We start from the raw sequence: 57,671 nt of genomic DNA on the forward strand, positions 1-57,671 counted from the left end.
TCAGTAACTCGTCAACCACAAAGCCCTCACTAAGATTATACACCTAGTGAGGGCTTTATGTTCGTTTTCATTATTCTGTGGGTGAGGGCGGAGCCATCATGGATGTCTTTCCCACTCCCGATTATTTTAATGTTCTTTTTTCTTAGTCCATGCGCCGACAAAACCAATCAAAGTGAGACCGAGCAGACTAAGCATAGAAGTAGCTTCTCCTGTTGCAGGGAGTGTCTTGGTGCTCGCTTGTGAATGTGGACTAGCCAATTTATGTTGTGGAGCAGGAGCCGGTGGATTTACCGCTGGAAGAGTAATTCGTTGACCAGATTCGAGTACAATATCTTGACCTGTGTTACCTTGATCTGACTGCTGTTCATCTGGAGTCGCTACTTTAGGTTCAGTGTAGACAAATTTGAATTCGCCAAATCCTTCGTTTTTAGCTGAGGCTTGGAGGTAAACCAGCCCTTCTTGATTAGCTACCAATTCTTTCGCACGATCTGCTGTCAAGAAGCGGAGGTCGAGTCCCTTGATGCTATCTGTAAAGGTCCAGTTATTGTCTGCTGTAGGGTTGATAACTTTCTCAGCGATAATATAATTAATGATGGCTTGGCGGTTTTCCAGATTGAGCAAGTAATTGACAGAAGCTTCGCGGACCCCAGGGAAAGTACCGTTTGCACGGTAGTTGTTGGTCACCACGATGAATTCTTGATCAGCTGTCACATCTTGCCCATTGTATTGCAGATTCCGAACTCTGCTGGCAGTTTCGTTGACTACCTTACCGTTACGATCGTATTTATTTGGTTGCGTAATATCGTACTGATAAGTTACTCCGTCAATAACGTCAAAATTGTAAGTGCGGAAATCTGTGTTGACTAGGTTTTGTGGCTCTGTTGAGCTTGGGTCAACTTGGTTGAATTGCCCTGCGGACATTTCCAACCATTCTTTGAGTTGGGCACCGTTGACTTTTAAGATGGCTACAACGTTGTCGTAGAGGTAAAGGTCTGCTACGTTCTTGATGGCGATTGGACCAGCAGGAATGTCTGTATAGGCTGAAGCATCGCCTCGAGTACCAGCCTTAAATGGTGCAGCCGCAGATAGGATTGGTAGATTAGCTTCTGAAGTACCCGCCAACTGTTGTTTTGCATACCAAATCTGTGCATTGTTAACAATCTGTACAGAAGGATCATCTTGAACAAGGGCAAAGAAGCTGTTGATTGGAGCAGTTGTTTCACCGACTTGTTGGCGCACATAGTTGATGGTTTCGTTATGGGCTTCTTTAGCAAGGTCGATGATGCGACCATCTGCTACAGATGATTTTGTATCGATTTTACGAATAGCCGCTTTGCTAGAAGTAGTTGTCCATTTGCCATCTTTAAAGACCAGATTGAGGTCGATGACGCCGAGGTGATCACCGTATTTACCCGCCATGGTGACAGGAGTGCCGTTGATTTTACCATTTGTATCATCCACGCCAGAGTATTTAGCAAAGAAGCTTGGTTTTTCGGCAGTTCCTGGAAATTCTGCGTGGGAGTGACCTGTGATAACCGCATCAACTCCTTTTAGGCTGGCGATTTGGTAACCGACATTTTCCTCGCCGACTTCATATTGGTCATCGCCGATACCTGAGTGGGAAAGGACCAAAACGATGTCTGCGCCATTTTCTCGCATGGTTGGGATAATATCGCGAACGGCTTCAACTGCATCACGAACAATCACTTTTCCTTCTAGATAAGCTTTGTCCCAGTTGAGAATTTGAGGGGGAACAATCCCTGTAACACCGACATTTAGTGTAACCTTTTTACCCTCGGTGTCTGTGAATGTCTTTTTCACAATGGTATAAGGGGTGTAGAGAAAGTCTTTCGTAGTCGGATCGAGGACATTGGCATTGACTAGAGGCATGTTGGCTGTACGAATTACTTTTTCGAGGTAGGCAAGGCCGTAGTTAAATTCGTGGTTGCCAAGTGTGCCGACGTCAAATCCCAGAGTCTCTAAGGCGGCGTACATAGGATGTTGTTCACCTTCTTCAATAGGATCAACGATAGACTTGTAATTTCCAAGAGGAGTACCTTGAATGGTGTCTCCATTATCTACCAATACGACATTTGGATTTTCTTTTTTTGCTTCTTCGATAAGAACAGCTGTTTTTGCTAGACCCAGTGTCTCTACAGGTTTATCCTGGTAATAGTCATAGTTGACCAAGTTCGTATGGAGGTCAGTTGTTGCGAGAATGCGAACATCAACAGTTTGTCCTTCAACAGGCTGACTAGTTTCAGTTGCAGCAGGAGTGACCGTGCGTGCTTCTGAAGTAGTTGTGTCAGTTGTCTCGCTTGTAGGATCACTAGTTTCAGCTGTCTCGGAAGAGCTTGGATTTTCAGCTTCGGTAGTGGCTGGAACAGGAGATTCTGTATTATCAGCTTCCTCTGTGGTGTCAGTTTCAACTGGTACAGCCTGACTTGCTTCTGTTGAAGAAGCTGGAGTTGTGTTGAGAATCTCTTCGGCTTGAGCTAATTTTGGATTGCTTGCAGCTAAGAGAGCTAGTGTGAGCGCTACGGCACACTTACTGAAACGAAAATTCATAAGAATCCTCCATTTTCTTTTTGTAATAATCTTCTACAATCATTATACAGCTAAGAAATGCAAAAATCAAGACTAATTCTGAACGTTCGTTTGAAAAATGAGTGAAAACAACAAGAAAACGAAAGAAAACAAGAACGTTCGCTGAATCTAAACTTGGTTTGAATTGCTTGTAATTAGTAGTCTTATGTTAGATTCCTTTTTCTTTTTTCGTGAAAATGGTAGAATAGTAGGAAATATAAGAGGAAGAGTAGAGATATGAAAGAAATTAACTACACTGGGGAGGAAGTGGTTGCCTTGACAGCCACCTATTTACCGGAAGAAGATGTTATATTTGTCAAGAAAGCTTTGGATTTTGCGACAGAGGCACACAAGTCTCAATTTCGTAAATCGGGCGAGCCCTATATTGTACACCCGATCCAGGTAGCAGGTATTTTAGCAGGACTCAAGCTGGATGCTGTGACGGTTGCCTGTGGTTTCTTACATGATGTGGTTGAAGATACGGATGTAACCTTGGATGATATGGAGGCTGAATTTGGACCAGAGGTTCGCCATATTGTCGGCGGTGTGACCAAACTGGGTAAGGTTGAGTATAAGTCACATGAGGAGCAGTTGGCTGAAAACCACCGCAACATGCTGATAGCCATGTCCCAAGATATGCGGGTCATTCTGGTTAAACTGGCAGACCGCCTTCACAACATGCGGACTCTTAAGCACTTGCGCAAGGACAAGCAGGAACGTATTTCACGTGAAACAATGGAAATCTATGCACCGCTTGCCCACCGTCTAGGTATTTCTTCTATCAAGTGGGAATTGGAAGACATGTCTTTCCGCTATCTCAATGAGATTGAATTCTACAAGATTACTCGAATGATGAGCGAGAAGCGTCGTGAACGGGAAGAGTTGGTCAATGAAGTTGTTGATAAGCTAAGAGACTATACAGAAGAGCGTCATCTACATGGTCAGATTTACGGTAGACCCAAGCATATTTACTCTATCTATCGCAAAATGCACGATAAGAAAAAGCGGTTTGATCAACTCTATGACTTGATTGCCATTCGTTGTATCATGGATACTCCGAGCGATGTCTATGCTATGTTAGGGTATATTCATGAATTGTGGAAACCTATGCCAGGTCGCTTCAAGGACTACATTGCCAACCAAAAAGCTAACGGCTACCAGTCTATTCATACTACGGTTTACGGACCGAGAGGTCCAATCGAGTTCCAAATTCGGACCATGGAAATGCATCAGGTGGCGGAATACGGGGTGGCAGCTCACTGGGCTTACAAGCGTGGTGGCAAGGCAACTGCTAGTGAAAAAGAGTTGCGCTGGATTAACAACCTGATTGAACTCCAAGAAGGGGCTGGGGATGCGCAAACCTTTGTAAATTCTGTCAAGGACGATATTTTTACAGAACGTATTTACGTTTTCACGCCAGATGGTGCGGTGCGTGAATTGCCCAAGGACTCCGTACCGATTGACTTCGCCTATGAAATTCATACCAAGGTCGGCGAGCGGGCGACAGGTGCCAAGGTCAACGGCCGTATGGTGCCTCTGACGACCAAGCTTAAGACAGGCGATCAGGTGGAAATCATCACCTCAGCCAACTCTTTCGGTCCAAGTCGTGACTGGGTCAACTTGGTTAAAACTCACAAGGCTCGCAATAAAATCAAGCAGTTCTTCAAGAATCAGGACAAGGAATTGTCTGTTTCAAAAGGGCGTGAGATGCTTCAGAACCTACTCCAAGAAAATGGCTACGTTCCCAACCAATACCTGGACCGTCGTCACATGGATGAGGTCCTGCAAAAGACCAGCTATAAGACCGACGAATCCCTTTTTGCGGCAGTTGGTTTTGGAGAAGTTTCTGCCATATCAATCTTTAACCGTCTGACAGAAAAAGAGCGTCGCGAAGCTGAGCGGGCTAAGGCCAAAGCTGTCGCGGATGAATTGGTCAACGGTGGCGAAGTCAAACACGACAACAAAGATAGTCTGAAAATCCGTCACGAAGGTGGCGTGGTCATTGAGGGGGCATCAGGCTTGCTGATACGGATTGCCAAATGTTGTAATCCAGTACCTGGCGATGAAATTGTCGGCTATATCACCAAGGGGCGTGGGGTAGCTGTTCACCGTGTAGACTGTATGAACCTCAAGAGTCAGGAAAACTATGATGTTCGCTTGATTGATGTGGACTGGGAGGATGAGAATTCGACCAAGGAATACATGGCAAACATTGACATTTACGGTCTCAACCGCTCAGGACTGCTCAATGATGTTCTCAAGGTTTTGACCAATGCCAGCAAGAACATTTCCTCGGTCAATGCCCAGCCAACCAAGGATATGAAGTTTGCGACCATCCACGTTTCCTTTGGTATTTCCAACCTGGCAACCTTGACCAGTCTGGTGGACAAGATTAAGTCGGTGCCAGAAGTTTACTCAGTGAAAAGGACCAACGGATAAGATGAAAATTGTACTACAACGTGTATCACAGGCCAGTGTGACCATCGAAGGAAGTATCCATGGGCAAATTGAACAAGGGCTTTTGCTCCTAGTCGGTGTGGGACCAGATGACAGCCAGGAAGACCTGGACTATGCTGTTCGAAAAATTGTCAATATGCGGATTTTTTCAGATGAGGCAGGCAAGATGAACAAGTCTGTTCAAGATGTGGCGGGCAAGATTTTATCCATTTCCCAATTTACCCTTTTTGCGGATACAAAAAAAGGCAATCGCCCTGCCTTTACAGGAGCGGCAGCTCCTGCCCTAGCCAGCCAACTCTATGATGCTTTTAACCAGGCCTTGTCGGCCTTTGTGCCTGTTGAAGTGGGCGTTTTTGGGGCGGATATGGCGGTTAGCCTGGTCAATGATGGGCCGGTGACTATTGTTTTGGATACGAAAAATAAGTAAAACTTTTGGCAATGGTATGTACTCTATTTGTGTATTTTGATATACTAATATTGAAAAATAAGTATGGAGGCTGCTATGAAAAAATTGCTCACAAATCATTTCTTTTATTTGACGATTGCCTTTCTTTTGATTTTGGTGATTTACTTTAGTGGAATAGATAAACGTTGGATTATTTTGGCAAGTTTTCTTTATTTCATTCCATCGCAGATTTTATACCGTCGTCGCCTAAAAGAGCGACTCCAAGAAAACCAGCCCAAGTAGGCTGGTTTTTTCGACAATATTGGTTATTTGAAAACAATGTGCTATAATAATGTTGTTTCAAAGTGGTAGTTTATGCTTTGAAGTTAGGATGAGGTGAGCGAGAATATGAGAAAAATTTTTCAAGACCTTAATCAAGAGTATCTGGAAACCAGAAGTTCAGTTGGAGAAGATTGGCTGGAGTGGGTTATCCAGAGAAAGATGACCTGGGGCATGCGGTGGGGGTTGGTAGGGATTCTCATGTTTGTCTTGCAGCCTTTAACCTATAACCCTCACTTTCTATTGGGCTGTTTTTATATAGGGTTCCTACTATGGTTAGTGTATGTATGTGGGCAACTATTTTTTGCAGCCAGATCTATTTTCCGTAATTTGAAAAAGAGGTAACTATTTATTTTAGAAGAAAAAATCGCTCAGCTTGTTTAGGCTGGGCGATTGCTTTTTTCGATGAATAATTGTTGAGCGATGGCTGTTGGGACGGCGAGCTCTTTGTCCTTGTACTGGATGGTGATGGTTTGGGCAAAGTGGTCGAAGTCTGTGACGGTTAGTAAATCGCCGACAGCTAATTCATGTTGTTCCAAGTACTGAAGGAGTTGATAGAAGTCATGGATACGGACAAGCTGGTAGTTCCCTGTCTCAGTTAGCTGTGACAGCCGTGTCTGGTAGCGTTCGATGAGCGGTTGTCCTGCTTGAGGAATGCTTCCCCCGTGAGGACAAGTTTGAGGCTGTTCCAGTAGCAGGTCTAGGCGATTGATAAAGTGATCTGAAACGGTGTGTTCTAAAATCTCAGCCTCTTCATGTACTTCTTCTGGAGAGTAGCCAAGTTGCTCAACTAAGAATACTTCAATCAAGCGGTGTTTGCGATAGAGGTTGGCTACCATTTCAAGGGCGGTTTGGCTGAGGAGATAACCTGCCTTGGCATCCTTAGAAATGAGCTCTTCGGCTACCATTTTTTTGAGCATTTCGGAAACGGCTGGTGCGGAGAAGGCCATCTTCTCTGCGATGAGTTTATTGGTAATTTTTTGGTCTAATTGACCCAGTTCATAAATACATTTTAGGTAATCTTCTTTGTTTGGTGTCATGAGAACTCGCTTTCTACTGAAACTATTATATCAAAAAATTTAAAAATCAGTTGACAAAACGATTTTTTTAGCTTAATCTAATTATATAGTTAGGTATGCTTAATAAAAATAAAAGGAGAACCTATATGAAGAAAATATTGTTCAGTTTTGCTCTGCTATTGTCCCTAATAGGGCTAGGAGCTTGTCGTCCATCGCAAACCACAGAAGGCTCTAGCAAGCCAAGAGTGGCTGTGACTACTTCCTTCCTCAATGACATGGTCTATCAGTTGGCGGGTGATGAGGTGGAACGTGATTTGCTGATTCCAGCAGGAGAAGACCCTCATTTGTACGTAGCCAAATCTAGTGATTTATCAAAATTACAAAAGGCTGACCTCGTTCTCTACCACGGTTTGCACTTTGAAGGTAAAATGGTTGAAGCCTTGGAAAAGACTGGAGTAGCAGTATCTAAGAACTTTAAGGCAAAAGACTTGAATACGATGGATGAGGATGGAGAAGAGATTGTCGATCCGCACTTCTGGTTTTCAATTCCCTTGTACAAGTCAGCTGTAGCGGTAGCTTCAGAGGAACTACAAAAACTCTTACCTGCTAAAGCTGAGATGATTCAGAAAAATGCAGAAAAATACCAAGCGCAGCTAGATGATTTGCATGCCTGGGTAGAAAAAGAATTAAGTGTGATTCCAAAAGAAAGTCGCTATTTGGTAACACCACATGATGCCTTTAATTACTTTGCTGCTAGTTATGACTTCACTCTCTATGCTCCTCAAGGCGTGAGCACCGACTCAGAAGTAGCTAACAGTGACATGATTGAGACAGTTAACCTAATCATTGACCATAATATCAAGGCTATCTTTACAGAGTCTACAACTAATCCAGAACGCATGGAGAAATTGCAAGAGGCAGTAAAAGCCAAAGGCGGTCAGGTTGAAGTTGTTACTGGCGAAGGTAAGGAGTTATTCTCAGATTCTTTGGCACCAGAAGGTGAGGAAGGGGATACCTTTATCGACATGTACAAACATAATGTTAAACTGATGGTTAAATATCTGAAATAGTACAGGTCGAACGGACTTACTATTCAATGAAGACTAGAGATATTACCGAAGATAGAGTTGATAGGTACCAATATGAGGGATAATCAATTGTTTCGAGCACAAGCAGTATAGGACTCTTTCTATTGGAGGTGGCAACGCTTGGGGGAGGATAGGCGTTAGTAGCAAATCACACCAGTTATTGAGGTCCTTGACTAGAAATACTGTTTGTAGACCTCGGTGCTGTTGGTTCACAGCGAGACATTATATATCAGTAGTCTGTGCGTGAATAGGGATTTCAAATGAGTAGTAAAAAGGACTCGGTCTAGGTCGAGTTCTTTCCGTTTTTGGACCATTTTTAACAGATTGATAAACATACGATCGAAGGAAGCATTGGTGCTCTACGAAAATCAAATTTATGTACTGATGTGTTGAAATAAGCGATGTATAGGGTTTGCCAGCAATTTGTTGGTACGGTATCTTAATCTTATCGACTTTCTCAGCTTGGTAGGTTGGTCTGATTTTGATTTTCATTGAGTATGAATGAGGTATATCATTTTTAAAAATAGGAGGAAATATGTCAGCAATCATTGAATTAAAAGATGTCAATTTAGCATATTCAGCCAGCCAGACCATGGCTTTAGAAGATGTCAATTTGGTGATTCCCAGAGGGAGTCGGACGGCTATTGTTGGACCAAATGGTGCTGGGAAGTCCAGTCTATTCAAGGTCATTTTGGGGTTGGAAAAACCTGACACAGGACAGGTTCGCTTGCTTGGTCAGGAGGCAGGTCTAGAGAGGTTGATTGCTCAAAAAGTAGCCTATATTCCCCAGTCCAGTCAAGTAAACTGGCAATTTCCTGCAACAGTTTTTGAAATTGTTCTGATGGGACGCTTCGCTCATAGTAAGGGGATGTTTAGAAGACCGACTAAGGCTGATAGACAGATTGTTGAGCAGGCTCTAGAACGGTTAAAAATTGCAGATTTACGCCATCGTCAGATTGATCAGCTTTCAGGTGGGCAGCGTCAGCGGGTATTTTTAGCGAGAGCCCTGGCACAGGAAGCAGAATTGTATCTTATGGATGAGCCTCTAGCAGGGATTGATCAGGCAACAGAAATCATGATCATGGATATGCTCAAGGAGTTCCAATGTGAAGGGAAAACTTCCATTGTCATTCATCATGACCTAACGACGCTGGATGCCTACTTTGATCACCTTGTTTGGCTTCATAAGCATGTGATTGACTCTGGTCCGATGGATGAGACTTTGACAAGCGAGAATTATCAGGCGACCTACGGCATAGGAAATGGGCTGTTTCTAGGAAATGCCAAAGGAGGCAGTCATGTTTGAGGTTTTCAAAGAGTATTCTTTCTGGACAGTTGCTTTAGGGACCGTCAGCCTAGCTGTGGCAACCAGTACTATCGGAAGTATATCTGTTCTTACTAAACAGAGTTTGCTTGGGGATGCTCTTGGGCATGCTTCTTATCCTGGAGTGATTGTCTCTTTCATGATTTTTCAGTCGCGACAACCTCTCTACTTGCTGTTAGGAGCAGTGTTGTCAGGCTACCTTTCTTATGCACTTGTCCATTGGCTGCGTCGAAAAGGTGGTCACAGTCTAGTCAATGCCCTTTCATTGGTGTCTGCTTCTTTCTTTGGTTTGGGAATGGTCTTGAAAAATGCTATTCAGGGAAATGAAGCCTTTGCAGGGGCTTCCCAGGCTGGATTGCAAACCTATCTATTTGGACAGGCAGCCTTTATTCAGCTGGATGATGTGATACTCATCGGAATTATTTCTCTATTGGCTTTGGTATTGTTTGCTTTCTTTTATCAAGACTATAAGCTATATCTGTTTGATCAAACTTTTGCAAGGGTTATTGGTGTTCGTGTAAAGTACTTGCAGCAGTTGACGATGTTTTTGATGATTTGCCTAATTGCAGTAGGATTAAAGTTGGTCGGAGCTATTTTGATGAGTAGTTTTTTGATTGCACCAGCTGTCTTTGGCTTGATGCTGGGAAAATCGTATCACAAGAGTCTGTTACTGGCAGGAATCGTTGCAATTGGGTCGGCTTTCGTAGGGACCTGGATTAGCTCCAGTGTATCTGGTTTGTCGACCGGACCGACTATTATCGTCTGTCTGACAGGTCTGACCCTGTCTGCATTTGTGTATGTTACCTATGTCATAAAGGAGAATGGTCGTGTTTGAAGTATTACTCATTTTGATGGTTATTGCTAGTTCTTGTGGCTTGCTTGGCTCGATACTGGTTGTAAAAAATCAATCGATGCTGGCAGATGCACTATCGCATTCTGTCTTGCTTGGGATTGTTCTGGGATTTTTTATTAGTCATAGTTTGGATTCGCCGTTACTAATAGTTGGTGCTAGTCTGTTTGGGTTATTATCGGTTCTTGCCATTGACCGTCTGCATAGTCGAAAGATAGCGCATGATGCCGCAACAGGTCTAGTTTTTTCTTTCTTTTTTGCGGTGGCGGTTTTGCTTATTTCTCTTTTTGCTCGCAATGTTCACTTGGATGTGGATCTGGTTTTGCAGGGGGAAGTACTTTTTGCTCCGCTTCATCGTATGGATGTTCTAGCCTGGTCATTCCCTGTTAGTCTGGTCAAGTCGAGTTTGGCTTGGTTGGTTATCGTTCTATTTTTTGCTTGGGCTTACCATCGTTTACAAGTATACCTATTTGACAGCAACCATGCTCGTTTGTCTGGCTTACGAACAAGGATGTTAGAAATGGTTATTTTGATTCTAGTTTCCTTAACTACTGTTCTGGCCTTTGAAGCGATTGGCTCGATGACTGTTATTGTTTTCTTGGTGGCACCAAGTATGGCTGCCCTACGTTGGGTCAAATCCTTTTGGCAATTGCTTCTTTTAGGGCAAGGTATCGCTATTTTAACGGTTGTGCTAGGTTTTTTAGTGGCCAATCAACTGGATTTAACCATGTCAGGGACCTGTGCCGTTGTCAGCCTTCTTGTGGTTTGTTCGAGTATTATTCTAAAAAATACTTGGTCACGGTCATCTGATAAGTGAAATTGTCAGAATTTTTTGTTATTATAGTCATTAAGAAAGACAAAGGAGAAAATCAATGACACGTTTACAAGATGATTTTTACGAATACGTCAATGGTGAATGGGCAAAAACAGCCGTGATTCCAGACGATAAGCCAAGAACAGGTGGTTTCACGGACTTGGCGGATGAGATTGAAAAGCTCATGATTGACACGACAAACGCATGGTTGGCTGGTGAAAATGTCCCAGAGGATAGCGTTTTGCAAAACTTTGTGGCTTTTCACAAACAAGTAGCCGACTATGAAACCCGTGACCGTTTGGGGGCAGAACCTGCCCAGGCCTTGATTGCAGAGTACAAGGCTCTCAACTCTTTCGAAGAATTCACCAGCAAGTTGGCAGAATATGAGTTGGCAGGCAAGCCAAACCTCATGCCTTTCGGTGTGGCACCTGACTTTATGGACGCGACCACCAACGTCCTCTGGGCGGACTCTCTAGGCATTATCCTGCCAGATACAACCTACTATGAGGAAGGGCATGAAAAAGGAGCAGAGTTGCTCAAAACGTGGAGAGAGAGCCAAGAAGCCCTCCTGCCTAAGTTCGGCTTCAGTGATGAGGAAATCAAGGATCTCCTAGATAAACGTTTGGAACTAGATGCCACAATTGCCAAGTATGTTCTATCAAATGAAGAAGGTTCTGAGTACGCCAAACTTTACCACCCCTACGAGTGGGCAGATTTTACTGCCTTGGCACCAGAGTTGCCTTTGGATGATTTCTTCACAGCGATTTTAGGTCAAACGCCAGACAAGATTATCGTGCCTGAGGAACGTTTCTGGCAGGCTGCCAAGGACATTTACAGTGCGGATAATTGGGAGCTTTTGAAGGCGACCTTGATTTTGAAAGCGGCTGGCGCCTATACTGCCTTCCTGTCGGATGAAATTCGCATTCTAGCAGGAGCCTACAGCCGTGCTCTTTCTGGTACACCGCAGGCGCAAAACCAAGAAAAAGCAGCCTATAACTTGGCACAAGGCTACTTTAACCAAGCCCTCGGTCTTTGGTATGCAGGAGAAAAATTCTCACCAGAAGCCAAGGCCGATGTGGAAGCCAAAGTTGCCAAGATGATTGAGGTTTACAAATCTCGTTTGGAAACGGCAGATTGGTTGGCTCAGGAAACGCGTGACAAGGCCATTGTCAAACTCAATGTTATCAAGCCTTACATCGGCTACCCAGAAGCCTTGCCAGAGCGTTATTATAAAAAGATTGTTGACCCAAGCAAGTCCTTGGTGGAAAATGCTATCGAACTAAACAAGATTGACATTGCTCATGGTTGGAGCAAGTGGAACAAGCCTGTGGACATTAAAGAATGGGGCATGCCAGCTCACATGGTCAACGCCTACTATAACCCGCAGAAAAACTTGATTGTCTTCCCAGCGGCCATTTTGCAGGCGCCTTTCTACTCGCTGGAGCAGTCTTCATCAGCTAACTACGGCGGTATCGGTGCGGTTATTGCCCACGAGATTTCCCATGCCTTTGACTCAAACGGTGCTTCCTTTGATGAGCATGGTAGCCTTAATAACTGGTGGACAGAGGAAGACTATGCTGCTTTTGAAGCCCGTACCCAGCAGGTCATCGACCAGTTTGAGGGTCAGGATTCTTACGGTGCCAAAATCAATGGTAAGTTGACCGTGTCAGAAAACATTGCTGACCTTGGTGGGATTGCAGCAGCCTTAGAAGCAGCCAAGTCAGAGGAAGACTTCTCCGCAGAGGAATTCTTCACTAACTTTGCTCGCATCTGGCGAATGAAGGCTCGTCCTGAGTTTATGCAGATGTTGGCCAGTGTCGATGTCCATGCACCAGGTCATCTGCGTACTAACATTCAGTTGCCAAACTTCGATGAATTCCATGAAACCTTTGGCGTTCAAGAAGGCGACGGCATGTGGCGTGCAAAAGAAGACCGCGTGATTATTTGGTAAAAATGGGAAAACAGCTAGTGAAAACTGGCTGTTTTTGTCTTTCCCAATTCCCCAAAAACGTGATATAATAGTAAAGATAATTTATTGACATGGAGAAATGATATGAGCTTCTACAATCACAAGGAAATCGAGCCCAAATGGCAGGAATTTTGGGCAAAAAATCATACTTTTAAGACGGGAACAGATGCGGACAAGCCAAACTTTTATGCCCTAGATATGTTCCCTTATCCGTCTGGTGCGGGCTTGCACGTTGGTCACCCAGAGGGTTATACTGCGACAGATATTCTCAGCCGTTACAAGCGTGCCCAAGGCTACAACGTTCTTCACCCAATGGGTTGGGATGCCTTCGGTCTGCCAGCGGAGCAATACGCTATGGACACGGGAAATGACCCAGCTGACTTTACAGCGGAAAATATCGCCAACTTCAAACGTCAGATTAACGCCCTTGGCTTTTCTTATGACTGGGACCGTGAGGTCAATACGACTGACCCTAACTACTACAAGTGGACCCAGTGGATTTTCACTAAGTTGTATGAAAAAGGCCTGGCCTACGAGGCAGAAGTGCCTGTCAACTGGGTAGAAGAATTGGGAACAGCTATCGCCAACGAAGAGGTCCTTCCTGACGGAACATCTGAACGTGGTGGCTACCCAGTTGTCCGCAAACCAATGCGTCAATGGATGCTGAAAATTACAGCCTATGCAGAACGTCTGCTCAACGACCTAGAAGAAGTTGATTGGCCAGAGTCTATCAAGGACATGCAACGCAACTGGATCGGCAAGTCAACTGGTGCCAATGTGACCTTCAAAATCAAGGATACAGACAAGGACTTTACTGTTTTCACAACTCGTCCAGATACCCTCTTTGGTGCGACCTACGCTGTCCTTGCTCCTGAGCATGACTTGGTTGATAGCATTACATCGCCTGAGCAGGCAGAAGCTGTGGCAGAGTACAAACGCCAAGCTTCTCTTAAATCAGACCTTGCTCGTACAGACCTTGCCAAAGACAAGACAGGTGTTTGGACAGGTGCTTACGCGATTAACCCTGTTAACAACAAGGAAATTCCAATCTGGATTGCTGATTATGTCCTTGCAAGCTACGGAACAGGTGCCATCATGGCTGTTCCTGCCCACGATGAGCGTGACTGGGACTTTGCCAAACAGTTTGGTTTGGACATCATTCCAGTTTTGGAAGGTGGCAATGTAGAAGAAGCACCTTACACAGAAGATGGTCTTCACATTAATTCAGACTTCCTAGATGGTCTCAACAAGGCTGACGCCATTGCTAAAATGGTGGCTTGGTTGGAAGAAAATGGTCTCGGTCAGGAGAAAATTTCCTATCGTCTCCGTGACTGGCTCTTCAGCCGTCAACGTTATTGGGGTGAGCCGATTCCAATCATCCACTGGGAAGATGGCACTTCCACAGCAGTACCTGAAAATGAGTTACCTCTGGTATTGCCAAAAACCTCAGACATCAAGCCTTCAGGTACAGGGGAGTCACCACTTGCTAACTTGACAGACTGGTTGGAAGTGGTGCGTGAAGACGGCGTCAAAGGTCGCCGTGAGACCAACACCATGCCACAATGGGCGGGTTCGAGCTGGTACTACCTCCGCTATATCGATCCGCACAACGATGAGAAATTGGCAGACGAAGAGCTTCTCAAAGCTTGGTTGCCAGTGGACATCTACATCGGTGGTGCTGAGCACGCGGTCCTTCACTTACTTTATGCTCGCTTCTGGCACAAGTTCCTCTATGACCTTGGCGTTGTACCGACCAAAGAGCCATTCCAAAAACTCTTTAACCAAGGGATGATTTTGGGAACTAGCTACCGCGACAGCCGTGGTGCCCTTGTAGCGACAGATAAGGTTGAAAAACGCGACGGTTCTTTCTTCAACATCGAAACTGGTGAGGAGTTGGAGCAGGCACCTGCTAAGATGTCTAAGTCTCTTAAAAACGTGGTTAACCCAGATGATGTGGTCGAGCAATTCGGTGCGGACACTCTCCGTGTCTACGAGATGTTCATGGGCCCACTTGACGCTTCGATTGCCTGGTCAGAAGAAGGTCTCGAGGGCAGCCGTAAGTTCCTTGACCGTGTTTATCGCCTCTTGACGACCAAGGAGCTTGTGGCGGAAAATAGCGGAGCGCTTGATAAAGTTTACAATGAAACTGTGAAGACGGTGACAGAGCATATTGAAGACTTGAAATTCAACACGGCTATCGCCCAGCTCATGATTTTTGTCAACGCAGCCAACAAGGAAGACAAGCTCTATGTTGAATACGCTAAAGGCTTTGTCCAACTGATTGCCCCATTTGCACCACACTTGGCAGAAGAACTCTGGCAGGGTCTGACAAACACTGGCCAGTCAATCAGCTACGTCGCATGGCCAACATATGACGAAAGTAAGCTGGTAGAAAGCGAAGTGGAAATCGTTGTCCAAATCAAGGGTAAAGTAAAAGCTCGCTTGACCGTAGCCAAAGACTTAGCACCAGCTGAACTTGAAAAAGTTGCCCTTGCAGACGAAAAAGTCCAAGCTGAAATCGCTGGTCAAACAGTGGTGAAGGTGATTAGTGTACCAAATAAATTGGTTAATATTGTAGTGAAGTAACCAATTTATTTGCTCATTTCCTACCTTCAACAATCTATTCTCAGACTGTTGAAGCCAACCAAACTTGTCAATATCGTTACCAAGTAACGATTGCCTCGTTTGTTTATCTCCAACCTCCAACAGTCTATCCGCAGACTGTTGGAGCCAACTAAACTAGTTAATATTGTTGTGAAATAAATGTAAATAATAAGAAAACGACTTCCGTATTGGAGGTCGTTTTTTTGACAAAAAGTCCGAACACTGTGATTGTTAAGAGATTGCAAGTTATCTGTAATATTTGTTACATTTCTTTAAGCTCTCTGCAAGGATTATCCCTTAGGATAGATAGGGCAGAAAAACACGAAGGAATCAAATATTATGAGTTATCAAATGATAAAAAAACAATTCAAATTGGGACTGTTTACAGCCCTCATAGGAAATCTTTTATGGTCGGGAATGGTGAATGTCAGTGCAGATGACACAGTTATAAGCGATAGTCCGACAGTATCAGCGTTAACAAAAAAGGTTGAAGCTGCAAAAATAGCAGCCAAAGCTGCTGCAGAAAAAATTGTGGCTGAGAAAGCTGCTGCCGCTGCAAAGGCTGCTTTGGCTACCAATATGGTGTCAGAGGTTGCTGTGGAATATACGGCTAATACCTATCCAGCTGGTCAGTGTACTTGGGGTGCCAAAGAAATGGCTCCTTGGGTTGGAAACTATTGGGGTAATGGTGGAGATTGGGCAGCTAGTGCGGCAGCGCTTGGATATGAAGTGGGAACTACTCCAAAAGTTGGCGCTATTGCTGTATGGACAGATGGAGGCTACGGTCATGTTGCCTATGTAACAGATGTGGCAGCTAACGGTCACATTCAAGTTAAGGAATCAAACTATGGTGGAGTATACTACCCAAGTAATGTCCGAGGTTTCTTTGATCCAACAACAACTAGCGAAGGAACAGTCAGCTATATTTACCCACCAGCTGGAGTATAATTAATATGAGATATAAAGACCGAGTAGGTCTTTTTTTATGCTCCGATACTTGATTAAAATTTTTAATGTCTCTGATAGAAAAAATATATTGGCTGGAAATTGTTATTCATGATACTATTGTAAAATCTGAAAAAGAAAGTGTGTTTTAATTATGAAGAAAATAGCTATGTTTACAAGTTTATTGTTTGCGGGTATCGTGTTAGCAGCCTGCAATTCATCTGCAGGTACATCGAATAGTACAGACCAAACCCTCTTGTCACAAATTAAGGAAGAAGGCGTCATTCAAATCGGTACTGAAGGTGCCTATGCTCCGTACTCTTATCACGATGAGAGCGGAAAATTGGTCGGTTATGATGTAGAAGTAGCCGAAGCTGTTGCTGAGAAATTGGGTGTCAAGGTGGAATTTGTTGAAACAGAATGGGATTCCATGATTGCAGGTTTGGATGCGGCCCGTTTTGATACTATCGCTAACCAAGTCGGTATTACAGATGAGCGTAAGGCAAAATACGATTTTTCAACACCATATACATACATCTATGGAGCCTTGGTGACGCAAAAAGATAATACTGACATTACAAGCTTTACAGATTTATCTGGTAAAAAATCAGCCAACAGCTTGACAAGTAACTGGGCAGATTTGGCGCGTGAAAATGGTGCAGAAGTTGTCGGTGTGGATGGATTCTCTCAGGCAGTTGAATTGTTAAATACAGGGCGTGTGGATGCTACCATCAATGACAACTTGGTGTACTTGGATTATGTGAAACAACATGCTGATGCACCGATTAAGGTTGTGACCTTGACGGATGACGTATCGACAACAGCCTTCCCAGTTGCAAAAGGAAATGAAGATCTTGTGAAAGAGATTGATGCAGCCTTGGCAGAATTGGCTAGTGAAGGAAAATTAGCTGAAATTTCAAACAAATACTTTGGTGAAGACGTATCAAAAGCTAAGTAATCAGGAGAAACAATGACAGAGAGAGTATGGCAACTATTGCTTGATTCATTTTCACAAATACTTGTTCCAGGATTGTTGGTGACTATCCCACTGACAATCCTGTCTTTTACCTTTGGCTTGTTAATTGCTATTGGGACGGCCTTGGTGCAAATTGCTCAGATTCCCATTCTCAAACAAGTGGCTCGTTTCTATATTTGGGTTGTTCGAGGAACACCACTCTTGGTTCAACTCTATGTGATATTCTTTGGGCTACCAAGTCTAGGAATTGTCTTGGATGCCTTTCCGTCGGCGGTTTTGGTTTTTTCTGTCAATACAGGTGCCTACGCTGCGGAAACCATACGGGCTTCTATCGAGTCCGTGCCTAAGGGGCAGTTGGAGGCTGGCTATTCTGTCGGGATGAGTTTTGCCCAGACCATGCGTCGGATTATTCTCCCGCAGGCCTTTCGAGTGGCCTTCCCGCCCTTGTCCAATACCTTGATTGGATTGGTCAAGGATACATCGCTGGCTGCCAATATTACCGTCTTGGAGATGTTTATGGCAACTCAGCAGATTGCAGCAAGGACCTACGAACCTTTTGCCCTCTATTGTGAGGTGGCCCTTGTTTATCTATTCTTTTCAACTATTTTGACCAAGCTTCAAGCCTATGGTGAGAAGAAGTTGGCAGTCTATTAGGAGGTTCAGATGATTCAAGCAAATGGAGTAAAGCTGACCTTCGGTGGTCAGCAGGTGTTAAAAGGAATTGATGTAGAGGTCAATCCAGGTGAGGTGGTCGTCATTTTAGGTCCGTCTGGATCAGGAAAAACGACTCTTCTTCGTTCTTTAAACTTTTTGGAAAAAGCTGACGCGGGTCACTTAGTCTTCGGTGAGGACAGCTATGACTTGGCTCAGATGACCAAGAAGGAAATTGCAGGCATTCGCAAGCGCACAGCCTTCGTTTTTCAAAACTATAATCTCTTTGCCAACAAGACTGCCTTACAAAATGTGACGGAAGGTCTGATTGTGGCTCGGAAAGTACCCAAACAAGAGGCTGAAAGAATCGGTAAAGCAGCCCTGGACAAGGTGGGACTATCTGATAAATATGGTTTCTATCCAAGTCAGCTGTCCGGTGGTCAGCAGCAACGGGTCGGCATTGCCAGAGCCATTGCGACCAATCCAGAGGTCATCTATTTTGATGAACCAACCTCGGCCTTGGATCCTGAGTTAATTGGTGAAGTCCTGGCTGTCATGATGCAGTTGGCAAAAGAAGGTATGACCATGGTGGTTGTGACGCACGAGATGGGCTTTGCGCGTGCGGTAGCTGATCGAGTCATATTTATGGATGGTGGTCGGATTATCGAAGAAGGTCGACCAGAAGACATTTTTGACCAGCCAAAAGAAGAACGTACTAAGCAATTCTTAGCTCGCATTCAAAAGGTAGATGTTGAGTAAGCTAAGCAAATTAATTTATCTCATTCATTTCCATAATCGTACAGAAAATGGACAGAATTTGACAATGATACTTCAATTGTTAGACATTGATTGGTCTAGCGGTTGGAGTATTTTTTGTTTAGAGGGAATGGGTATTCTTATATAGTACTTTTAGCACGATGCGATGAGCCGCAGGCATAGATGAAGTTAGGCAAGGGAGCTAAGGAAGTAATAGAAGGAAAACTAAATGATGATAAATGTATTCGAAAGGTCTTTACTTTTTAGTAATAAATAGTATATAATAACCTAAAGAAAACGTTTGCATAATTTTGACTGTTTGCTTGCTAAAAGATAAGCAACAGAAATAGAATTAGGGAGGAGTTCTATGACGACATTAGCCGATGTGGCTAGGTTAGCCAATGTATCAAAGATGACTGTTTCGCGTGTCATCAACCATCCAGAACAAGTTACACAAGAGCTGCGGACGCTCGTAACAGCTGCGATGGAAGAATTAAACTATAAGCCAAATGTGGCGGCCAAGGCCTTGGCCCAGCAACGGACACTGATTGTTCAGGCTGTCATTCTCGAAAAGATGGATGTGGTAGAGCCGTACTATATCGACCTTCTTGCGGGAATCGCTGATGAGCTCAATCATCGAAATTATACCTTGCAGTTGGTGACCAATCCAAGTCAGATTACTGATCAATGTGATGGTTACATTGTGACTGGTGCTCGAAAGGATGACTACCCCTGGCTGAAAGGGTTGCGGAAGCCGTTGATTTTATTTGGGGAGAATCAAGAAGGCCTTCCTTTTGTAGATTCAGACAATCGTTTGGCGACTAGGTCCGCAACCCAGTTTGCTTTATCAAAAGGTTATGAGAGGATTGTTTTTGTAGGGATTGACTTGCCAGAAGCTTTTGAAAAAGGGAGAGAAGAAGGCTACAAAGATGCGATGCAGGGCCGAGAAACTCATCTCTATCGATTGGAAAATCGTTCTCGTGTTGCGGAAGAATTTGTGAAAAATCTTGATTATTTACCAGAAAACACCTGCTTTATCTGCGCATCGGATCGTCTCGCTCTTGGGGTTACAAGAGGTTTACAAGCTCTAGGAAAGTCTATTCCGAATGACGTTGGGGTGATTGGTTTTGACGGCTTCTTTTTAGATCGGATGTCCAGACCAGCCTTGACGACGATGAAGCAGCCGATTCGTCAAATGGGGGCTCTTAGCGTCAAACATTTAATGACGATATTGGATGGCAAGCCTCTGGCTAGACAGGGGCATTACTGCCAGGCGACGTTAATTGAAAGAGAGACTACACCTCAGTAGTCTCTTTTTTGGTCAGTGGGCGGTCTAGGAGCAAAAGAAGGGGGAGCTATTTATTCTATTTTTGTTAGATAGTAGCCCAAAACTTGTTACCGCTAACATTTAAGAAAACGTTTGCAAAGACTCCTTGGAATTGTATATACTGGTAGTGTACAATTCAAACTTATTTATATGGAGGAGTCTATGAAAAAGAAATCCGTTCAGAATATGAAACGAACAGGGATGCTAGAGAAGAAACAGATTTTTGGCATTCGTAAACTAAATGTAGGTGTAGCCTCTGTTGGGATTGCGGCTGCTCTGTTTTTAAGTGGAGCAGGTCAACTAGTGCAGGCAGAGGAAGTTGTCCTCCCTGCGTCAACTAGTTCAACGACTCTTTCGGAACAGGATGGCGGCGCGGTAGAAGCGACCACAACTGCGATAGAAGCTACAGATTCTATGGTAGCTGAAGCGACAGCGGTAACAGAAACAGCCGATGCAACTGCTTCAGAGGAAGCTCCTATCGAAGAAGGCAGCATTCGTCTGCACTTTGAAAATGTAGATGAAACAGCACCAGAAAGTCAAGGGCTTTGGACTTGGGGAGGAGTGGCAGAGCCGTCCGATGGTAATCAATGGCCAACGGATACAGCGAATTTTTCAAGCAGTCAGGTAGATGACTACGGCCATTATGTTGATATTAAAAAATCTGAGACACCAGGAACGATTGGCTATCTGGTCCTCAAGAATGGGGAAAAAATAACAGAATCGGACCAAAAAGTGGAGCTACTGGTCCCTGAGCAGAATGAAGCCTGGATCGCTAGTGACTATAGCGTGTCTAGCTATGAGCCGCTCAAAGATGAAAATGTTCTCCGCATCAACTACACCCGTGAAGACAACAATTATGAAGGTTGGGGCGTTTGGACTTGGGGCGATACGACTGAAGCGAGTGATGGCTGGCCAACAGGTGCCGTTGATTTTAAACTTGGCAAATACGGAGCTTATGTTGACATTCCTCTATCGAACGGTTTAGATTCTAAGCTTGGATTTCTACTAATCAATCAGAATAATCCAGATCTTGCGGGCAATAAATCGATTGATTTAGCCTTTGCAGATCGTAAACGGCATAGCCAAATTTTCCTTCGAAATGGTGACGACAAAGTCTATACAAATCCATATTTTATCGAAGAGAAAGTAGAACTCGATACCAGCAAGGCGACTCCGGGTACAAAAAATGTGACTGTTGAGGCTAGTAGCAAAGCACCATTCAACTACAATGAAAGTGGCTTGGTATCTGTAACTGTCACTAACCCTGAAAATGCTGAGATTGTCAAAATGGAAGTCGATACAAGTGCCATCGGCGGAGGTCTTGTGCCAATTTCTACTGAGCTCAATCGTGTGACCATTAAAGCGACGTCTAGCACAGCGCCAGGTACCTATAGTCTTCCTGTAAAGGTCTATGACAAGGACAACGGTTACTACGAAACCAGCCTAGATGTGACCATTACAGAGCGTATCAAGGCAGATGGTGAAAAAGACTGGGACGAGCAAGTTATCTACTTCATGATGACAGACCGTTTCTATAATGGAGACACTAGCAATGACAAGCTAGTGGAAGGAACAGCCTCCAACCCACGCGGTCTTTACCAGGGCGGTGACTTCAAAGGAGTGACAGCCAAGCTGGACTACTTGAAAGAATTGGGTGTGGACTCTATCTGGTTGACTCCGATTGTGGAAAATATTCCACAGAATGTTGGTAGCGCAACAGATGGAGAGTACTATGCTTACCATGGTTATTGGGCATCCAATTTTGAGAAACTAAATCCGCATTTGGGAAGTTTAGCCGATTTCCACGAATTGATTGATGCCGCGGCAGAAAAAGGAATAAACATTGTTGTTGACGTGGTGCTTAACCATGCTGGCTATGGTACAGAAGAAACCTTTGCAGGTATGGTACGGACTAAGGAAGAAGACAAGCAGGGAGATGACCAATTAGGCTCATTATCTGGATTACCAGACTTCAAGACAGAAGAAGCAGCTGTTCGCAATCAGTTGGTTGCTTGGCAGGCATCTTGGTTGGAACGCTCAACAACTGCCAAGGGCAACTCTATCTATGGCTTCCGTGTTGATACCGTCAAACACGTTGATGATACCACATGGCAACATTTCAAAAATGAATTGGTAGATAGAGATCCTGACTTCCACTTAATTGGAGAAACATGGGGGGCTAACTATAAAGATACCAAGGGTGACTTGGGTATCGGTACTATGGACAGCTTGTTGGACTTTGGCTTCAAGGATATTGCCAAATATCTGGTCAATGGTCAACTAAAAGCAGCTGGGAAAGAGCTGGAAGAACGTAGCAAGGTTCTGACCAGTGCAGCTTCTCTGGGTCAATTCTTGGGCAGTCATGACGAAGATGGTTTCCTCTACAGTCTCGGTGGCGCAGAAAAAGAAGGAAATCTGGACAAACTGAAATTGGCTGCTAGTCTTTTGATTACTGCTAAAGGTCAGCCAGTCATTTACTACGGTGAAGAAGTGGGGCAATCTGGACAAAACAACTGGCCAGTTTATGACAACCGGTACGATTTCGATTGGAGCAAGGTAGAGACTAGCGACATCACAGACCACTATCAGAAATTGTTGGCCTTCCGTAATGCCAATTCAACATTGCTCTCACGTGGTGATACAAGCACACTTGCTGGAAATGATAGCCAAGGTTGGCTTATCAGCAAACGCAGTTACCAAGATCAAGCTGCCTATCTTGTCTTCTCAACCAATACCGAGAACAAGGAAATGGCGCTTGAAGTATCTGGTAAAGATGTAGTTGTCACAGATGCCTACACAGGAAAATCTTATCAAGCTATCGAGAAAGACGGTAAATGGGTTGTTCAAGTCGAACTGCCAACAATCGGTCAAGGTGGCACCATGCTCCTTCAGACAGAAGCAGGTGACATCGTCAATGCAAGTGTGCAAGGAGCGACTGAAGAACCAATTGAAGCAGGTTACTTCCGTGTTCACTTTAAAACTCTACCATCTGATAATTTATCTAGCCTAGGTTTATGGACATGGGATGATGTCGAAAAACCATCGTCAGATCTTGGTGCTTGGCCAACAGGTGCAACCAATTTCAGTACTGCTAAGCAGGATGATTATGGCTATTATCTTGATATCAAGATGAAAGATGAAACAGCCAGCAGGATTAGTCTGTTGATTAATAACACTTCTGGTGATAACATCACAGGTGACAAGACCATTGAACGGATTAGCACCAAGATGAATGAAGCTTGGTTTGATGAAAACTACCAACTCAGCCTCTATCAACCGCTTAAAGAAGGCTACATCCGTATCAATTACTTCCGTACCGATGGCAATTATGACCAAAAAGGTCTCTGGATCTGGGGTGATGTGACTGGCCTTACCTTGGGTGACTGGCCAAATGGTATTGATTTTGAAAACCAAGGCAAGTACGGTGCCTATATTGATGTCAAATTAACAGAATTACCAAGTTCCATTGGCTTCTTGCTATTGGATGAAAGCAAGTCAGGAGATGATGTGAAGATTCAACAGAAAGATTATAGCTTTAAAGATTTGAAAAATCAGACACAAATCTTCCTCAAAGATGATGATGCGACTATTTACACCAACCCTTATTTTGTCAATAATGTCCGTGTGACAGGCGTTTCTCATGTTAGCCTAACAGCTTTAGAAACAGCCTTTACAACATTGGAAGGTGCGGATAAGGATAGCATCTTGGAGAAATTGTCTGTAACAGATAAGAATGGTCAGACAGTTGCTGTGACGGACCTTGTCTTGGACCTTACCAGCAACAAGGTGCGAGTCCTCGGGGATTTTAACCAAGAAAATGCGGGCTATACCCTCAAATATGGCAATGATAGCTTCACAACAACTATGAGCTGGCAGTTGAAGGATGAGCTCTATGCTTATGATGGAGAGCTTGGTGCGCGTGTGCGTCAGGCTGGTAGTGTCGTTGATATGACCCTATGGTCTCCAAGTGCAGACAGTGTGGCAGTCGTTCTTTACGATAAGGATGATCAATCTAAGGTGGTCGGTAAATTGGCCATGACCAAGGGGGATAAGGGACAATGGGACCTCGAATTGAACAGTCACTCAGGTCTTGGTATTTCGGACTATCGTGGTTATTACTACCATTATGAAATCACTCGCGGGAATCAATCTGTTCTTGTTTTAGATCCATATGCTAAGTCTTTAGCGGAGTGGAATAGTGATTTGGCAGATACAGATCCATCTTATCGTATTGCCAAAGCGGCGATTGTGGATCCATCAGAAGTTGGTCCAAGCGATTTGGACTATGCCACAATTCCTAACTTCAATCAGCGTGAAGATGCGATTATCTATGAAGCACATGTTCGTGACTTCACATCAGATCCTGCAATTTCGGATGAATTGACTGCTCAGTTTGGTACCTTTGCAGCCTTTGCAGAGCGTCTCAGCTACCTCAAGGAATTGGGTGTGACTCATATTCAATTATTGCCTGTTATGAGTTACTATTTTGTCAATGAATTGAAAAATGCAGAGCGGATGAGCGAGTACGCATCAAGCAACAGTAACTATAACTGGGGTTATGATCCACAGAGCTACTTTGCCTTTACAGGTATGTATTCTACAGATCCGACAGATCCAATGAAACGCATCGAAGAGTTCAAAAACCTGGTCAATGAAATCCACAAACAAGGCATGGGTGTGATTTTGGATGTGGTCTATAACCACACTTCTAAGACCTTCTTATTTGAAGACTTAGAGCCAAACTATTATCACTTCATGGAGGCAGATGGTACAGCTAAATCAAGCTTTGGTGGTGGTCGTCTGGGAACCACTCACTACATGAGTCGCCGTGTCTTAGTTGATTCCATCAAGTATCTTGTGGATGAGTTTAAGGTAGATGGTTTCCGCTTCGATATGATGGGGGACCATGATGCCGAAGCAATTGAGCTGGCCTTTACTGAGGCTCAAAAACTCAATCCAAACATCATTATGCTTGGTGAAGGATGGAGAACCTTTACAGGTGATGCCAATCAGCCTGTTCAGCCAGCGGACCAAGACTGGATGAGTTCAACAGATACGGTTGCGGTATTCTCAGATGAAATTCGCAATACACTTAAATCTGGTTATCCAAACGAAGGTCAGCCAGCCTTTATCACAGGTGGTGCTAAGAGTGTAGAATCTGTCTTCAATAACATCAAGGCACAACCAGGTAATTTCTTGGCAGATGATCCAGGTGATGTGATCCAGTATATTGCTGCTCATGATAACTTGACCCTCTTTGATATCATTGCTCAGTCCATCAAGAAGGATCCATCAATTGCTGAAAATTACACTGAAATTCACCAACGTCAACGCTTGGGTAATTTGCTAGTCTTGACTGCTCAAGGGACACCGTTTATCCATTCTGGTCAGGAGTATGGACGGACCAAACAGTTCCGCCATCCTGATTACAAGGAGCCAGTTTCAGAGGACAAGGTACCAAACAAGGCGCATTTGTTGACCAATGCAGATGGTACGCCATTTGACTATCCATACTACATTCATGATTCTTACGATTCATCGGATGCGGTCAACAAGTTTGACTGGACCAAAGCGACAGATGAGACTCTCTATCCAGAGAATACCCGTACTCAGGCCTTTACAAAAGGATTGATTGCCTTGCGCAAATCTACAGATGCTTTCCGTTTGGGAACGAAAGAAGAAGTTGAACAGAAGGTTAGCTTGATTTCAATTCCAGGTCAAAATGGCATTGCTAAAAATGATGTGGTCATTGCCTATCAAACCATTGCAAACAATGGGGACCGCTATGCTGTTTTTGTCAATGCCGACAGTAAGGAGCGCAGCTTTGTTCTTTCTGATAGTTACAAAGAATTGCTTAAGGGTCAAGTGCTGGTCGATGGTAAGCGGGCTGGAATAGCAGCGCTGACTGATTTGGTAGGTGTGACATTGACAGATGATGCAGTTGTCCTTGCGCCATTGACTGCAACGGTGATTCGCTTGCCTTACATCACTACGGCAGTTCCAGATACAGCGCCTACTGCTGAAGAAAAACCAAGTCTAGACTTTACTACCAAGGAACGTACAGAGGAAAAAATTCTTCCTATCGTAGAGGAAATTCGCTATGATGCAAGTCTCTCTACCGATCAATCTTATGTCCTTCAAGAAGGCAAAACTGGTAAGAAAGTTCGGGTTTATCAGGATGTCTTGATTGATGGTAAGGTAGTTGCTACTAATTTGTTATCAGAAACAGTTGTCGATAGCGAAACACGTATTGTTGTTAAGGGTGGTATGGAGGCTAAGGATGTGGTAGAAAAACCAAACCTTTCTACTCCAACAGCTCAAGCGTCTGAACAAACCACACGTGCATCAAACAAAGAAAGCCTACCAGCTACTGGTGACCGACAAAGTGATTTGGCACTTCTAGGTCTCGGACTTGCTGGACTTGGTTTGACAGTTGCTGCGCAAGGAAGAAAGAAAAAATCGGAAGAATAATATTTGGCTCTCCAGTGGAGCACTACTCAAAACCTTGTGAATCTTTTATAAATACAAGGATTGAGAGTATCACTTCCCTCTAGAAGAGGTTGGTTTTAAACCAACCTCTTCTTTTATGTTTTTTTGAAGTTCTTCTAATTTTTTAGGTAAAATAATGTCTATTTATTGATTATTGGAATAAATGGGCTGGTGAACGATAGGAAGGAATTCTGATTAAATCAGCCATTAAAGTTCGGAAATAGTCCAATAGTGAACACAAGCCTGTGCTTTATTTGGTCTTTTTGTTTCCGCTTACATAACTTATAATAAAACCATAAAAATCATTTCAAAAAAGGAGAATGAAAAATGGATTTCCTTCAAACCCCATTAAACTGGTTCTCACAGAATATCCTGCAGAATCCAGCCTTCTTCGTAGGTCTTTTGGTATTGGTGGGCTATGCCCTTCTAAAGAAAAAGCCTCATGATGTTTTTGCAGGGTTTATCAAAGCGACAGTCGGCTATATGATTTTGAACGTAGCAGCTGGTGGTTTGGTAACAACCTTCCGTCCGATTTTGGCGGCCTTGAACTATAAGTTCCAAATTGATGCGGCAGTTATTGACCCTTACTTTGGTCTTGCAGCAGCAAATGGGAAAATTGCTGAGGAGTTCCCTGATTTCGTATCGGCAGCCACTACAGCTCTCTTGATTGGTTTCGGTGTCAACATCCTCTTGGTGGCACTACGTAAGGTTACAAAAGTACGTACTCTGTTCATCACTGGACACATCATGGTACAACAAGCGGCAACAGTCTCATTGATGGTACTCTTCCTCATCCCGGCTCTTCGTAACCAATTCGGTACAGCAGCGATCGGTATCATCTGTGGTATCTACTGGGCTGTCAGCTCAAATATGACAGTTGAAGCAACGCAACGATTGACAGGTGGCGGTGGATTTGCCATCGGTCACCAACAACAATTCGCTATCTGGTTTGTCGATAAGATTGCACCAAAACTTGGTAAAAAAGAAGAAAACTTGGATAATTTGAAGCTACCTAGCTTCCTCAACATCTTCCACGATACAGTTGTTGCTTCAGCGACATTGATGCTTGTGTTCTTCGGTGTGATTTTGTTCATCTTGGGTCCAGAAATCATGGCAAATCCAGAAGTTATCACTTCAGGTGCTCCATACAACCCAGCTAAACAAGCTTTCTTTATGTATGTGATTCAAACAGCCTTCACCTTCTCAGTATATCTTTTCATTTTGATGCAAGGTGTCCGCATGTTCGTAGCAGAATTGACAAATGCCTTCCAAGGTATCTCAAGCAAATTGCTTCCTGGTTCATTCCCAGCGGTGGACGTTGCAGCTTCTTACGGCTTTGGTTCATCTAACGCAGTTCTTTCAGGTTTTGCCTTCGGTTTAATCGGTCAGTTGATTACAATCGTTCTCTTGATTGTTTTCAAGAGTCCAATCCTCATCATCACTGGTTTCGTACCTGTATTCTTCGATAACGCAGCTATCGCAGTGTACGCTGACAAACGTGGTGGTTGGAAAGCGGCAGCCATCCTTTCCTTCATCTCAGGTGTCCTTCAGGTTGCCCTTGGTGCAGTCTGCGTTGGTTTGCTTGAATTGAGCGGTGGTTACCACGGAAACATTGACTTTGAAGTGCCATGGTTACCATTTGGATTTGCATTTAAGTACCTCGGTATTGCTGGTTATGTTCTTGTCTGCCTCTTCTTATTGGCTATTCCGCAACTTCAATTTGCGAAAGCAAAAGATAAGGAAGCGTACTATCGTGGCGAGGCACAAGCAGAATAGTATCCTTGGTCTGTAAAATCAGAACATAATGTATTAAAAATAAAATAGGAGTGAAATTATGGTTAAAGTTTTAACAGCCTGCGGAAACGGCATGGGCTCATCTATGGTCATCAAGATGAAGGTAGAAAACGCCCTTCGTCAACTCGGCGTAACAGATTTTCAATCAGCTTCTTGCTCAGTCGGTGAAGCAAAAGGTTTAGCGGCAGGATATGATATTGTCGTAGCCTCTAACCACTTGATTTCTGAGTTGGAAGGTCGCACGAAAGGTCACTTGGTTGGTCTTGACAACCTCATGGACGACAACGAAATCAAAACAAAATTACAAGCAGTGCTATAAATAGCCGTTAGGGGTAGGGAGTTTCCCTCCCCCTTTCATATAGCGTGTAGAAGGGAAAAACTATGAATTTACAAAAATCATTTACAGAAAATAATTCCATTCGCTTGGGATTGACAGCGGAAACCTGGCAGGAGGCTGTTCACAAGGCTGTTGAACCCTTGATTGACAGCGGTGCTGCGACAGAAGAATACTATGATGCTATTATTGCTTCGACCGAAGAATATGGTCCCTACTATGTGCTCATGCCTGGTATGGCTATGCCTCACGCCCAAGCAGGTGTTGGTGTCTTGAAGGATTCCTTTGCTTTGATTACCTTGACAAAACCAGTCGTCTTCTCAGATGGGAAAGAAGTGTCTGTTCTGCTCACTCTTGCAGCTACCGATCCAAAGATTCATACATCCGTAGCTATTCCACAAATCATTGCCCTCTTCGAATTGGAAAATTCCATCGAGCGTTTGATTGCTTGTCAAACTCCTGAGGAAGTCTTGGCAATGGTGGAAGAGTCCAAAAACAGTCCTTACCTAGAAGGTTTAGATTTAGAAAGTTAGGAGAAAAAACATGAAACATATTCCAAATTTACAAGTTGCCCTTGACCATTCAGACTTGCAGGGAGCGATTAAAGCAGCTGTCTCCGTTGGTCATGAAGTGGATGTCATCGAGGCAGGTACGGTTTGTTTGCTTCAAGTTGGTAGCGAATTGGTAGAAGTGCTACATAGCCTTTTCCCAGACAAGATTATCGTTGCAGATACCAAGTGTGCGGATGCGGGTGGTACTGTGGCTAAAAACAATGCTGTTCGTGGTGCGGACTGGATGACTTGTATCTGTTCAGCAACTATTCCAACTATGGAAGCGGCTTTGAAGGCTATCAAGGAAGTTCGTGGCGACAAGGGTGAAATCCAAATCGAACTCTATGGTGACTGGACTTATGAACAGGCTCAGCTTTGGTTGGACGCAGGTATTTCCCAAGCGATTTACCACCAATCGCGTGACGCCCTCCTTGCAGGCGAAACCTGGGGTGAAAAAGACTTGAACAAGGTGAAAAAATTGGTTGACATGGGCTTCCGTGTTTCTGTAACAGGAGGTCTTGATGTGGACACACTTAAATTGTTCGAGGGTGTAGATGTCTTCACCTTTATCGCAGGTCGCGGTATTACAGAAGCAGCAGATCCAGCAGCAGCGGCGCGTGAATTTAAAGACGAAATCCGTCGTATCTGGGGGTAAGGCCTATGGCACGACCAATCGGAATATATGAAAAGGCAACGCCCAAGCATTTCACATGGAAGGAACGCTTGGAGTTTGCCAAAGAATTAGGTTTCGACTTTGTGGAGATGTCGGTGGATGAGAGCGATGCTCGTTTGGCGCGTTTGGAATGGACCAAGGAAGAGCGTTTAGACTTGGTCAAAGCAATTTATGAAACAGGTGTCCGCATTCCGACCATTTGCTTCTCAGGTCACCGTCGCTACCCGCTTGGCTCCAATGACCCTGCTCTTGAAGCCAAGTCCTTAGAAACCATGAAACAGTGTATCGAACTGGCTCAGGACTTGGGTGTCCGTGTCATCCAGTTGGCTGGCTACGATGTTTACTATGAAGAAAAATCGCCTGAAACTAGAGAGCGTTTCATAAAGAATCTCCGTCAGGCTTGCGATTGGGCAGAACAGGCTCAGGTCATGTTGGCCATTGAGATTATGGATGATCCATTTATCAACTCCATTGAAAAATACCTAGCCGTTGAAAAAGAAATCGACTCGCCTTATCTCTTTGTCTATCCAGATACTGGAAATGTGTCTGCTTGGCACAATGACATTTACAGCGAATTTTACCTGGGACACCGTTCCATCGCAGCCCTTCACTTGAAAGACACTTATGCGGTAACTGAGAACTCCAAGGGGCAATTCCGTGATGTCCCATTTGGTCAGGGCTGTGTGGAATGGGATAATATGTTTGCAGTCTTGAAAAAAACCAACTACCAAGGTCCATTCTTGATTGAGATGTGGTCTGAAAACTGCCAAACAGTTGAGGAAACACGTGCAGCGATTAAAGAGGCACAAGATTTTCTCTATCCATTGATTGAGAAAGCGGGGTTGAACTAATGCCAAAAGATTTACAGGAAATGCGCCAACGGGTCTATGAAGCCAACATCGCTCTACCCGCCCACGGTCTTGTCAAATTCACCTGGGGTAACGTATCAGAAGTCTGCCGTGAACTCGGTCGCATCGTCATCAAGCCGTCTGGTGTGGACTATGAAAAATTGTCACCAGAAAACATGGTGGTGACGGACTTGGATGGAAATGTGGTAGAAGGTGATCTTAATCCGTCATCTGATTTGGCGACCCACGTTGCCCTCTACAAGGCTTGGCCAAATGTACACGCTGTTGTGCATACACATTCGACAGAGGCAGTAGGTTGGGCTCAGGCTGGTCGTGACATTCCATTTTATGGAACAACACACGCAGATTATTTCTATGGTCCGGTACCATGTGCCCGTTCCTTGACAGCTGAGGAAGTGAACACTGCCTATGAAAAAGAAACCGGTGCAGTTATCATCGAGGAATTCGAGCGTCGTGGCATCGATCCAGTCGCCGTTCCAGGAATTGTTGTCCGTAACCATGGACCATTTACCTGGGGCAAGGATCCTGCTCAGGCAGTTTACCATAGCGTTGTCCTTGAGGAAGTGGCTCGGATGAACCGCTACACCGAACAAATCAATCCACGGGTGGAGCCAGCTCCAAGCTATATCATGGACAAGCATTACCTCCGTAAACATGGTCCTAATGCCTACTATGGACAAAAGGGTGACGAACATTAAGTTCTTGTGTGAAAAAAACAGTAGGGAAAAGTAGCAGACTCCCCAAAAGGGAGAACTGCTTTTTCCCTTTTGATGAGGAGAAAGATGAGGAAATTTTTACAGGATAGTCTGACAGAGACAGCCTACTATTTAGAATTGATTTTATCTGCCATACTTGGCTTAGCCCTTTTAGCCTTGTCAGCGCTTCTTTTTGCAGACCTGCTCAGCTCATTAGCTGGTGATATCCAAGCGGATACGTTTATTCAAAATTTTCTGAGTCGTGCAATGACCTTGGCGGTCGGAGTCGAATTTATTAAAATGCTTTGCAAACAGTCACCTAGCACCGTGATTGAGGTACTCCTGGTTGCCATTGCTCGCCAACTGATTGTAGAGCATGGTTCTAGTAGTGATTACTTGATTGGAATTATTTCGGTCGCCATCCTATTTGCAGTGCGAAAATACCTCTTCACTCAGTTTGATGATTCCAATAATATTATCATGCGTGCCAGCCAGAAAGTAAAAGTGGCTAATATCATCGCACGAGTAAAAATTCCAAGTGAAGGTAGTGAGACTTTGAGAGATTTTGTGACACGAAAACTCAATGAAGAAGAGAAAACCATTGCTATTGGTGCCTGTGTATATTTGAAAAATGTTGCCCTTCGGATAGATAATATGCACGGAGAACTGATTACCCGGGTAGAAATTATTAAAAGCATCTATTAATTCTAACTACAAATATTTATGCAATGTAAAACAAGTAATGATCAGATGAATTTTAATAATTATTAGAATATCCCAGATAATTATGTTAAGATAGTAACGGGACGGGGGAAAGAGGAGGAGAATCTTGTTATTAGATAAGAGTAGTTGCGCTCTACTGAGGTACCTGATTGGTCTACAGGAACCTGAGACAATCATGGCTATTTCCAAGGGCTTGCAACAATCACGTCGAAAAATCTATTACCATCTAGAAAAAATCAATGATGCCCTACCAACAACTGTAGAGAGTATTGAAAGCTTACCTCGCCTCGGTATTCGACTTACCGAAGCGCAAAAACTAGCCTGTCGAGATCTTCTCGATTCCATTGATTCGTACACCTACGTCATGAGCATGCCTGAGCGCATTCAGCTGATGTTGGTATATATCTGTATCACACCAGAAAGAGTGACCATTGAACGGCTAATGGAGTTGACAGAAGTCTCTCGTAATACGGTCTTAAATGATTTGAATGAAATTCGAACCCAGTTGGCTCAAGAACAATACAAGATGACCCTCTATGTGTCTAAGAGTCAGGGCTATAGTCTGGTTTGTCACCCTTTAAATAAAATCCAATATGTCCACTCGCTTCTCTATACCATCTTCTTGGACGCCAATAAAGGTTTTTTGCAGGTTCTAGAAGATAAGTTATTTGAGTTGGTGGGGTGTCAGTTACTCTTCTCAGAAGAAATGGCACAATTTTTACAGGGACAAGTATCGCAGCTAGAAAAGAAACTGGGCAAGAAAATCAATCGCTACGAAATCGAGTTTATGCTCAAAGTATTGCCTTTCTTGCTCCTTAGCTATCGCAATATGGAGCTGGATGACTTGGAAGAACGAGCCATTCTCAAAGAATTTGAACAAGTTCGAGAGCGTATCGAGTACCGAGTTGCTCAGGAATTGAAAGATGCCTTGTTGCAAACCTTTGATTTGAAATTGGATGAAATAGAAATCTCCCTGATTGCCATTCTACTCCTATCCTATCGAAAGGATAGCGATGTTCATGTATTCAGCCAAGATTTCATTGACTTGAAGCGTGTGGTAGAGCGATTTATTCATCATTTTGAGATACATTCACCATTTGAATTGGAAAATCCAGATGAATTAGCCAAACATCTCTTGGCACATTGCAAGGCTCTGTTGTTCAGAAAAACCTACGGCATCCTATCTAAAAATCCAATGGTCCAACAAATCCAAGATAAATACGGCACCCTGTTTGCTATGACGCGGGTTTCTGGAAAGATTTTGGAGGAGGAGTGGCAGATTGAGTTATCCGATGGAGATATTGCCTATTTGACGATTCATCTAGGAGGTGCTATTCGACGTAGTGGGACGCGCAAGGCACAGACACAGATTGTCTATTTAATCTGTGATGAAGGGGTGTCAGTCCAACGCTTACTTTATAAACAATGCCAGCATCACTTGCCAGATAAGAAGATTGGCGCCGTCTTTACCACTGAACAATTCAAGAGTGTCGAAGACTTACTAGAGGTTGATTTCTTGATTACAACCAGCGATGGGTTGGAAACGGATTTCCCTTTGGTGCAGGTTCACCCCATTTTAGATTTTGATGATGTGCTAAACATGACTCATTTTGCAAAATATCGTAGTTTGGCAGATGAAAAACAAGTTTTTGCAGTAGAACTAGACAAGCTTTTGTCGGGATATATCGCAGACGGAAGGACCGCTCGAGAACTCAAACAACGGCTACAAAAACTGATTACCAATGAATTATTAACCAATTTATCCAGTCAAGATATTGAAACAGATCTGTATTAGGGTAAAGTCCAAGTGTGAACACAAGCCTGTGTTTTATTTGGTCTTTTTTTTGTTGCCTTTGGAGCATATACTAGAAGCATAGAAACGTACCTTATAGGAGGAATGGAAAATGGCTAAAGTTCAAGATATTACAAGAGAATCCTGGATTCTTTCAACCTTCCCAGAATGGGGAACTTGGCTCAATGAAGAAATTGAAGAAGAAGTAGTGCCAGAAGGCAACTTTGCTATGTGGTGGCTTGGAAACTGCGGTGTCTGGATTAAAACACCAGGTGGTGCGAACGTGGTCATGGACCTCTGGTCATCACGTGGAAAATCCACTAAAAAAGTGAAAGATATGGTTTGGGGACACCAGATGGCTAACATGGCAGGTGTGCGCAAATTGCAACCAAACTTGCGTGTGCAGCCAATGGTTATCGACCCATTTGCCATCAATGAATTGGACTACTACCTAGTATCGCACGTCCACAGTGACCACATGGACATCAGCACAGCCGCTGCCATCATCAACAATCCTAAATTAGACCATGTCAAATTTATCGGTCCAGTTGAAAGTGGCGATATCTGGGAAAAATGGGGCGTTCCAGCTGACCGTATCATCCGTATCGCACCAGGTGATAGCTTTGAGTTTAAAGACATCAAGGTCCACGCTGTAGAATCCTTCGACCGTACTTGCTTGGTGACCTTGCCAATCGAAGGTTATGACGAAAATGGTGGCAAACTGGCAGGACTTCCTGTGACAGATGAACTCATGGCTCGCAAGGCAGTCAACTATGTCTTTGAAACGCCTGGCGGAACCATCTACCATGGTGCAGACTCCCACTTCTCAAACTACTTTGCAAAACACGGTCGTGACTTCAACATCGACGTTGCTATCAACAACTACGGTGACAACCCAATCGGTATCCAAGACAAGATGACCTCAATCGACCTTCTCCGTATGGCGGAAAACTTGCGTGCTAAGGTAATCATCCCTGTTCACTACGACATCTGGTCTAACTTCATGGCGTCAACAGATGAAATCCTACAGCTCTGGAAAATGCGTAAGGAACGCTTGCAATACAATTTCCATCCATTCATCTGGGAAGTTGGTGGCAAGTATACTTACCCGATGGACAAGGACCGTATTGAATATCACCACCCACGTGGCTTTGACGATTGCTTCTTAGAAGATTCAAATATTCAATTTAAGGCTTTGTTATAAGATTTAGAACTCTCTTGCCCCATAGAGACGAGGAGAGGCACTATAAACTCTGATAAAGTATGAAATGTGCGAATTACTACTGTTCACTCCAAGGGCGGGACGAAAGTCCTGCCTCTTTTCTACGGACAATTTATTTCTCGCTTCATTTCAAACAGACATAGAAAACGCTTTATGGTATAATAAATTCATGACTTTAAAAAAGGAGAAAAACATGTCAAATCTTTCAGTCAATGCGATTCGTTTCCTTGGTATTGATGCCATCGAAAAATCAAAATCAGGTCACCCGGGTGTCGTCATGGGTGCGGCTCCAATGGCCTACAGCCTTTTTACTAAAGAACTTCGTATCAACCCAGCTCAGCCAAACTGGGTGAACCGTGACCGCTTTATCTTATCAGCAGGTCATGGGTCAATGCTCCTCTACGGACTTCTTCATTTGTCAGGATTTGAAGATGTCACTATGGATGAAATCAAGAACTTCCGTCAATGGGGTTCAAAAACACCAGGTCACCCAGAATTTGGTCACACAGCAGGTGTAGATGCGACTACAGGCCCTCTTGGACAAGGTATCTCAACTGCGACAGGTTTTGCGCAAGCAGAGCGTTTCCTTGCAGCGAAGTACAACCGCGATGGTTTCCCAATCTTTGACCACTATACTTACGTAATCTGTGGTGATGGTGACTTGATGGAGGGTGTTTCAGCAGAAGCGGCTTCTTACGCAGGTCTTCAAAAATTAGAAAAACTCATCGTTCTTTATGATTCAAACGACATCAACTTGGATGGCGAAACAAAAGACTCCTTCACAGAAGATGTGCGCGCTCGCTACAATGCTTATGGCTGGCATACAGACCTCGTAACAGATGGTACAGATGTAGATGCCATCTTTGCTGCTATTGAAAAGGCAAAAGCAGCTGGTAAGCCATCTCTTATCGAAATCAAGACTGTTATCGGTCATGGTTCACCAAACAAACAAGGTACAAATGCCGTTCACGGTGCTCCACTTGGTGCAGAAGAAACAGAAGCAACTCGTAAGGCGCTTGATTGGAACTATGGTCCATTTGAAATTCCAGCTGAAGTCTATGCGGATTTCAAAGCTAATGTAGCTGATCGCGGTGCAGCAGCCTACGATGCTTGGGTGAAATTAGTTGAAGACTACAAAGTAGCTCATCCAGAATTAGCAGCTGAAGTAACAGCTATCTTGGAAGGTCGTGACGTAGTTGAAATCAAGCCAGAAGACTTCCCAGTTTATGAGAATGGCTTCTCACAAGCAACTCGTAACTCATCACAAGATGCGCTCAACGCAGCGGCTAAAGTCTTGCCAACCTTCCTTGGAGGTTCAGCTGACTTGGCTCACTCAAACATGACCTATATCAAGGAAGATGGTTTGCAAGATTCAGTAAATCCACTCAATCGCAATATTCAGTTCGGTGTGCGTGAATTTGCCATGGGAACTATCTTGAATGGTATGGCAGCCCACGGCGGACTTCGTGTCTATGGTGGTACCTTCTTTGTCTTCTCAGACTATGTAAAAGCAGCAGTTCGTTTGTCAGCTCTTCAAGGACTTCCTGTGACTTATGTCTTCACTCATGACTCTATCGCAGTTGGTGAAGATGGTCCAACTCACGAGCCGATTGAGCACTTGGCAGGACTTCGTGCTATGCCAAACCTCAATGTTTTCCGTCCAGCAGATGCGCGTGAAACACAGGCAGCTTGGTACTTGTCATTGACTAGCAAGTCTACACCATCAGCCCTTGTTCTCACTCGTCAAAACTTGACAGTTGAAGAAGGAACAGACTTTGACAAGGTTGCAAAAGGGGCTTATGTTGTCTATGAAGCAGCAGGCTTTGATACAATCCTTCTTGCATCTGGTTCAGAAGTGAACTTGGCTGTCAAAGCTGCCAAAGAACTAGAAGCAGCAGGCACTAAGGTTCGTGTGGTTTCTGTGCCATCAACTGAACTCTTCGATGCACAAGATGCTGCCTACAAGGAAGAAATCCTACCAAATGCTATCCGTCGTCGTTTGGCTATCGAAATGGGTGCTACTCAAAGCTGGTACAAGTATGTCGGCCTTGACGGTAAAGTCCTTGGTATCGACACATTCGGTGCCTCTGCTCCAGCCCAAACAGTTATTGACAACTACGGCTTCACAGTAGAAAATGTTGTGAAATTAGTTGGCGAATTGTAATAGAAAATGTCAGAGACAGCCTTTCGAGGCTGTTTTTGACATTTTTTTAAAAATTTTCTTGACAATATCGACAATAGATGATATATTAATATCTGTAAATATCGATATTGCTCCCCCTACCTTCTCGAATGAGGAGGTATTTTTATATTTTTAAGTTAATAGAAGGGCAGAATTTTGAAAGAAATGTGTGATAAGGAAGAAGTAGTGTTAGGTTAATTTTGATAGCAGAGAATAAAGAAGTGATTTTGAACTGTTATCAGGGCTGTGCTATAATAGATTTATGAACTATACACATGAAGAAAAAGAGTATTTTATGACTCAAGCATTGCAAGAAGCTAGAAAGTCGCTAGAAAAGGATGAAATTCCAATTGGTTGTGTGATTGTCAAGGATGGCCAGATTATTGGCAGAGGGCATAATGCGCGTGAGGAACTCAATCAGGCAATCATGCACGCTGAGGTGATGGCAATCCAAGAGGCTAACAATGTTGAGGGGAATTGGCGCCTGCTTGATTCGACCCTTTTTGTGACGATTGAACCTTGTGTGATGTGTAGCGGAGCTATTGGCCTAGCACGCATTCCGCAGGTCATCTATGGAGCAACCAACAAAAAGTTTGGAGCTGCAGGTAGCCTCTATGACATTCTGACAGATGAGCGGCTCAACCATCGTGTCAAGGTAGAAACAGGTATTTTAGAAGCGGAATGTGCCAATATCATGCAAGATTTTTTCAGACAACGCAGAGAAAGTCAGAAGGCTGCTAAACTTATCATGAAGACGCAAGAGGAAGCAACTTCGGATAGCTAGTTAATATTCCAAACTTGCACTCTGGCCAAATTGTGTTATAATATTAAACGGAGCAACATTCGTGCGTGAAGCGGGTCAGGGGAGGAATCCAGCAGCCCTAAGCGAGGTCGAGTGTGTGCTCTTTTTGCGCATAATCTAAAAACCCTTTGAAATCAGGATTTCAGAGGGTTTTCTTTGGCTTATTTTTAGAAATGAGGGGCAAAATAGGGGCAACTTAAGAAAACTTTTTGGATGCTCTGCTATTCTACTGAGGAATAAGGAGGAAAGCCTATGTTTTTATTTGCCTTTCCAGGTATGGGAAAAACGACACTTGCTAAGAAATATACAGATGTTGTGGACTTAGAAATGTCTGACATTAAGTACGATAATAGCAGTGTTCGCCATTTAACGAAAGAAGAGCGAAAATCCACCAAACGTCCACTGAAGGATAAACGCTATAAAACAATCTATGTCAATAAGGCCTACACTCTTCATAGACAAGGAAAGACAGTCCTAGTAGCGCTGAATTTTCTGATGAGAATGTTGCTGGCCATGTCTATACGCGGTGGTGTGCCATTTCATATCTATATTCCCCACCCTTCTCTCAAAGAAGAATACCGCCAACGTTACATTTCAAGGGGCAACAACGACCGGTTCATCTTTGAAGTCATGTTCATTTGGTATCCTGCCCTCATTCCGCTTTACCTACTATCGAAGATTTTCCCGAAATGGATTACAGTAACCCAGTCGGGAGAGACTTTGGAGGATTATCGCTTGAAGAGTCTCTCTATTAGAAAAGACTGTTACCATAAAGGACTTGTTAAAGGAATGGTATTATAGTAAAATGAGGTGGAGATTAAATAGAAATTAGGAATCCTTTATGAAAGTAGCCTTCTGTGTAACTGATTCACACATTGACTATGTTATTACCACTATTGAAGCCATTTGTACTTATCATTCCACGGTAAAAGTAGCCATTCTTTCATCTGATTTATCAGATGTATCTAGGAAAAAGTTAAATCGTCTTCCAATCGAAGAACTAAGACTTTATACTGAGCTAGATAGAGGCAAGGTTGAGAAACTTCCAATGACAATGCACCATATCACATTGGAAACTTATTTTAGGTACTTTTTACCAGAATTACTATCTGACTGGGATAAGGTACTCTATTTGGACAGTGACTTACTAATTGCGGGAGATCTGACAGAATTTTGGGAAACAGATCTTTCAGATGCCTACTTAGCTGGGGTATCAGAATTGGATATTATTCGACATTATGCGGCCTACAAGAAGAGTATTGGCTTTGAATTAGATGAACTTTATGTGAATGCAGGTGTCTTATTGATGAACCTAGAAGCAATGAGACGAGATAATATCACAAATCTACTTTTCGCAGAAACAGAGCGTTTGACGGGACAGATTCAGTTTCAGGACCAAGATGTTATAAATATTGCTCTGAAGGGTAAAATCGTAGAGGTACCATTACGATATAACTATACTGCTGAGGCTATGCGACAAAATCGTTTACCGATTGAAGAAGTAGCAATATTCCATTACAATTCTGCTCATATTAAGCCTTGGATAAAATGGGATAAAAATTGGGAATCTCCTGTAGGTGAGATTATTTCTCTTTGGAGAAATAATTATAAGGAAGTAATGAAAGCGTACGGTGGTGTCAGTGTCATTGTAGCTTTTCGGAACCAAGAGGAAACATTAGGTCACACCCTATCAGCTCTTGTTAACCAGGCTTTTCATAATATAGAAATTATATTAGTTGATGCAAACTCCGATGATCAATCTTCGACAATTTGTCAAACTTTTGCTCAGCGAGACAGTCGTATTCAGTATCACTACCAGGCTGCCACATCATTAAACCAAGCTAGAGAGAGGGGATTACGGGCAGCAAGTAGACCATATATTCTTTTTGTTGAAGAGGGTGATTTTGTTTTTGATGAAGGTATTGCCGTTCTATATAAATTAGCAGAGTCAACCGAGTCGGATGTGTTAGTAGGTGCATTTGCTAGATTTAGAAGTGGTCGTTTTCAATTCCTCCCCTATCCTCCATATAGATTAGCACGTAAGTCACTCTCCACAATTGCGAATGAAATGCAGGCATCGAATGCGCGTCATCTATTTTATAAAAAGGTCTGGGGAAATCTCTATCGAAGAAATATACTGATGGGGCTTCGTTTTACTGGGGATGACCAGCAACAAGAAACATTTGTCTGGGGAGCTCTTCAGCGAGCTCAGAATATTTATGTTTTAAACCAACAAGTCTATGTTTGTCGAGTAAAGGAATAAGCTGTCATAAAACATTTCATGAAAATAAATGAAAATTGATAAATTTCTTGAAAAAAATATGATAAAGCGTTATCATATTATGGTACATAAATGGAGGAAAAACATGACACATATTACATTTGATTATTCAAAAGTTTTGGGCCAATTCGTTGGAGCTCAAGAAGTAGAATACATGCAACCACAAGTTACCCTTGCAGACCAAATGCTCCGTCAAGGAACAGGTCCTGGTAACGACTTTATTGGCTGGTTGGATTTGCCAGAAAACTACGACAAAGAAGAGTTTGCTCGTATCAAGGAAGCTGCAGCTAAAATCCAAAATGAAAGTGAAGTTTTGGTAGTTATCGGTATCGGTGGTTCTTACCTTGGTGCTAAAGCAGCTATTGATTTCTTGAGCAATGCCTTTGTAAACTTGCAAACACGTGAAGAGCGCAAAGCTCCACAAATCCTTTACGCAGGAAACTCAATCTCATCAAGCTACCTTGCTGACTTGGTAGACTACGTGGCAGACAAGGATTTCTCAGTTAACGTGATTTCTAAATCAGGTACAACAACTGAGCCTGCGATTGCTTTCCGCGTCTTCAAAGAATTGCTTGTGAAGAAATACGGTCAAGAAGAAGCTAACAACCGTATCTATGCGACAACTGACAAGGCAAAAGGTGCTGTTAAGGTTGAAGCGGACGCAAATGGTTGGGAAACCTTTGTTGTTCCAGATGATGTCGGTGGTCGTTTCTCAGTCTTGACTGCAGTTGGTCTTTTGCCAATTGCAGCAGCTGGTGCGGATATTGATGCCCTTATGGAAGGTGCAAACGCAGCTCGTACGACATTTACATCTGATAAAATTGCTGAAAACCAAGCATACCAATACGCTGCAGTGCGTAACATTCTTTACAGAAAAGGATATGTAACAGAAATCTTGGCTAACTACGAGCCATCACTGCAATACTTCAGCGAGTGGTGGAAACAATTGGCAGGTGAGTCAGAAGGTAAGGACCAAAAAGGTATCAACCCAACATCTGCTAACTTCTCAACAGACTTGCACTCTCTTGGACAATTTATCCAAGAAGGAAACCGCAACATCTTTGAGACAGTGGTTCGTGTTGACAAACCAAGAAAAAATATCTTGATTCCTGAAATGGCAGAAGACCTTGACGGTCTTGGCTACTTGCAAGGTAAGGACGTTGACTTTGTAAACAAAAAAGCAACGGACGGCGTACTTCTTGCCCACACAGATGGTGGCGTACCAAACATGTTTGTGACCCTTCCACAACAAGATGAGTTCACACTTGGTTATACCTTCTACTTCTTCGAGTTGGCGATTGCTATCTCTGGTTACCTCAATGCGATTAACCCATTTGACCAACCAGGTGTAGAAGCCTACAAGAAAAATATGTTCGCTCTTCTTGGCAAGCCAGGATTTGAAGAACTCGGTGCAGAATTGAACGCACGTTTGTAAGAAAATGAAACTTTAAGCCCGCCTATCAGAGTTCGTGTCAACATCTCAGCGTAGTGGTTAATTGGTTTAAACGATCCAGTGGAGTGAAACAGTTCGGGTAACTGTTTCAGCTGGTCACCTTAAAACTAGAAAGTGACCACAGAAGAACCTACATGTTTGGAAGTGAGGGGGACTCTTTTTGACTAGTCGAATTCTTTTCCGCTCCCTTATTTCGGTTCAATAAGGTGAAGGAGATAGAAAGTAAGCGGAGATGATATGAAAAAAGATTTTTTTGTAATCGGTGATGTCCATGGAAAGTTTGAACTTCTACTCGATATTTTAAAGAAATGGGATGAAAAGCGACAACAGCTGATTTTTCTTGGGGATTTGATTGACCGTGGAGAAAATTCAAAGGCTTGCCTAGAGTTGGTTTGGCAATTAGTCCGAGAAAAAGGTGCTATCTGTCTGACTGGGAATCATGAACGAATGTTTTTGGCTTGGCTACGTGACCCCTTGGACCGCTACGATCACTATCGGAGAAATGGTGGAAATACGACCATCAATTCCTTACTGGGGCGTCCCTTGGATGCACCGGTAGATGGCCTGGTGGATGCCAATACAGTGATGGAACAATATGAGGACCTGATTGATTTTGTCAAATCTTGCCCCTATCATATGGAGACTGGGAGCTATATCTTTGTCCATGCAGGAGTTGATTTGACCTTACCAGATTGGCGTGAAACCAATAATCATGATAAGGTTTGGTTACGCACCCCTTTCCATGAGGCAGAAAATACCACAGGAAAAATGATTGTCTTTGGACATACACCTGTGTATAACCTCTTTCAAACTCAACTTCGCATTAGTCAAATCTGGACCAGTCCAGATGGGAAAATGGGAATTGACGGAGGAGCTGTTTACGGCGGAGTTCTCCATGGGATTGTACTGGATGATGCGGGTCTGGTACAGGATTACATCGTCGAATCTGTCAATCCGAGAAAAGAAATTGAAGATTAGATGATGATTGAAAATTAGGACTGAAGACTTCTTTACATTACTCAAAGGTGATGTAGCCTACAAGTCGGATTCAACAGCTGGAATCTATACTAACCAGGATGCAAAATTTTTCTTAACTGAAGTAAAACCTGAAAATCCTGTTACTGGCAATGCTGTTTTTGATATTACAGAAGAGACAGCAAATGATCCAAGTATTCAATTAAGAATTCAAACAAGATTTTTGCAACAGAGACTGGCTTAATAAATCTTCAATAATATTACAGGAGGCTAACTTAGCCTCTTTTTCATTTTTTTGCATTTCTTCCCAAATTTTCAGAAAATTTTGATATAATAGAAAAAATATTATTTTTAGATTGGAAAATATTATGACTGCACAAAAAATGACTGCACAAGAAATCATTGCCTTTATTGGTAATGCTGTGAAGAAGACAACTGTTAAAGTAACCTTTGAAGGTGAATTGGCTGGGCCTGTTCCTGCTGAAGTGACAAAGCTTGGTAATGTCCTCTTCGGTGACTGGAAAGACGTCGAGCCACTTTTGGCAAACTTGACTGAAAATGTAGACTACGTGGTTGAGCAAGACGGCCGCAATTCAGCTGTGCCTTTGCTGGACAAGCGGAACATCAATGCTCGTATTGAACCAGGTGCCATTATCCGTGACCAAGTGACAATCGGTGATAATGCCGTTATCATGATGGGTGCGGTCATTAACATCGGTGCGGAAATCGGCCCAGGTACCATGATTGACATGGGTGCTATCCTTGGTGGTCGTGCGACGGTTGGTAAAAACAGCCACATCGGTGCAGGTGCGGTCCTTGCAGGTGTTATCGAGCCAGCTTCGGCTGAGCCAGTGCGTGTTGGCGACAATGTTTTGGTCGGTGCCAATGCCGTTGTAATCGAAGGAGTGCAAATCGGTAGCGGCTCTGTTGTCGCAGCGGGTGCTATTGTGACCCAAGATGTCCCTGAAAATGTTGTGGTGGCAGGTGTGCCAGCCCGCATCATCAAGGAAATCGACGCTCAAACCCAACAAAAAACAGCCTTGGAAGAGGCTTTGCGGACACTCTAAGAGGTAGCTATGCTAGATTTAATCGCGACACGCCGGTCCCTCCACCAGATTCCAGAGCTGGGCATGGAGGAGTTCAAGACCCACGCCTTTCTCATGGAAACTATTGAGAACTTGCTGGAAGATTGCTCTTTTGCCCAAGTCCGTACATGGAAGACAGGTATCCTGGTCTATCTGACAGGTTCTGCTCCTGAAAAGACCATTGGCTGGCGGGCAGATATTGACGGCCTGCCTATCGTGGAAGAAACGGACCTGGACTTCAAGTCCCTCCACCCAGACCGGATGCACGCTTGCGGACATGATTTCCACATGACCATTGCCCTGGGGCTTTTGGAGAAAATGGCAGAGCAGCAACCGAGAAATAATCTTCTCTTCTTGTTTCAGCCTGCGGAGGAAAATCTAGCAGGTGGTATGCTCATGTATGAAGCGGGTGCTTTTGGGGATTGGTTGCCAGATGAATTTTATGGGCTCCATGTCCGGCCAGACCTCAAAGTTGGTCAAATGGCCACCAACCGTGCGACCCTCTTTGCTGGGACCTGTGAAGTCAAGATACGGTTTACAGGAAAGGGTGGTCACGCAGCATTTCCCCATACCGCCAATGACGCTTTGGTTGCGGCCAGCTACTTTGTGACCCAGGTTCAGTCAGTGGTGAGTCGAAATGTCGACCCAATCGAGGGAGCTGTGGTGACCTTCGGCTCCATGCACGCGGGCACGACAAACAATGTCATTGCTGAAACGGCCTTTTTGCACGGGACCATTCGGGCCTTGACTCAGAACATGAGCCTCTTGGTGCAAAAACGGGTGCGGGAAGTGGCAGAAGGGATTGCCCTGTCCTTTGGAGTAGACTTGGAAATCGAGCTCAATCCAAGCGGTTATCTGCCTGTGGAGAACAATCCCCAGCTGGCTGACGAGCTCATGACCTACTTTGATGGTGTTGACGGAGTGGAGATGATTGACTGTCCACCTGCCATGACGGGAGAGGACTTCGGCTACCTGCTTAACAAGGTTCCGGGTGTTATGTTCTGGTTAGGTGTGGATACGCCTTATCCTCTCCACAATCCTCGCCTCAGTCCCAAAGAGGAAGTGCTTCCCTTTGCTGTGGATAAGTTGAGCGATTTTTTGAAAATGAAAGCAAACTAGACTGGGTTTTCCAGTCTTTTTCTGAAAGAAAAGGAGTTTCTGTGGATAAAAAAGAAATTCGGCAAGAGGTCTTGCAGAGTTTGAAAGACCTGACTAGTAGTCAGCGAGCAAGATGGAGTCAGCAACTAACAGAAAGGCTCCTTTCATCTGACACCTATAAGTGCTCAAAGTCGCTTGGGGCCTACCTTTCCATGCCCCATGAGTTTGACACTTCTTACCTAATTGAGCAGGCTCGAAAGGATGGCAAGCAGATTTTCATCCCTAAGACCTATTCACAAGGTCGTATGGATTTTGTAGAATATAATCCTGATGATTTGGTGAAATCTAGGTTTGGAGTTTGGGAACCTGGTACTTATTCACAACCTGTGGATAAATCTGTGGTTAAGTTGATCCATGTTCCTGGTTTAGCTTGGAATCAAGCGGGTTTTCGAGTGGGTTATGGAGGCGGTTTTTATGATCGCTACCTAGCAGATTATCAGGGGGAGACGGTATCGACCTTGGCAGATTTTCAAGTCTATGATTTTGAACCAGATGTATTTGATATTCCAGTAAAGGAGTTGTTGATTTTTGAAGAACTTTTTTGATAAGCGCTATCCTGTGACCAATGCCTTGTTGGCAGTCACGGCTCTTGTTTTTCTTTTGATACAAATATTTCGATTTGGGCAGACCACTACAGCCTATACGATTTTTGAATTCGGTGGTATGTACGGTCAAGTGGTGCGGTATGATCCGACTCAGTTGTGGCGCTTGATTTCTCCTATCTTTGTCCACATTGGTTGGGAACATTTTATCTTTAACAGCATTACCTTGCTTGGTTTGGGTTATCAATTAGAAGGACTGTTTGGGTCACGGCGCTTCTTTCTCCTCTATCTCTTGTCTGGGATAATGGGCAATCTTTTTGTTCTCTTCTTTACACCAGATGTAGTTGGTGCAGGTGCATCAACCTCTCTGTTTGGTCTTTTTGCAGCTATGGCACTTTTGAGGAAATTTAGTCGCAGCCCTTATCTACAGGTTCTCGGTCAACGTTATATGGTCCTTTTGGGATTGAACTTGGTCTTGGGACTTTTTAATCCAACCATTAGCATGGCAGGACATATTGGAGGAGCTATTGGTGGTTGTTTGGTCGTGATTTTCCTTCCCCCTCTTGTGGAAAAGGATCTCTTTACAGGAAAACAGATTTTTTTCAGCTTCATTTGCTATATGAGCTTGATCGTTTTTCTGCTAGGGGTATTCTATTTGATGTAAGAAAAAAACTAGCGATTGCTAGTTTTTCTTTGTATCTAATTTTTTACCAAGATCAATCAAGTATTGTTTCAAATCATCTTTTACTTGAGGGTGTTGGAGGGCGTAGTCGATAGAAGTTTTCATGAAACCGAACTTATCCCCAACATCGTAACGGTTGCCTTTGAATTCACGAGCGAAAACACGTTGCGTTTTGTTCAGAGTATCAATGGCATCTGTCAATTGAATCTCGTTCCCGGCACCTGGTTTTTGGTTTTCTAAAATCTCAAAGATTTCAGGAGTGAGTAAGTAGCGTCCGATAATAGCAAGGTCAGAAGGAGCATCTTCTGGTTTTGGTTTTTCCACAAAGGTTTCCACACTATAGAGACCGTTGACACCTTCACCTTGTGGAGCGATAACACCGTATGCAGAAACTTCTTCATGAGGAACAGGCATAACAGCAATGGTTGAAGCATGTGTTTTTTCATAGTCGTTCATGAGTTGCTTGGTCAATGGGACAGCTTTTGTATCTGTGATGTCCATCAAGTCATCACCCAGCATGACAACAAATGGCTCGTTCCCGACAAATGCTTTAGCTTGAAGAACGGCATCACCAAGTCCACGTGGATGGCTTTGACGAATGAAGTGTAGTCGAATGCCTGTTGTCTCATCAACCAGTTTCAACAAGTCATTTTTGCCTTTTTCTTTGAGGTTATATTCCAATTCAAAGTTTGAATCAAAGTGATCTTCGATAGAACGTTTTGATTTACCAGTGACCACCAAAATATCTTCAATACCTGAACGGAGGGCTTCTTCAACGATAAATTGGATGGTTGGCTTGTCAACGATTGGCAACATTTCCTTGGCAAGAGCCTTAGTAGCAGGCAAGAAACGTGTTCCCAAACCTGCAGCTGGGATAACAGCTTTTCTAACTTTTTTCATAAGTATGTAATCCTTTATAATTTATTTTTTTGTGTTTAATAAGAATCAATGCCATTCATTTTCATGGCGGAATTCACCCGTCATGATTTCTTTGATGGCATCTTCAATACCTGCACCTTGGTAGATGACCTTGTAGATGGCTTGGGTAATAGGCATGTAAACATCTAATTCTTGAGCCAACTCATAGGCTGCCTTAGTTGTTGAAATACCTTCAATCACCATTCCCATATTGCGTTCTACATCTTCGAGTTTTTCACCGCGACCGAGCTGATCTCCAGCTCTCCAGTTGCGGGAGTGGACAGATGTACCGGTAACAATCAAATCACCAACACCAGAAAGACCGCTGTAAGTCAGAGGATTTGCGCCCATAGCAACGCCTAGACGTGTGATTTCTGTCAAACCGCGAGCGATAATAGCTGCCTTGGCATTATCACCATAACCAAGTCCGTGTAAAGCGCCAGCGCCGACAGCAATAATATTTTTAAGGGCACCTGCTGTTTCTACACCGATGACATCATTATTTGTATAAAGTCGGAAGTAGTGGTTGCTGAAAAGATTTTGGACGTAGCTGGCTGTTTCCAAGTCTTTTGAAGCTGCAGAAATCAAGGTCAAATCACGGACGATAGTCTCTTCTGCATGACTTGGCCCTGAAACCACGACGATTTCAGAACGGAGTTCAGCAGGAATTTCTTCCTCCAGTACCTCAGACAAGCGCTTGTGACTATCAGGCTCTAAGCCTTTTGAAGCGTGCATGACAACTACCTTGTGTTTGAGAGCTTGTGCGACTTGCTTGGCAACTAGGCGTGTTACCTTGGTTGGCACAACGAAAAGAACCGCGTCAACACCGTCCAAGGCTTCAGTCAAATCCTTATATCCTTTGATGTTTTCATCTAGGATAACATCCTTGAAATAGCGCTTATTTGTATGTTCTTTATTGATTTCGTCGATTTGTTCGGGGACATTGCCCCAAATACGGACAGTATGACCGTTGTCGTTGAGAACTTGTCCTAGGGCGGTGCCCCATGAACCGGGTCCCAAGATGGCAATGGTTTGTTTGGTCATAAAAAATCCTTTCTAGTTGGTGTAATTTAGATATATTATACCATAATTGATACATAAAATCTTATATAAGTTATACAGTATATATATTATAGTTTTCGAGTAAGTAATGGTGCTGAAACAACAAAATATTTTCAGAAAAGAGCAAACGGAATAATTGACAATAGTTCCTAAGAGAACTATAATAGTTCTCATGGTAATTATTTTCGTAGAAAGGAGCTATTATGGGACATACTATTGCAGATTTTCGGAATCTATTAAATCAGATTGAACAAATCAGTGAAACCATTGCAAAGGAATATGATGTGGAGCACCTAGCTGGACCACAGGGATGGGCTCTACGTTTCATAGCAGAACGGTCTGAAGTTGAAACCTTTGTCAAAGACATTGAAGCGGAGTTAAAGATTTCCAAATCCGTTGCCAGCAATCTAGTTAAGCGAATGGAGAAAAATGACTTTATTCGGGTTTTACCTTCTCAGTTTGACAGACGCTACAAGCAGTTGGTCTTGACAGAGAAAGGTCGGAGCAAGATTTGTCACCTAAAATCCTTCCATGAGGAGATGCACCATTCTCTCTTTCGAGGTATTCAAAAGGAAGAATTTGATTTGATCAGACAGGTAGCCGATCAATTAAAAGATAATATTCAACACTATAAGGAGAAGAATCATGTTTAAAGAAGCCATTTTACGTTACAAATGGTATGCCTTGGCATCGGTCTTGTTGACGTCTATTGTTGTAGCAACGACCTTGATGCAACCTAGTTATTTACAGGATGTATTGACTGCTGTTTTGGCTAATGATAAGGATGAGATTGTCCGTGTCGGTAAGTTCCTCTTGCTGATTGCGGGAATTGGTCTCTTGGCTGGTCTGACCAATACAATCATGGCAGCTAAGATTTCTCAGGGAGTGTCTGCGGATATTCGTGAGAAGACCTTTCGGAAAATTCAGAGCTTTTCTTATGCCAATGTAGAGGAATTTAATGCAGGGAATTTGGTGGTTCGTATGACCAACGACGTCAACCAAATTCAGAACCTTGTCATGATGCTCTTTACGATCTTGATGCGGGTACCTCTGCTCTTTGTTGGTGCCTTTATCATGGCAGTGCGCACTTTGCCAGAACTTTGGTGGATTATCGTGCTCATGGTCATCATCATCATGGGAATCATGGCAGTCGTGATGGGCTTGATGGGACCGCGCTTTGGTAAATTCCAGTCCCTGATGGACAGGATGAACAGCATTGCAAAGGAAAATCTCCGTGGGATTCGTGTGGTTAAGTCCTTTGTACAGGAGAAGAATCAATACGCTAAATTTAAAGAAGTATCCAATGAGCTTTTGGATCTTAACCTCTTTATTGGTTATGGTTTTTCTATTTTGCAACCTTTGATGATGTTTATCTCCTACATGGCGATTTTTGTGTCGCTTTATCTCGTTTCAGGGATGTTAGACACTAATATCGAAGCAGTTGGGGGCTTTACTTCCTTTATGAGTTACCTCATGCAAATCATGTTTGCCATTATCATGGCTAGCTTTATGGGGATGCAGGCTTCACGTGCTGCTATTTCCATTAAACGTTTGAGTGAGGTTTTAGATACAGAGCCAGCGATGACCTTTAAAGAAGGTGCAAAAGAGGACTTGGATGGACGGATTGTCTTTGACAATGTCAGCTTCACCTATCCGCATGACACTGAGCCAACTTTGAAAAATATCTCCTTTGAGATTGAGTCGGGTCAGATGGTCGGAGTGGTCGGTGCAACGGGTGCTGGTAAATCAACACTAGCTCAGCTCATTCCGCGTTTGTTTGATCCACAGGAGGGGACTGTGTCAATTGGCGGTCGTGATTTGAAAGACATCAGTCAGGAAACCTTGAGAGATACAGTGTCTATCGTTTTGCAAAAAGCTATTCTCTTCTCAGGGACCATTGCGGACAATTTGCGTCAAGGTGCACCTGGTGCAGATTTGGAACGTTTGGAGCGGGCCGCAGGTATTGCCCAAGCCAAAGAATTTATCGACCGCTTGGATGATACCTATGAGAGCCAAGTAGAAGAACGTGGAAATAACTTTTCAGGTGGTCAGAAACAGCGGATGTCCATTGCGCGTGGGGTGATTAGTGATCCTAAAGTCTTGGTGCTAGATGATTCGACCTCAGCCCTGGATGCCAAGTCTGAGAAGCTGGTCCAAGAGGCCCTCAACCATGACTTGAAGGGGACAACGACGGTCATCGTTGCTCAGAAGATTTCTTCTGTTGTCAAAGCTGATAAGATCTTGGTTCTTGATGAGGGTCGCTTGATTGGTCAAGGAACACACGCAGAATTGGTAGCGACAAATGACGTCTACCGAGAAATTTACGAAACACAGAAAGGGAAGGAGGAAAACTAAGCAAGTGCAGTCTATATAGTACGATTGTATTTGAACTCGGTCGGAAAGCTTCGAAAAAAGATAAACCTCCTAGCGTTTCGGAACGCGGCGTTGGTTTCCTATTTTTCGGTCGCTTTCTGGGCGACCTTAGTATCATGTTATGAAAACACTTAGATTTTTCTGGTTTTATTTTAAACGCTATAAGCTGTCCTTTGCTGTGATTTTTATAGCCATTGTGACGGCGACTTATTTGCAGGTTAAGACACCTGTTTTCCTTGGAGATGCGATTGCAGAGATGGGGAAAATTGGGCAGGCTTATTTTGCTTCGGTGCAAATGGGTCAGTCAGATTTCAAGCCTGACCTAGCTGATTTTAATGGGGTTATGCTCAATCTCTTGTTGGCCTATGTGGCGACGGTGGTATCAACCTTGATTTATACTCTGCTCTTTACACGCATCGTTGCTCATTCAACCAACCGGATGCGAAAAGGTCTGTTTGGCAAGTTGGAACGCTTGACAGTTGCCTTCTTTGACAGCCACAAGGACGGGGATATTCTTTCTCGTTTTACCAGTGATTTGGACAATATCCAAAATGCTTTTAACCAGTCCTTGACTCAGGTAGTGACCAATATCGCTCTTTACATCGGTATGGTTATCATGATGTTCCGTCAGGATACTCGCTTGGCTTTGGTAACTATCGCATCTACGCCAGTTGCTTTGATTGCCCTAGTGATTATCATTCGCCTGTCACGGAAATATACTGATAAGCAACAGGCTGCCGTGTCTAAACTCAATGCCTACATGGATGAGAAGATTTCAGGACAAAAAGCGATTATTGTACAGGGTGTGCAGGAAGAGACTATTGATGGTTTCTTGGAGCTCAATGAAGAAGTTCGTCGTACAACTTTCAAGGGACGTTTGTTTGGTGGGATTCTCTTTCCATTTATGAACGGAATGAGCTTGGTTAATACTGCCATTGTTATCTTTGCAGGCTCCAGCATTGTCCTAAATGATAGCTCGCTGGAAACAGCTGCCGCACTTGGTCTGGTCGTGACTTTTGTTCAGTATTCGCAACAGTATTACCAGCCTATCATGCAGATTGCATCTAGCTGGGCAGAATTGCAGTTGGCTTTCACAGGTGCTCATCGTATCCAGGAAATGTTTGATGAGCCTGAGGAAGTTCGTCCGCAAAACGCTCCGCTATTTACCGAATTAAAAGAAGGTGTTGAAATTAAGGACATCGACTTTGGCTACCTGCCAGGTCAGAAGGTCTTGGACAAGGTATCCATTTCAGCTCCTAAGGGAAAAATGGTGGCGGTCGTTGGTCCGACGGGGTCTGGGAAGACTACCATTATGAACTTGATCAACCGCTTCTACGATGTCAATGGTGGTAGCGTGGCCTTTGACGGTCGCGATATTCGGGAATATGACCTGGATAGTTTGCGGGATAAGGTCGGTATTGTCTTGCAGGAGTCAGTCCTATTCTCTGGTACTATTGCGGACAATATCCGCTTTGGCGATGAGAGCATTTCGCAGGAAATGGTGGAAACCGCAGCTCGTGCCACCCATATCCACGACTTTATCATGAGCTTGCCAGAGGGCTATGAAACCTTTGTGACTGATGATGAGAATGTTTTCTCCACAGGTCAGAAACAGCTGATTTCTATTGCCCGTACGCTCTTGACAGATCCACAGGTCTTGATTTTGGACGAAGCAACGTCTAACGTCGATACCGTAACGGAAGCCAAAATTCAAAAGGCTATGGAGGCCATTATCGCAGGACGGACCAGCTTCGTCATTGCCCACCGCCTCAAAACCATTCTCAACGCGGATGAAATCATCGTCCTCAAAGACGGAAAAGTTATCGAACAAGGCAACCACAGCCAGCTCCTTAAACAGGGCGGCTTCTACGCTGAGCTCTACCACAACCAGTTTGTGTTTGAATAGTAAAAAATAACAGCCAAGATAAGCAGGCCACAATCCTTAAACTTTTAGGATGTGGTTTATCTTGGCTGTTTTTGTAGTATCATTACTGTTCAAGGTGGTTGGTTTTGGTCTGATTGAGCCAAGCATAAGCAATTCCAATAAAGAGGCCGGCTCCAATCCAATTTCCAAAGAAAACAACAATCCACTGACGAAGAATATTTACTATAGTAAAGGTATCTACATTAGTACGAGCAGCATTAAAGGCTAAGAGCATGAATGATGCGAAATTAGCAACTAAGTGTTCGTTGATAAGGAAAACAAACATAAAAATAGCAGATACAATAACAAAGAATTTGGCGGATTGTTCCTTGAGTAGCATATACCCAAGGATAGCCATATTCACAAACATATTGGCAGTAATTCCCTCAAAGAAGTTACTCCAGTCGGATTTTCCTAGTTTGATGGTGACAGCGTTGACAACAAAACTTTCGTTAGATAAGTTAAGGTAGGAGAAGGACTGATTGAAAAGCCAAGCCAGAATGGTAGCACCTACAAAGTTGAAGAAGGTGCAGTAAAGTAACATCAGCGTTACTTTTTTCCAAGTAATTTGCTTATAATAGGCACCAGTCGTTAGATACATCATATTAGATGTAGCCAATTCGCCACCAAAAATAAGAACAAAAATCAGTCCGATAGCAAAGATAAAGGTAAAAACAAAACGCGATAGACTTGGGAATTGACTGGAGATGACATCAGCTCCAATAATACCAACAGCTGTTGACATGGTCAAATAAGCTCCGGCATACATGGAGCGTAAGGCGTAGCGGCTTAGACTTTCATCAAAAAGGGATTCTTTTTTTGAAACTGCAACCGAAATTTTTTCTTGAAATGGGGACATGGGGCCTCCTTGTGACATAATCATCAAAAATTTATTGAAAAATATAGTGGAAAGGGAGCCCCTTCCCACTAGTTTTTATTTGTTAGTGAGCAGATGCACCAGAATTGGCATCTGTTGGTGTGGAAGCTGTATGGGTACTACCTGTATCTGAAGCGCCAGAGGTTGCATCAACATGGGCAGGAGATGCGGTGTTTCCTGCACCCCCCACCAAGCGTTGTCCAGTGGTTTCAAGATACCAATCTAACCATGGCTTAAAATTAAAGATAATTTCATTGATGCCAGCGTAGGACCCGTCAGGATAGTACATAGCTTGGTAGTTATGAGTATTGATAATTTCAGGTGGTGTGCCCGGGACGATTGTTCGAACGTACTCTTGGTTACCATTACGTAAGGTTCCAACAACCCATTCAACATTTTTCATACGAGCAGGTGGTAAAGTGCCGTGAACGGTTGACAAGCGGTTTCCTACTTGCTCTGGGACCCGCTTACCTAACATAGTATCAGGCTCTTGGTGGCTATTGTTGTAATAGAGGAACTGATTGTTATCATCTGCATAGGTCAACTCAAATGGCATGGCGTTGAGGAACATATTGAGTTGGTTAACTGTTAAAAGACCGTTATCTAATTTAACATACGTATCTCCCTCGACAGCGTTGACCAATTTAGAAGCCTTATCCAGCCAGTCTGGGTCATCTGGGTCCACACCTGTGATGGTCGTTGCGATTGGATGGGTACAGTCTAAATCTTCGGGTGCAATTGGCTTGGGTTGTTTCAATTTAGATACAACGCCGACATACTTGATAAAGTTGTCTAGACAGCTTTCCAAGAATTTCACAGTCCCTTCATTGATAATGTTCCCTTTATCATCAAAAGCTTCTTTCGCTTTACCAAGGAGGAATTCATTACCTGGTAACGTGTAGGCATTGACACCTGGAGCGTCCAAAATTTTTCTCAAGTGGACTTGAGCACGAGACGTTCCTTGGTCGTAGTAAGAAGCCCCGATAATCATAACTGGTTTATTTTCAAATGGATGTAAATTGAAACTGAGCCACTCTAGAGTACTCTTAAGAGCAGGTGTGATGGTGTGGTTGTGCTCAGGTGTAGCAATGATGACACCATCAGCACGTGTGATTTTGTTGTAAAGGTATTGGATCGCAAAACTATTAGACTGGTCTTCGTCCTGATTGAACATTGGGACATCTTTGATTTCCAAAAGCTCTAATTCAAATTTTACTTTAAAGTGGCGTTGAATAAATTGCAATAGCATGCGGTTATAAGATTGGTCTGCATTAGACCCGACAATTCCGACAAATTTCATGATTGTTCTCCTCTCTTACAAGTTTTCCCAGTCAAAGTTTTCAGCTTCTTTTTGAAGTAACTCTTTGGCGCTAGACAGTTTACTTGTCATCTTGACAAAGAGACGGAAGTCATCAAAGATGGCATCCAGTTTTTGACTGATTTCTAAATCAATGAGCTCACCGTTTGTATCAAAGGCTTTCATGGAATGAGATAGTAAGAACTCATCTGGTAAAACAGTAGCTTTGAGTTCAGGAGCATTGAGAATTTGGCGGAGTTGCAATTAAGCACGGGAAGAACCGAGCGTTCCGTAGGAGGCACCTGTAATCATAACCGGCTTGTTAAGCATAGGGTAGACTCCATATGATACCCAAGCTAGTGCATTCATAAGAACAGCGGGGATTGAGTGGTCATACTCAGGTGTTCCGATGATGACACCATCAGCACTTTCAATCTTTGCAACTAATTCTTTAACACTTTCTGGCAGTTCACGATTAGCCGGTTTATTGAAGACTGGAAGGTCCTTGATTTCAACCAATTCAATATCAGCCTTGTCTGCGAAATGCTGTTTGATGTACTGCAAGAGTTTGCGGTTGGTTGAGCGAGCGGAGTTGGTTCCGACAAGTCCTAGAAGTTTCATAGCATCTTCTCTCTTTTCTAAATGTAATATCCTTATCATACCAGTTTACAGGGTGGAAAGCAAGCGCTTTCCTGAAATATACAGAAAATGTTCAAAAAATCACGAACTCTTTTGGTATAATAGTATTATGAAAAAAATTGTTTATCTAGTAGCTGGTTTTGTTAGTCTTGCTATTGGCATGATTGGGATTGTTCTACCTATAATTCCAACAACGCCTCTTTTACTTTTGGCTGGATTTTGTTTTGCTAGAAGCTCTAAAAATTTTGAAAAATGGCTACGCAATACAAAAATTTATCAATTTTACGTAGCGGATTATGCTGAAACCAAAGCCATTTCCCGTAAACGGAAAAAACAAATTATCTGGCAAATCTACATACTCATGGGGATTTCCATTTGGTTGGCTCCTGTACTATTTGTCAAAATTGGACTTGGCTTGCTGACAGTCTTTATTACTTACTATCTTTTTTGGGTTATACCAGAGAAATAGATCCAGACTTGCGGATGAAATCATCGTCCTCAAAGACGGAAAAGTTATCGAGCAAGGCAACCACAGCCAGCTCCTTAAACTCAATGGCTTCTACGCCGAACTCTACCACAACCAGTTTGTGTTTGAATAGGGAAGATAGAAAAGGTCTGAAAACCAGATGAGCTGGTTTTCAGACCTTTTCTTGTTGTATCTAAATTGTTCTTGAATATGATAACCTCGGCAGAGTCAATGCCGTATTCGGGTCAGGCCATAGACGACCTGCTTCTGGGTGTGGAAGTACCTCACTTGTGAATGTAGGTTCTTAGCGGAAAGCTTATTCGCAAAGGGTGTAGAAACTATCTAAATCATAAACGAACAATCCGCTGACACTTATCGGCAATATATGGATCGTGTGTGACGATAATTACTGTTTTTCCACTATTATTCATTTCTATGAGAAATTGCAGGATTAAGTCCCTATTTTCCTGATCTAATGATCCCGTTGGCTCATCTGCCAAGATAAGATTGCTTGGTTTGAGTAGAGCACGAGCGATAGCAATTCGCTGTTGTTCTCCTCCAGACAGCTCGGAAATTTTTTGTTTTAGCGTGTTTGCTAGTCCGATTTTTTCTAGTATATTTTTTATGGACTCTTCCTTTTCCTTTTTTGATAATCTGGTATATTTTAATGCCATCAGGAGATTATACTCGACGCTTTCGTTCTCAATTAGAGCAAAATTTTGGAATAGATAGGAAATTTGTTCCCGAATTATTTTTTGAGATGTCCTAGTGTTTACAGGTACGTTTGAATGACCAAATAGGAGGTAATTTCCTTCGTATTCACCGTCAAGCAAGCCAATGATGTTTAGTAATGTTGTTTTTCCGCTACCACTTTTTCCAACAATTGCGACTAGTTCACCTTGTTCAATGTTGAGGGAAAAATCATGTAGGATATGTTTTTGACCAATCTTTTTAAAGATATGTTCTAAATGAATCATAGGTTCTCTCCTTTCAAGTATTGTACAAGATTTTTTTGCTCCATGCGCAGTGATGTAAATAGGAAAATACCCCCATCAGCAATGGCAAATAGTAAAAAAAGTGCAAGAGGAAATAGTGACTTACCAGCTATCAAAATAACTGGAAGAGGTAGCAAATATAGTAGAGTTAGTCCGATTAGAATAGGTTTGTAGCGGTCAAAAAGTGACCATCCTAAAAATTTCATAGTGATGATATGAGATTTTCTCCAAAGAAACATACTTTTTACAATAAAATAGGAAACAACAATGCTCAGTAAGCAGATAATCGCAAACAGGGTGACGAAGTTACGACTAGCGTCTCGGAAACTATCTACACGTCCTTGTTGAATAGATTTTATTGACGAGAACTTGAAATAGCTATCATCAGGTAATTTCTGAAGAATTTGTTCGATTTTTTGTTGATGTTGAGGGGAATTTGCAATTTTGATTGGGCTACTTAGTCCAGTATTTGATAGATGTGCTTTATCTTCCCACGACATATCATTGTCATTGACCAGGCTAATCATTGGATTAGTGAAATTGTTGGATAAGGTTTCATTGTATGGGAAGAATGTCCAGTCGCCGTCATAATAAATGTATTCAACATCTACCTCGCTGACTGTTTTTGCCACTTGTTCTTCATATTTCAGTGACAGAAAACCAATCAATTTTGCTAGATTTTTGTTAGACTCTTCATTCTCTTTCATTGATGCTGGAAAGAGTACAGT

48 protein-coding genes, 1 other RNA gene and 1 pseudogene (1 of these 50 running past the window's edge) are annotated in these 57,671 nt (G+C 43.3%); 40 read left to right on the plus strand and 10 right to left on the minus strand.

Features of this window, described 5'->3' with window-relative positions:
* Positions 1 to 126: 126 nt before the first annotated feature.
* Positions 127 to 2,568, minus strand: a complete 2,442-nt coding sequence (gene sntA / locus ODU41_RS09545; RefSeq protein ID WP_398578957.1) for a heme-binding protein SntA — start codon at positions 2,566 to 2,568, stop codon at positions 127 to 129.
* A 255-nt stretch (positions 2,569 to 2,823) separates the two neighbouring features.
* Between sntA and ODU41_RS09550 the strand changes: the two genes are divergently transcribed.
* The 3 genes from ODU41_RS09550 to ODU41_RS09560 all read left to right on the plus strand — a co-directional run bounded on the left by ODU41_RS09550 (position 2,824) and on the right by ODU41_RS09560 (position 5,731).
* Positions 2,824 to 5,025, plus strand: coding sequence for a bifunctional (p)ppGpp synthetase/guanosine-3',5'-bis(diphosphate) 3'-pyrophosphohydrolase (locus ODU41_RS09550; protein WP_014636726.1), 2,202 nt, complete (start codon positions 2,824 to 2,826; stop codon positions 5,023 to 5,025).
* A 1-nt stretch (position 5,026) separates the two neighbouring features.
* The gene (dtd, locus tag ODU41_RS09555; RefSeq protein WP_012027970.1) at positions 5,027 to 5,470 is read left to right on the plus strand and encodes a D-aminoacyl-tRNA deacylase; all 444 of its coding nucleotides are present in this window, start codon (positions 5,027 to 5,029) and stop codon (positions 5,468 to 5,470) included.
* 75 nt (positions 5,471 to 5,545) lie between these two features.
* On the plus strand, positions 5,546 to 5,731 hold the full coding sequence (locus tag ODU41_RS09560) for a hypothetical protein (protein WP_044667479.1): 186 nt from the start codon (positions 5,546 to 5,548) through the stop codon (positions 5,729 to 5,731).
* Positions 5,732 to 6,147: 416 nt separating this feature from the next.
* On the opposite strand, the gene ODU41_RS09565 is transcribed toward ODU41_RS09560, so the two are convergent.
* Positions 6,148 to 6,807, minus strand: a complete 660-nt coding sequence (locus ODU41_RS09565) for a metal-dependent transcriptional regulator (protein WP_024411865.1) — start codon at positions 6,805 to 6,807, stop codon at positions 6,148 to 6,150.
* 125 nt (positions 6,808 to 6,932) lie between these two features.
* Here ODU41_RS09565 and ODU41_RS09570 point away from each other — a divergent pair, with 125 nt between their 5' ends.
* From ODU41_RS09570 to ODU41_RS09730, 33 genes are all read left to right on the plus strand, one after another.
* Positions 6,933 to 7,856, plus strand: coding sequence for a metal ABC transporter solute-binding protein, Zn/Mn family (locus ODU41_RS09570; RefSeq protein WP_024385523.1), 924 nt, complete (start codon positions 6,933 to 6,935; stop codon positions 7,854 to 7,856).
* 553 nt (positions 7,857 to 8,409) lie between these two features.
* On the plus strand, positions 8,410 to 9,180 hold the full coding sequence (locus ODU41_RS09575) for a metal ABC transporter ATP-binding protein (RefSeq protein ID WP_024385522.1): 771 nt from the start codon (positions 8,410 to 8,412) through the stop codon (positions 9,178 to 9,180).
* Positions 9,173 to 10,033 carry a metal ABC transporter permease gene (locus ODU41_RS09580; RefSeq protein WP_105156566.1) on the plus strand — a complete coding sequence of 287 codons (861 nt, stop codon included), beginning with the start codon at positions 9,173 to 9,175 and terminating at the stop codon, positions 10,031 to 10,033. The genes ODU41_RS09575 and ODU41_RS09580 overlap by 8 nt, the downstream gene beginning before the upstream one ends.
* Positions 10,026 to 10,865, plus strand: a complete 840-nt coding sequence (locus ODU41_RS09585) for a metal ABC transporter permease (protein ID WP_044772022.1) — start codon at positions 10,026 to 10,028, stop codon at positions 10,863 to 10,865. The genes ODU41_RS09580 and ODU41_RS09585 overlap by 8 nt, the downstream gene beginning before the upstream one ends.
* Positions 10,866 to 10,920: 55 nt before the next feature.
* Positions 10,921 to 12,813, plus strand: a complete 1,893-nt coding sequence (locus ODU41_RS09590; RefSeq protein WP_398578958.1) for a M13 family metallopeptidase — start codon at positions 10,921 to 10,923, stop codon at positions 12,811 to 12,813.
* Positions 12,814 to 12,915: 102 nt separating this feature from the next.
* Positions 12,916 to 15,417 (plus strand): leucine--tRNA ligase, encoded by a 2,502-nt coding sequence (gene leuS / locus ODU41_RS09595; RefSeq protein ID WP_398578959.1) that lies wholly within the window; start codon positions 12,916 to 12,918, stop codon positions 15,415 to 15,417.
* A 357-nt stretch (positions 15,418 to 15,774) separates the two neighbouring features.
* Positions 15,775 to 16,383, plus strand: a complete 609-nt coding sequence (locus ODU41_RS09600; protein ID WP_024389609.1) for a CHAP domain-containing protein — start codon at positions 15,775 to 15,777, stop codon at positions 16,381 to 16,383.
* Positions 16,384 to 16,549: 166 nt separating this feature from the next.
* Positions 16,550 to 17,338: an amino acid ABC transporter substrate-binding protein gene (locus tag ODU41_RS09605; RefSeq protein ID WP_228380674.1), complete on the plus strand. Its 789-nt coding sequence runs from the start codon at positions 16,550 to 16,552 to the stop codon at positions 17,336 to 17,338.
* 12 nt (positions 17,339 to 17,350) lie between these two features.
* Positions 17,351 to 18,010: an amino acid ABC transporter permease gene (locus ODU41_RS09610; RefSeq protein ID WP_012027947.1), complete on the plus strand. Its 660-nt coding sequence runs from the start codon at positions 17,351 to 17,353 to the stop codon at positions 18,008 to 18,010.
* Between the two features lie 9 nt (positions 18,011 to 18,019).
* Positions 18,020 to 18,766, plus strand: a complete 747-nt coding sequence (locus ODU41_RS09615) for an amino acid ABC transporter ATP-binding protein (RefSeq protein WP_012027946.1) — start codon at positions 18,020 to 18,022, stop codon at positions 18,764 to 18,766.
* Positions 18,767 to 19,130: 364 nt separating this feature from the next.
* Entirely contained in the window at positions 19,131 to 20,072 is a 942-nt protein-coding gene (locus tag ODU41_RS09620; RefSeq protein WP_002939863.1) for a LacI family DNA-binding transcriptional regulator, read from the plus strand.
* Positions 20,073 to 20,252: 180 nt separating this feature from the next.
* Positions 20,253 to 26,561 (plus strand): pullulanase, encoded by a 6,309-nt coding sequence (locus ODU41_RS09625; protein WP_208546200.1) that lies wholly within the window; start codon positions 20,253 to 20,255, stop codon positions 26,559 to 26,561.
* Positions 26,562 to 26,906: 345 nt separating this feature from the next.
* Positions 26,907 to 28,355, plus strand: a complete 1,449-nt coding sequence (locus ODU41_RS09630; RefSeq protein ID WP_023371749.1) for a PTS sugar transporter subunit IIC — start codon at positions 26,907 to 26,909, stop codon at positions 28,353 to 28,355.
* A 58-nt stretch (positions 28,356 to 28,413) separates the two neighbouring features.
* Positions 28,414 to 28,692, plus strand: coding sequence for a PTS sugar transporter subunit IIB (locus ODU41_RS09635; protein WP_009910950.1), 279 nt, complete (start codon positions 28,414 to 28,416; stop codon positions 28,690 to 28,692).
* Positions 28,693 to 28,754: 62 nt separating this feature from the next.
* Positions 28,755 to 29,240, plus strand: coding sequence for a PTS sugar transporter subunit IIA (locus ODU41_RS09640; RefSeq protein ID WP_014736516.1), 486 nt, complete (start codon positions 28,755 to 28,757; stop codon positions 29,238 to 29,240).
* A 10-nt stretch (positions 29,241 to 29,250) separates the two neighbouring features.
* A complete protein-coding gene (locus ODU41_RS09645; protein WP_208546199.1) occupies positions 29,251 to 29,913 on the plus strand; it encodes a 3-keto-L-gulonate-6-phosphate decarboxylase UlaD in 663 nt (220 codons plus the stop codon).
* 5 nt (positions 29,914 to 29,918) lie between these two features.
* Positions 29,919 to 30,782, plus strand: a complete 864-nt coding sequence (locus ODU41_RS09650) for an L-ribulose-5-phosphate 3-epimerase (RefSeq protein WP_109372087.1) — start codon at positions 29,919 to 29,921, stop codon at positions 30,780 to 30,782.
* Positions 30,782 to 31,498 carry an L-ribulose-5-phosphate 4-epimerase gene (locus ODU41_RS09655; RefSeq protein WP_024387349.1) on the plus strand — a complete coding sequence of 239 codons (717 nt, stop codon included), beginning with the start codon at positions 30,782 to 30,784 and terminating at the stop codon, positions 31,496 to 31,498. Before ODU41_RS09650 ends, ODU41_RS09655 begins: the two co-directional genes overlap by 1 nt.
* 84 nt (positions 31,499 to 31,582) lie before the next feature.
* Positions 31,583 to 32,200: a hypothetical protein gene (locus tag ODU41_RS09660; protein ID WP_014638762.1), complete on the plus strand. Its 618-nt coding sequence runs from the start codon at positions 31,583 to 31,585 to the stop codon at positions 32,198 to 32,200.
* Positions 32,201 to 32,324: 124 nt separating this feature from the next.
* A complete protein-coding gene (locus ODU41_RS09665; RefSeq protein WP_024405421.1) occupies positions 32,325 to 34,013 on the plus strand; it encodes a transcription antiterminator in 1,689 nt (562 codons plus the stop codon).
* Between the two features lie 109 nt (positions 34,014 to 34,122).
* Positions 34,123 to 35,214, plus strand: a complete 1,092-nt coding sequence (ulaG, locus tag ODU41_RS09670) for an L-ascorbate 6-phosphate lactonase (RefSeq protein WP_208546198.1) — start codon at positions 34,123 to 34,125, stop codon at positions 35,212 to 35,214.
* Positions 35,215 to 35,425: 211 nt separating this feature from the next.
* The gene (gene tkt / locus ODU41_RS09675) at positions 35,426 to 37,396 is read left to right on the plus strand and encodes a transketolase (protein WP_024395431.1); all 1,971 of its coding nucleotides are present in this window, start codon (positions 35,426 to 35,428) and stop codon (positions 37,394 to 37,396) included.
* A 280-nt stretch (positions 37,397 to 37,676) separates the two neighbouring features.
* Positions 37,677 to 38,198 (plus strand): tRNA adenosine(34) deaminase TadA, encoded by a 522-nt coding sequence (gene tadA / locus ODU41_RS09680; RefSeq protein ID WP_012027934.1) that lies wholly within the window; start codon positions 37,677 to 37,679, stop codon positions 38,196 to 38,198.
* Between the two features lie 42 nt (positions 38,199 to 38,240).
* Positions 38,241 to 38,330: signal recognition particle sRNA small type (ffs, locus tag ODU41_RS09685), an RNA gene on the plus strand.
* A gap of 138 nt (positions 38,331 to 38,468) precedes the next feature.
* Entirely contained in the window at positions 38,469 to 39,017 is a 549-nt protein-coding gene (locus ODU41_RS09690; protein ID WP_024384338.1) for a hypothetical protein, read from the plus strand.
* A gap of 40 nt (positions 39,018 to 39,057) precedes the next feature.
* Positions 39,058 to 40,479 (plus strand): glycosyltransferase, encoded by a 1,422-nt coding sequence (locus ODU41_RS09695; RefSeq protein WP_105184261.1) that lies wholly within the window; start codon positions 39,058 to 39,060, stop codon positions 40,477 to 40,479.
* Between the two features lie 103 nt (positions 40,480 to 40,582).
* Positions 40,583 to 41,932, plus strand: a complete 1,350-nt coding sequence (locus ODU41_RS09700) for a glucose-6-phosphate isomerase (RefSeq protein WP_074391233.1) — start codon at positions 40,583 to 40,585, stop codon at positions 41,930 to 41,932.
* Positions 41,933 to 42,187: 255 nt separating this feature from the next.
* Positions 42,188 to 42,928 (plus strand): metallophosphoesterase, encoded by a 741-nt coding sequence (locus ODU41_RS09705; protein ID WP_208546196.1) that lies wholly within the window; start codon positions 42,188 to 42,190, stop codon positions 42,926 to 42,928.
* A gap of 7 nt (positions 42,929 to 42,935) precedes the next feature.
* Positions 42,936 to 43,169, plus strand: a complete 234-nt coding sequence (locus ODU41_RS09710) for a hypothetical protein (RefSeq protein WP_052501760.1) — start codon at positions 42,936 to 42,938, stop codon at positions 43,167 to 43,169.
* 124 nt (positions 43,170 to 43,293) lie between these two features.
* Positions 43,294 to 43,992, plus strand: coding sequence for a 2,3,4,5-tetrahydropyridine-2,6-dicarboxylate N-acetyltransferase (dapD, locus tag ODU41_RS09715; RefSeq protein WP_024376132.1), 699 nt, complete (start codon positions 43,294 to 43,296; stop codon positions 43,990 to 43,992).
* Positions 43,993 to 44,001: 9 nt separating this feature from the next.
* Positions 44,002 to 45,129 (plus strand): N-acetyldiaminopimelate deacetylase, encoded by a 1,128-nt coding sequence (locus tag ODU41_RS09720; protein ID WP_172005297.1) that lies wholly within the window; start codon positions 44,002 to 44,004, stop codon positions 45,127 to 45,129.
* Between the two features lie 41 nt (positions 45,130 to 45,170).
* Positions 45,171 to 45,713 (plus strand): 5-formyltetrahydrofolate cyclo-ligase, encoded by a 543-nt coding sequence (locus tag ODU41_RS09725; protein ID WP_208546195.1) that lies wholly within the window; start codon positions 45,171 to 45,173, stop codon positions 45,711 to 45,713.
* Entirely contained in the window at positions 45,697 to 46,374 is a 678-nt protein-coding gene (locus ODU41_RS09730; protein WP_208546194.1) for a rhomboid family intramembrane serine protease, read from the plus strand. Before ODU41_RS09725 ends, ODU41_RS09730 begins: the two co-directional genes overlap by 17 nt.
* 18 nt (positions 46,375 to 46,392) lie before the next feature.
* On the opposite strand, the gene galU is transcribed toward ODU41_RS09730, so the two are convergent.
* Together galU and ODU41_RS09740 are read right to left on the minus strand one after the other, a co-directional pair.
* On the minus strand, positions 46,393 to 47,292 hold the full coding sequence (gene galU, locus ODU41_RS09735) for a UTP--glucose-1-phosphate uridylyltransferase GalU (protein ID WP_004298345.1): 900 nt from the start codon (positions 47,290 to 47,292) through the stop codon (positions 46,393 to 46,395).
* 45 nt (positions 47,293 to 47,337) lie between these two features.
* Positions 47,338 to 48,354: an NAD(P)H-dependent glycerol-3-phosphate dehydrogenase gene (locus ODU41_RS09740; RefSeq protein WP_014638751.1), complete on the minus strand. Its 1,017-nt coding sequence runs from the start codon at positions 48,352 to 48,354 to the stop codon at positions 47,338 to 47,340.
* A 221-nt stretch (positions 48,355 to 48,575) separates the two neighbouring features.
* Here ODU41_RS09740 and ODU41_RS09745 point away from each other — a divergent pair, with 221 nt between their 5' ends.
* The 3 genes from ODU41_RS09745 (at position 48,576) to ODU41_RS09755 (ending at position 52,651) form a co-directional block, all read left to right on the plus strand.
* Positions 48,576 to 49,025: a MarR family winged helix-turn-helix transcriptional regulator gene (locus ODU41_RS09745; protein ID WP_024407658.1), complete on the plus strand. Its 450-nt coding sequence runs from the start codon at positions 48,576 to 48,578 to the stop codon at positions 49,023 to 49,025.
* Positions 49,018 to 50,727: an ABC transporter ATP-binding protein gene (locus ODU41_RS09750; protein ID WP_398578961.1), complete on the plus strand. Its 1,710-nt coding sequence runs from the start codon at positions 49,018 to 49,020 to the stop codon at positions 50,725 to 50,727. Before ODU41_RS09745 ends, ODU41_RS09750 begins: the two co-directional genes overlap by 8 nt.
* A gap of 139 nt (positions 50,728 to 50,866) precedes the next feature.
* A complete protein-coding gene (locus tag ODU41_RS09755) occupies positions 50,867 to 52,651 on the plus strand; it encodes an ABC transporter ATP-binding protein (RefSeq protein ID WP_398578962.1) in 1,785 nt (594 codons plus the stop codon).
* Positions 52,652 to 52,733: 82 nt separating this feature from the next.
* Here ODU41_RS09755 and ODU41_RS09760 read toward each other — a convergent pair whose 3' ends face one another.
* The 3 genes and pseudogenes from ODU41_RS09760 to ODU41_RS09770 all read right to left on the minus strand — a co-directional run bounded on the left by ODU41_RS09760 (position 52,734) and on the right by ODU41_RS09770 (position 55,464).
* Complete coding sequence (locus ODU41_RS09760; protein WP_318797639.1) at positions 52,734 to 53,528, minus strand: formate/nitrite transporter family protein; 795 nt, start codon at positions 53,526 to 53,528, stop codon at positions 52,734 to 52,736.
* 82 nt (positions 53,529 to 53,610) lie between these two features.
* The gene (locus tag ODU41_RS09765; protein ID WP_024384179.1) at positions 53,611 to 54,846 is read right to left on the minus strand and encodes an NAD(P)H-dependent oxidoreductase; all 1,236 of its coding nucleotides are present in this window, start codon (positions 54,844 to 54,846) and stop codon (positions 53,611 to 53,613) included.
* A 15-nt stretch (positions 54,847 to 54,861) separates the two neighbouring features.
* Positions 54,862 to 55,464, minus strand: a pseudogene (locus ODU41_RS09770) (NADPH-dependent FMN reductase).
* A gap of 127 nt (positions 55,465 to 55,591) precedes the next feature.
* On the opposite strand from ODU41_RS09770, the gene ODU41_RS09775 reads away from it, so the two are divergent.
* Complete coding sequence (locus tag ODU41_RS09775) at positions 55,592 to 55,951, plus strand: YbaN family protein (RefSeq protein WP_024384177.1); 360 nt, start codon at positions 55,592 to 55,594, stop codon at positions 55,949 to 55,951.
* Here ODU41_RS09775 and ODU41_RS09780 read toward each other — a convergent pair.
* From ODU41_RS09780 to ODU41_RS09790, 3 genes are all read right to left on the minus strand, one after another.
* A complete protein-coding gene (locus tag ODU41_RS09780; protein ID WP_260619270.1) occupies positions 55,935 to 56,060 on the minus strand; it encodes a hypothetical protein in 126 nt (41 codons plus the stop codon). The genes ODU41_RS09775 and ODU41_RS09780 overlap by 17 nt on opposite strands.
* A 235-nt stretch (positions 56,061 to 56,295) precedes the next feature.
* Positions 56,296 to 56,925, minus strand: a complete 630-nt coding sequence (locus ODU41_RS09785; protein ID WP_014638747.1) for an ABC transporter ATP-binding protein — start codon at positions 56,923 to 56,925, stop codon at positions 56,296 to 56,298.
* A protein-coding gene (locus ODU41_RS09790; RefSeq protein WP_105119786.1) for an amino acid ABC transporter permease crosses the window boundary here: on the minus strand, positions 56,922 to 57,671 show its 3' end. 1,359 nt of this gene lie beyond the right edge of the window; the window shows 750 of its 2,109 coding nt (coding positions 1,360-2,109); the start codon falls outside the window, past its right edge; the stop codon is at positions 56,922 to 56,924. The genes ODU41_RS09785 and ODU41_RS09790 overlap by 4 nt, the downstream gene beginning before the upstream one ends.

Source organism: Streptococcus sp. 2022WUSS083, assembly GCF_044427155.1.
Taxonomy (GTDB): Bacteria; Bacillota; Bacilli; order Lactobacillales; family Streptococcaceae; genus Streptococcus; species Streptococcus hashimotonensis.

What these genes read in the sequence shown, in the direction of transcription:
- sntA (WP_398578957.1), bottom strand. Translation starts at nt 2,568, where the DNA reads ATGAATTTTCGTTTCAGTAAGTGTGCCGTAGCGCTCACACTAGCTCTC.
- ODU41_RS09550 (WP_014636726.1), top strand. Translation starts at nt 2,824, where the DNA reads ATGAAAGAAATTAACTACACTGGGGAGGAAGTGGTTGCCTTGACAGCC.
- dtd (WP_012027970.1), top strand. Translation starts at nt 5,027, where the DNA reads ATGAAAATTGTACTACAACGTGTATCACAGGCCAGTGTGACCATCGAA.
- ODU41_RS09560 (WP_044667479.1), top strand. Translation starts at nt 5,546, where the DNA reads ATGAAAAAATTGCTCACAAATCATTTCTTTTATTTGACGATTGCCTTT.
- ODU41_RS09565 (WP_024411865.1), bottom strand. Translation starts at nt 6,807, where the DNA reads ATGACACCAAACAAAGAAGATTACCTAAAATGTATTTATGAACTGGGT.
- ODU41_RS09570 (WP_024385523.1), top strand. Translation starts at nt 6,933, where the DNA reads ATGAAGAAAATATTGTTCAGTTTTGCTCTGCTATTGTCCCTAATAGGG.
- ODU41_RS09575 (WP_024385522.1), top strand. Translation starts at nt 8,410, where the DNA reads ATGTCAGCAATCATTGAATTAAAAGATGTCAATTTAGCATATTCAGCC.
- ODU41_RS09580 (WP_105156566.1), top strand. Translation starts at nt 9,173, where the DNA reads ATGTTTGAGGTTTTCAAAGAGTATTCTTTCTGGACAGTTGCTTTAGGG.
- ODU41_RS09590 (WP_398578958.1), top strand. Translation starts at nt 10,921, where the DNA reads ATGACACGTTTACAAGATGATTTTTACGAATACGTCAATGGTGAATGG.
- leuS (WP_398578959.1), top strand. Translation starts at nt 12,916, where the DNA reads ATGAGCTTCTACAATCACAAGGAAATCGAGCCCAAATGGCAGGAATTT.
- ODU41_RS09600 (WP_024389609.1), top strand. Translation starts at nt 15,775, where the DNA reads ATGAGTTATCAAATGATAAAAAAACAATTCAAATTGGGACTGTTTACA.
- ODU41_RS09605 (WP_228380674.1), top strand. Translation starts at nt 16,550, where the DNA reads ATGTTTACAAGTTTATTGTTTGCGGGTATCGTGTTAGCAGCCTGCAAT.
- ODU41_RS09610 (WP_012027947.1), top strand. Translation starts at nt 17,351, where the DNA reads ATGACAGAGAGAGTATGGCAACTATTGCTTGATTCATTTTCACAAATA.
- ODU41_RS09615 (WP_012027946.1), top strand. Translation starts at nt 18,020, where the DNA reads ATGATTCAAGCAAATGGAGTAAAGCTGACCTTCGGTGGTCAGCAGGTG.
- ODU41_RS09620 (WP_002939863.1), top strand. Translation starts at nt 19,131, where the DNA reads ATGACGACATTAGCCGATGTGGCTAGGTTAGCCAATGTATCAAAGATG.
- ODU41_RS09625 (WP_208546200.1), top strand. Translation starts at nt 20,253, where the DNA reads ATGAAAAAGAAATCCGTTCAGAATATGAAACGAACAGGGATGCTAGAG.
- ODU41_RS09630 (WP_023371749.1), top strand. Translation starts at nt 26,907, where the DNA reads ATGGATTTCCTTCAAACCCCATTAAACTGGTTCTCACAGAATATCCTG.
- ODU41_RS09635 (WP_009910950.1), top strand. Translation starts at nt 28,414, where the DNA reads ATGGTTAAAGTTTTAACAGCCTGCGGAAACGGCATGGGCTCATCTATG.
- ODU41_RS09640 (WP_014736516.1), top strand. Translation starts at nt 28,755, where the DNA reads ATGAATTTACAAAAATCATTTACAGAAAATAATTCCATTCGCTTGGGA.
- ODU41_RS09645 (WP_208546199.1), top strand. Translation starts at nt 29,251, where the DNA reads ATGAAACATATTCCAAATTTACAAGTTGCCCTTGACCATTCAGACTTG.
- ODU41_RS09650 (WP_109372087.1), top strand. Translation starts at nt 29,919, where the DNA reads ATGGCACGACCAATCGGAATATATGAAAAGGCAACGCCCAAGCATTTC.
- ODU41_RS09655 (WP_024387349.1), top strand. Translation starts at nt 30,782, where the DNA reads ATGCCAAAAGATTTACAGGAAATGCGCCAACGGGTCTATGAAGCCAAC.
- ODU41_RS09660 (WP_014638762.1), top strand. Translation starts at nt 31,583, where the DNA reads ATGAGGAAATTTTTACAGGATAGTCTGACAGAGACAGCCTACTATTTA.
- ulaG (WP_208546198.1), top strand. Translation starts at nt 34,123, where the DNA reads ATGGCTAAAGTTCAAGATATTACAAGAGAATCCTGGATTCTTTCAACC.
- tkt (WP_024395431.1), top strand. Translation starts at nt 35,426, where the DNA reads ATGTCAAATCTTTCAGTCAATGCGATTCGTTTCCTTGGTATTGATGCC.
- tadA (WP_012027934.1), top strand. Translation starts at nt 37,677, where the DNA reads ATGAACTATACACATGAAGAAAAAGAGTATTTTATGACTCAAGCATTG.
- ODU41_RS09690 (WP_024384338.1), top strand. Translation starts at nt 38,469, where the DNA reads ATGTTTTTATTTGCCTTTCCAGGTATGGGAAAAACGACACTTGCTAAG.
- ODU41_RS09695 (WP_105184261.1), top strand. Translation starts at nt 39,058, where the DNA reads ATGAAAGTAGCCTTCTGTGTAACTGATTCACACATTGACTATGTTATT.
- ODU41_RS09700 (WP_074391233.1), top strand. Translation starts at nt 40,583, where the DNA reads ATGACACATATTACATTTGATTATTCAAAAGTTTTGGGCCAATTCGTT.
- ODU41_RS09705 (WP_208546196.1), top strand. Translation starts at nt 42,188, where the DNA reads ATGAAAAAAGATTTTTTTGTAATCGGTGATGTCCATGGAAAGTTTGAA.
- dapD (WP_024376132.1), top strand. Translation starts at nt 43,294, where the DNA reads ATGACTGCACAAAAAATGACTGCACAAGAAATCATTGCCTTTATTGGT.
- ODU41_RS09720 (WP_172005297.1), top strand. Translation starts at nt 44,002, where the DNA reads ATGCTAGATTTAATCGCGACACGCCGGTCCCTCCACCAGATTCCAGAG.
- galU (WP_004298345.1), bottom strand. Translation starts at nt 47,292, where the DNA reads ATGAAAAAAGTTAGAAAAGCTGTTATCCCAGCTGCAGGTTTGGGAACA.
- ODU41_RS09740 (WP_014638751.1), bottom strand. Translation starts at nt 48,354, where the DNA reads ATGACCAAACAAACCATTGCCATCTTGGGACCCGGTTCATGGGGCACC.
- ODU41_RS09745 (WP_024407658.1), top strand. Translation starts at nt 48,576, where the DNA reads ATGGGACATACTATTGCAGATTTTCGGAATCTATTAAATCAGATTGAA.
- ODU41_RS09750 (WP_398578961.1), top strand. Translation starts at nt 49,018, where the DNA reads ATGTTTAAAGAAGCCATTTTACGTTACAAATGGTATGCCTTGGCATCG.
- ODU41_RS09755 (WP_398578962.1), top strand. Translation starts at nt 50,867, where the DNA reads ATGAAAACACTTAGATTTTTCTGGTTTTATTTTAAACGCTATAAGCTG.
- ODU41_RS09760 (WP_318797639.1), bottom strand. Translation starts at nt 53,528, where the DNA reads ATGTCCCCATTTCAAGAAAAAATTTCGGTTGCAGTTTCAAAAAAAGAA.
- ODU41_RS09765 (WP_024384179.1), bottom strand. Translation starts at nt 54,846, where the DNA reads ATGAAATTTGTCGGAATTGTCGGGTCTAATGCAGACCAATCTTATAAC.
- ODU41_RS09775 (WP_024384177.1), top strand. Translation starts at nt 55,592, where the DNA reads ATGAAAAAAATTGTTTATCTAGTAGCTGGTTTTGTTAGTCTTGCTATT.
- ODU41_RS09785 (WP_014638747.1), bottom strand. Translation starts at nt 56,925, where the DNA reads ATGATTCATTTAGAACATATCTTTAAAAAGATTGGTCAAAAACATATC.